Annotated in this window: 55 protein-coding genes and 2 other annotated features (1 of these 57 running past the window's edge); of the genes, 48 read left to right on the top strand and 7 right to left on the bottom strand. The window is 35.6% G+C overall.

The genetic code is table 11. From position 1 onward, the window contains the following. The first annotated feature begins 300 nt into the window (after positions 1-300). Positions 301-1,407, top strand: a complete 1,107-nt coding sequence (locus ACEN4N_RS00005) for an FAD:protein FMN transferase (RefSeq protein WP_407089733.1) — start codon at positions 301-303, stop codon at positions 1,405-1,407. After that, entirely contained in the window at positions 1,400-2,344 is a 945-nt protein-coding gene (locus tag ACEN4N_RS00010) for a UbiA family prenyltransferase (RefSeq protein WP_407089734.1), read from the top strand. The genes ACEN4N_RS00005 and ACEN4N_RS00010 overlap by 8 nt, the downstream gene beginning before the upstream one ends. 38 nt (positions 2,345-2,382) lie before the next feature. On the opposite strand, the gene ACEN4N_RS00015 is transcribed toward ACEN4N_RS00010, so the two are convergent. After that, positions 2,383-2,802: a DUF1801 domain-containing protein gene (locus tag ACEN4N_RS00015; RefSeq protein WP_407089735.1), complete on the bottom strand. Its 420-nt coding sequence runs from the start codon at positions 2,800-2,802 to the stop codon at positions 2,383-2,385. Between the two features lie 29 nt (positions 2,803-2,831). Further along, a complete protein-coding gene (locus ACEN4N_RS00020) occupies positions 2,832-3,230 on the bottom strand; it encodes a NusG domain II-containing protein (protein WP_407089736.1) in 399 nt (132 codons plus the stop codon). Positions 3,231-3,390: 160 nt separating this feature from the next. Here ACEN4N_RS00020 and ACEN4N_RS00025 point away from each other — a divergent pair, with 160 nt between their 5' ends. The 3 genes from ACEN4N_RS00025 to serS all read left to right on the top strand — a co-directional run bounded on the left by ACEN4N_RS00025 (position 3,391) and on the right by serS (position 6,266). Further along, the gene (locus tag ACEN4N_RS00025; RefSeq protein WP_407089737.1) at positions 3,391-4,020 is read left to right on the top strand and encodes a 50S ribosomal protein L25; all 630 of its coding nucleotides are present in this window, start codon (positions 3,391-3,393) and stop codon (positions 4,018-4,020) included. Between the two features lie 91 nt (positions 4,021-4,111). Further along, a complete protein-coding gene (locus ACEN4N_RS00030; protein WP_407089738.1) occupies positions 4,112-4,639 on the top strand; it encodes a tRNA (cytidine(34)-2'-O)-methyltransferase in 528 nt (175 codons plus the stop codon). Between the two features lie 34 nt (positions 4,640-4,673). Next, positions 4,674-4,899, top strand: a binding site (T-box leader). A 77-nt stretch (positions 4,900-4,976) separates the two neighbouring features. Beyond that, positions 4,977-6,266, top strand: coding sequence for a serine--tRNA ligase (serS, locus tag ACEN4N_RS00035; RefSeq protein ID WP_407093468.1), 1,290 nt, complete (start codon positions 4,977-4,979; stop codon positions 6,264-6,266). A 317-nt stretch (positions 6,267-6,583) separates the two neighbouring features. Here serS and ACEN4N_RS00040 read toward each other — a convergent pair whose 3' ends face one another. Then, entirely contained in the window at positions 6,584-7,423 is an 840-nt protein-coding gene (locus ACEN4N_RS00040) for an undecaprenyl-diphosphate phosphatase (RefSeq protein WP_407093469.1), read from the bottom strand. 164 nt (positions 7,424-7,587) lie between these two features. Next, on the bottom strand, positions 7,588-8,616 hold the full coding sequence (locus ACEN4N_RS00045) for a lactonase family protein (protein ID WP_407089741.1): 1,029 nt from the start codon (positions 8,614-8,616) through the stop codon (positions 7,588-7,590). A gap of 133 nt (positions 8,617-8,749) precedes the next feature. Between ACEN4N_RS00045 and ACEN4N_RS00050 the strand changes: the two genes are divergently transcribed. The 4 genes from ACEN4N_RS00050 to ACEN4N_RS00065 are packed head-to-tail and all read left to right on the top strand — an operon-like array spanning position 8,750 to position 13,943. After that, positions 8,750-9,958, top strand: a complete 1,209-nt coding sequence (locus tag ACEN4N_RS00050; RefSeq protein WP_407089742.1) for an AI-2E family transporter — start codon at positions 8,750-8,752, stop codon at positions 9,956-9,958. 19 nt (positions 9,959-9,977) lie between these two features. Continuing rightward, complete coding sequence (locus ACEN4N_RS00055; RefSeq protein WP_407093470.1) at positions 9,978-11,462, top strand: hypothetical protein; 1,485 nt, start codon at positions 9,978-9,980, stop codon at positions 11,460-11,462. A gap of 18 nt (positions 11,463-11,480) precedes the next feature. Further along, positions 11,481-12,161, top strand: a complete 681-nt coding sequence (locus ACEN4N_RS00060; protein WP_407089744.1) for a DUF554 domain-containing protein — start codon at positions 11,481-11,483, stop codon at positions 12,159-12,161. A gap of 30 nt (positions 12,162-12,191) precedes the next feature. After that, on the top strand, positions 12,192-13,943 hold the full coding sequence (locus ACEN4N_RS00065) for a M3 family oligoendopeptidase (protein WP_407089745.1): 1,752 nt from the start codon (positions 12,192-12,194) through the stop codon (positions 13,941-13,943). Between the two features lie 57 nt (positions 13,944-14,000). On the opposite strand, the gene ACEN4N_RS00070 is transcribed toward ACEN4N_RS00065, so the two are convergent. Both ACEN4N_RS00070 and ACEN4N_RS00075 read right to left on the bottom strand, forming a co-directional pair. Further along, a complete protein-coding gene (locus ACEN4N_RS00070; protein WP_407089746.1) occupies positions 14,001-14,648 on the bottom strand; it encodes a type 1 glutamine amidotransferase in 648 nt (215 codons plus the stop codon). 22 nt (positions 14,649-14,670) lie between these two features. After that, positions 14,671-16,011, bottom strand: coding sequence for a MurT ligase domain-containing protein (locus tag ACEN4N_RS00075; protein WP_407089747.1), 1,341 nt, complete (start codon positions 16,009-16,011; stop codon positions 14,671-14,673). Between the two features lie 287 nt (positions 16,012-16,298). On the opposite strand from ACEN4N_RS00075, the gene ACEN4N_RS00080 reads away from it, so the two are divergent. The 33 genes from ACEN4N_RS00080 to ACEN4N_RS00240 all read left to right on the top strand — a co-directional run bounded on the left by ACEN4N_RS00080 (position 16,299) and on the right by ACEN4N_RS00240 (position 51,969). Then, entirely contained in the window at positions 16,299-16,880 is a 582-nt protein-coding gene (locus ACEN4N_RS00080; RefSeq protein ID WP_407089748.1) for a thymidine kinase, read from the top strand. A 16-nt stretch (positions 16,881-16,896) separates the two neighbouring features. Next, the gene (gene prfA / locus ACEN4N_RS00085) at positions 16,897-17,976 is read left to right on the top strand and encodes a peptide chain release factor 1 (protein ID WP_138405502.1); all 1,080 of its coding nucleotides are present in this window, start codon (positions 16,897-16,899) and stop codon (positions 17,974-17,976) included. Then, a complete protein-coding gene (prmC, locus tag ACEN4N_RS00090; protein WP_407093471.1) occupies positions 17,960-18,811 on the top strand; it encodes a peptide chain release factor N(5)-glutamine methyltransferase in 852 nt (283 codons plus the stop codon). The genes prfA and prmC overlap by 17 nt, the downstream gene beginning before the upstream one ends. 14 nt (positions 18,812-18,825) lie before the next feature. Beyond that, on the top strand, positions 18,826-19,869 hold the full coding sequence (locus ACEN4N_RS00095) for an L-threonylcarbamoyladenylate synthase (RefSeq protein WP_407089750.1): 1,044 nt from the start codon (positions 18,826-18,828) through the stop codon (positions 19,867-19,869). Positions 19,870-19,897: 28 nt separating this feature from the next. After that, entirely contained in the window at positions 19,898-21,121 is a 1,224-nt protein-coding gene (gene glyA, locus ACEN4N_RS00100; protein WP_407089751.1) for a serine hydroxymethyltransferase, read from the top strand. Positions 21,122-21,144: 23 nt separating this feature from the next. Next, a complete protein-coding gene (gene upp, locus ACEN4N_RS00105) occupies positions 21,145-21,783 on the top strand; it encodes a uracil phosphoribosyltransferase (protein WP_407089752.1) in 639 nt (212 codons plus the stop codon). A 223-nt stretch (positions 21,784-22,006) separates the two neighbouring features. Then, complete coding sequence (locus ACEN4N_RS00110; protein ID WP_407089753.1) at positions 22,007-23,266, top strand: hydroxymethylglutaryl-CoA reductase, degradative; 1,260 nt, start codon at positions 22,007-22,009, stop codon at positions 23,264-23,266. 38 nt (positions 23,267-23,304) lie between these two features. Further along, positions 23,305-24,486 (top strand): hydroxymethylglutaryl-CoA synthase, encoded by a 1,182-nt coding sequence (locus tag ACEN4N_RS00115; RefSeq protein ID WP_407093484.1) that lies wholly within the window; start codon positions 23,305-23,307, stop codon positions 24,484-24,486. A gap of 355 nt (positions 24,487-24,841) precedes the next feature. Beyond that, positions 24,842-25,072: a DUF1146 family protein gene (locus ACEN4N_RS00120; protein ID WP_407089754.1), complete on the top strand. Its 231-nt coding sequence runs from the start codon at positions 24,842-24,844 to the stop codon at positions 25,070-25,072. 62 nt (positions 25,073-25,134) lie between these two features. Next, entirely contained in the window at positions 25,135-26,439 is a 1,305-nt protein-coding gene (murA, locus tag ACEN4N_RS00125; RefSeq protein ID WP_407089755.1) for a UDP-N-acetylglucosamine 1-carboxyvinyltransferase, read from the top strand. A gap of 28 nt (positions 26,440-26,467) precedes the next feature. Next, positions 26,468-27,535, top strand: coding sequence for a rod shape-determining protein (locus tag ACEN4N_RS00130; RefSeq protein WP_407089756.1), 1,068 nt, complete (start codon positions 26,468-26,470; stop codon positions 27,533-27,535). A gap of 22 nt (positions 27,536-27,557) precedes the next feature. Next, complete coding sequence (locus tag ACEN4N_RS00135; protein ID WP_218931105.1) at positions 27,558-27,755, top strand: DNA-directed RNA polymerase subunit beta; 198 nt, start codon at positions 27,558-27,560, stop codon at positions 27,753-27,755. Positions 27,756-27,979: 224 nt separating this feature from the next. Continuing rightward, entirely contained in the window at positions 27,980-28,354 is a 375-nt protein-coding gene (locus ACEN4N_RS00140; RefSeq protein WP_407089757.1) for a hypothetical protein, read from the top strand. Positions 28,355-28,538: 184 nt separating this feature from the next. Next, entirely contained in the window at positions 28,539-28,970 is a 432-nt protein-coding gene (mraZ, locus tag ACEN4N_RS00145; RefSeq protein WP_407089758.1) for a division/cell wall cluster transcriptional repressor MraZ, read from the top strand. 17 nt (positions 28,971-28,987) lie between these two features. Further along, a complete protein-coding gene (rsmH, locus tag ACEN4N_RS00150) occupies positions 28,988-29,941 on the top strand; it encodes a 16S rRNA (cytosine(1402)-N(4))-methyltransferase RsmH (protein WP_407089759.1) in 954 nt (317 codons plus the stop codon). Positions 29,942-29,966: 25 nt separating this feature from the next. Then, on the top strand, positions 29,967-30,404 hold the full coding sequence (locus tag ACEN4N_RS00155; RefSeq protein WP_407089760.1) for a hypothetical protein: 438 nt from the start codon (positions 29,967-29,969) through the stop codon (positions 30,402-30,404). Then, the gene (locus ACEN4N_RS00160; RefSeq protein ID WP_407089761.1) at positions 30,401-32,116 is read left to right on the top strand and encodes a peptidoglycan D,D-transpeptidase FtsI family protein; all 1,716 of its coding nucleotides are present in this window, start codon (positions 30,401-30,403) and stop codon (positions 32,114-32,116) included. Before ACEN4N_RS00155 ends, ACEN4N_RS00160 begins: the two co-directional genes overlap by 4 nt. 14 nt (positions 32,117-32,130) lie before the next feature. Further along, a complete protein-coding gene (locus tag ACEN4N_RS00165; protein ID WP_407089762.1) occupies positions 32,131-33,636 on the top strand; it encodes a UDP-N-acetylmuramoyl-L-alanyl-D-glutamate--2,6-diaminopimelate ligase in 1,506 nt (501 codons plus the stop codon). A gap of 22 nt (positions 33,637-33,658) precedes the next feature. Continuing rightward, entirely contained in the window at positions 33,659-34,609 is a 951-nt protein-coding gene (gene mraY, locus ACEN4N_RS00170) for a phospho-N-acetylmuramoyl-pentapeptide-transferase (RefSeq protein ID WP_407093472.1), read from the top strand. A gap of 18 nt (positions 34,610-34,627) precedes the next feature. Then, positions 34,628-36,019, top strand: coding sequence for a UDP-N-acetylmuramoyl-L-alanine--D-glutamate ligase (gene murD, locus ACEN4N_RS00175; RefSeq protein WP_407089763.1), 1,392 nt, complete (start codon positions 34,628-34,630; stop codon positions 36,017-36,019). Positions 36,020-36,031: 12 nt separating this feature from the next. Continuing rightward, on the top strand, positions 36,032-37,144 hold the full coding sequence (murG, locus tag ACEN4N_RS00180) for an undecaprenyldiphospho-muramoylpentapeptide beta-N-acetylglucosaminyltransferase (protein ID WP_407089764.1): 1,113 nt from the start codon (positions 36,032-36,034) through the stop codon (positions 37,142-37,144). A 40-nt stretch (positions 37,145-37,184) separates the two neighbouring features. Next, positions 37,185-38,549 carry a cell division protein FtsQ/DivIB gene (locus ACEN4N_RS00185; RefSeq protein ID WP_407089765.1) on the top strand — a complete coding sequence of 455 codons (1,365 nt, stop codon included), beginning with the start codon at positions 37,185-37,187 and terminating at the stop codon, positions 38,547-38,549. A 142-nt stretch (positions 38,550-38,691) separates the two neighbouring features. Then, positions 38,692-40,245 (top strand): cell division protein FtsA, encoded by a 1,554-nt coding sequence (gene ftsA / locus ACEN4N_RS00190; RefSeq protein ID WP_407089766.1) that lies wholly within the window; start codon positions 38,692-38,694, stop codon positions 40,243-40,245. Positions 40,246-40,274: 29 nt separating this feature from the next. After that, the gene (ftsZ, locus tag ACEN4N_RS00195) at positions 40,275-41,576 is read left to right on the top strand and encodes a cell division protein FtsZ (RefSeq protein WP_407089767.1); all 1,302 of its coding nucleotides are present in this window, start codon (positions 40,275-40,277) and stop codon (positions 41,574-41,576) included. 125 nt (positions 41,577-41,701) lie between these two features. Beyond that, positions 41,702-41,965 (top strand): YggT family protein, encoded by a 264-nt coding sequence (locus ACEN4N_RS00200; protein WP_197104550.1) that lies wholly within the window; start codon positions 41,702-41,704, stop codon positions 41,963-41,965. A 16-nt stretch (positions 41,966-41,981) separates the two neighbouring features. Then, on the top strand, positions 41,982-42,764 hold the full coding sequence (locus ACEN4N_RS00205; RefSeq protein ID WP_407093473.1) for an RNA-binding protein: 783 nt from the start codon (positions 41,982-41,984) through the stop codon (positions 42,762-42,764). A gap of 40 nt (positions 42,765-42,804) precedes the next feature. Further along, complete coding sequence (locus tag ACEN4N_RS00210; RefSeq protein WP_407089768.1) at positions 42,805-43,692, top strand: DivIVA domain-containing protein; 888 nt, start codon at positions 42,805-42,807, stop codon at positions 43,690-43,692. Continuing rightward, positions 43,680-43,901, top strand: a binding site (T-box leader). (Overlaps the previous gene by 13 nt.) A 49-nt stretch (positions 43,902-43,950) precedes the next feature. After that, positions 43,951-46,743, top strand: a complete 2,793-nt coding sequence (gene ileS, locus ACEN4N_RS00215; protein ID WP_407089769.1) for an isoleucine--tRNA ligase — start codon at positions 43,951-43,953, stop codon at positions 46,741-46,743. Between the two features lie 491 nt (positions 46,744-47,234). Beyond that, positions 47,235-48,014, top strand: coding sequence for a sensor histidine kinase (locus tag ACEN4N_RS00220; RefSeq protein ID WP_407089770.1), 780 nt, complete (start codon positions 47,235-47,237; stop codon positions 48,012-48,014). Next, complete coding sequence (locus tag ACEN4N_RS00225; protein ID WP_407093474.1) at positions 48,004-48,654, top strand: response regulator; 651 nt, start codon at positions 48,004-48,006, stop codon at positions 48,652-48,654. Before ACEN4N_RS00220 ends, ACEN4N_RS00225 begins: the two co-directional genes overlap by 11 nt. A 150-nt stretch (positions 48,655-48,804) precedes the next feature. Continuing rightward, positions 48,805-49,746, top strand: a complete 942-nt coding sequence (locus ACEN4N_RS00230) for an ABC transporter ATP-binding protein (RefSeq protein WP_407089773.1) — start codon at positions 48,805-48,807, stop codon at positions 49,744-49,746. Between the two features lie 13 nt (positions 49,747-49,759). After that, complete coding sequence (locus tag ACEN4N_RS00235; protein ID WP_407093475.1) at positions 49,760-50,920, top strand: hypothetical protein; 1,161 nt, start codon at positions 49,760-49,762, stop codon at positions 50,918-50,920. Further along, complete coding sequence (locus tag ACEN4N_RS00240; RefSeq protein ID WP_407089557.1) at positions 50,917-51,969, top strand: ABC transporter permease; 1,053 nt, start codon at positions 50,917-50,919, stop codon at positions 51,967-51,969. Before ACEN4N_RS00235 ends, ACEN4N_RS00240 begins: the two co-directional genes overlap by 4 nt. A gap of 234 nt (positions 51,970-52,203) precedes the next feature. Here the strand turns inward: ACEN4N_RS00240 and ACEN4N_RS00245 are convergent, their stop codons facing one another. After that, the gene (locus tag ACEN4N_RS00245) at positions 52,204-53,070 is read right to left on the bottom strand and encodes a helix-turn-helix domain-containing protein (RefSeq protein ID WP_407089558.1); all 867 of its coding nucleotides are present in this window, start codon (positions 53,068-53,070) and stop codon (positions 52,204-52,206) included. A 410-nt stretch (positions 53,071-53,480) separates the two neighbouring features. On the opposite strand from ACEN4N_RS00245, the gene lepB reads away from it, so the two are divergent. From lepB to ACEN4N_RS00275, 6 genes are all read left to right on the top strand, one after another. Further along, positions 53,481-53,999: a signal peptidase I gene (gene lepB / locus ACEN4N_RS00250; protein WP_407089559.1), complete on the top strand. Its 519-nt coding sequence runs from the start codon at positions 53,481-53,483 to the stop codon at positions 53,997-53,999. Positions 54,000-54,582: 583 nt separating this feature from the next. After that, positions 54,583-54,864: a hypothetical protein gene (locus tag ACEN4N_RS00255; protein WP_407089560.1), complete on the top strand. Its 282-nt coding sequence runs from the start codon at positions 54,583-54,585 to the stop codon at positions 54,862-54,864. 185 nt (positions 54,865-55,049) lie between these two features. Then, the gene (locus ACEN4N_RS00260; RefSeq protein WP_407093476.1) at positions 55,050-56,471 is read left to right on the top strand and encodes a lipopolysaccharide biosynthesis protein; all 1,422 of its coding nucleotides are present in this window, start codon (positions 55,050-55,052) and stop codon (positions 56,469-56,471) included. Positions 56,472-57,012: 541 nt separating this feature from the next. Next, a complete protein-coding gene (locus ACEN4N_RS00265; RefSeq protein ID WP_407089562.1) occupies positions 57,013-57,381 on the top strand; it encodes a sensor histidine kinase in 369 nt (122 codons plus the stop codon). Beyond that, positions 57,378-57,617 (top strand): response regulator transcription factor, encoded by a 240-nt coding sequence (locus tag ACEN4N_RS00270; protein ID WP_407089563.1) that lies wholly within the window; start codon positions 57,378-57,380, stop codon positions 57,615-57,617. Before ACEN4N_RS00265 ends, ACEN4N_RS00270 begins: the two co-directional genes overlap by 4 nt. Positions 57,618-57,625: 8 nt before the next feature. Then, positions 57,626-57,671: the 5' portion of a DNA-binding response regulator gene (locus ACEN4N_RS00275; RefSeq protein WP_407093477.1), read on the top strand. It continues 344 nt past the right edge of the window; only the first 46 of its 390 coding nucleotides appear in the window; the start codon lies at positions 57,626-57,628; the stop codon falls past the right edge of the window.

A 57,671-nucleotide genomic window follows, 5' to 3' on the forward strand; every position in this document is an offset into this window, starting at 1 on the left:
TTACACCGCACCCCCTTGTGCATTTCCTCCATGATGTCATCTTGAAGTTGAACATGTTTATCTTTAATATTTAGTAAGTCTGCGATATAATTCATATGAGCCAAGTGAATTCTCCTTTTAGTAATGTATGGTAACTTTATTATATAGGAATTCACTGGCTTTTGTGTACATACAAAAAAAGGTGTCAGTGAGATTTCTCTCACCAACACCAAAAATTCAAGAACCACTTTTTCACTTTTATAGAAGCTATAAGAATAGTATAATAAGTATTACGAATTAGAATAGCTAGGAGCATATTTAATGAAAAATGCAATGAAAAAAGTGGCCTTATTTGTTACAGCAATCATCTTATTTGGTTGTGCAAGTGATGATGAGCCAGAAGTGGTTATATCAGGGGCAAGTCCGACAACTACGACAGAAGTAAATGAAAATGGGCTCCCGATTGTTAAAGAACCTACAACCATAACGGAGACGATGTTACATACGGTTGTTCAAATGCAAGTCTATCATGAAGGCGTCGAAGATGTGATGCAAGAAGCGATTGATTATATGGCGGAGATGGAAACACTCCTTTCCACAAACGTTGAAGGATCTGACGTATATAGAATCAATGAGAATGCTGGGATTGAGCCGGTTGAAGTACAACCTGAAACAATGGAAATCATTAAACGTTCAATTCAAATTGCCCAAGAGAGTGATGGGCTCTTTGATATCTCAATTGGAGTTCTCACAGATTTATGGCAAATCGGAAGTGATGATGCGCGTGTTCCAGAAGATTCTGAAATAACTGAAGCAGTTAATCTAATCGATTATGAAAAGATTAGCATTGATGAAGAGAATATGACGGTCATGCTTGAAGAAGAAGGCATGTCACTGGAGTTAGGTGGTATTTCTAAGGGATATATTGGTAGTGGCATTGTTGAGATCTTTGAGGAAAACAATATTACAACAGCCATCATTAACCTTGGAGGGAATGTCGTTGTTATGGGGACATCACCATCCAATGAAGATGGTTGGAATGTTGGGGTTCAAGACCCTGATGAAGTGCGTGGTGAAATAGTTGGGACTCAACGTGTCATAAATGCAGCCATTGTTACAAGTGGTATCTACGAAAGATATTTAGAAGTGGACGGCACAAAATACCATCACATTATGGATCCTAGAACAGGCTATCCTTTAGATAATGAGATTTCAGGTGTAACTGTCTTTGCACCAACCTCTTTTGATGGTGACTCTTATTCGACAGCCTTATTCTTAATGGAGATTGAAGAAGGTATCGAGTTTATAAATTCAAAAGATGGGTTTGAAGTGGCTTATGTCGATAAGGAAGGTGGAGTACATCTTTCTGCTGGTATTCAAGATAGTTTTAATTTAACGAATGAGGAGTATTACATCGCTGATGAATAAAATAAATTTAAAAATGTTTTTAGAATTTGTCGAAATTCGAACAAAAATAGCAAGTTTTTTTCCAATGATGGTTGGTTTTTTATGGACAGGTTACTATTTCAAAGAATTTAATTGGTTGAATTCAGTTATATTTTTCCTAGCTGCGACTTGTTTTGATATGACGGTAACAGCGATTAATAATACATTGGATTATCACAAAGCCTTAGATAATAACTATAAGGAAGAGCAGAATGTGATTGGTAAATACAAATTAAATTACCGGACAATGGTCATCATTGTATTTATCCTTTTAGCTATTTCGCTGATACTTAGTTTATATCTCGTTTGGTTAACAGATCCAATGCTCTTATTGATCGGAGCTTTGTTATATTTTATTGGAATAATTTACACATTTGGACCGTTACCAATTTCACGTACACCATACGGGGAGATTTTCTCAAGTTTAACGATGGGATTCGGTATCACTTTTCTGGCGGTATTCATGACCCGCTATGAAGTACTGCTTTCAAGTGAATGGACTTGGACTAATTTAGTATTGAATATCGGTTGGTTTGATATTCTTAAGATATTTTGGTTCAGCTTGCCACAAATACTTTTAATAGCGAATATTATGCTTGCCAATAACACCCGAGATTTGGATACAGATATTCAAAACGAACGACGGACGTTAGTTTACTATATTGGTAGACCGAACGCGATTCGCTTGTATCAGTTGCTTAGCTTCTTACCATGGATTGTGTGGTTGACTTATATTATTACCGGTATATTCCCTTGGTGGACGATTGTTACTTTAGCCGTTGGCTATGTGCATTATCAAGGTGTGATGAGATATACGGAAAGAATTCCACAGCCAATTGCCTTTAAAGAAGCTATTCAGAGTTTTATATTGTTTTTAAGTATGTATGTCATTGCTCTATTTGTTTTATTGTTAGTATAAAGACAGCCTCGATTTTATTGAAAATCGAGGCTGCTTTTTTATTTAGGATATTTACTTAAAGTGTGTTCCATTGAGTTTTCTAACATTGTTTTTAAGACATCTAAATCAATATCAGCTAATTTATTTACGTAAATACACATTTTACCAGTGGTGTGTTTTCCAAGTTGCGCTAATAATTTATCTTTGTCTTTAAATTCGGTAGCAAGGTACAAACTAAATTTGGCTTTTCTAGGGGAAAAGGCTAAATAAGATGTATCACCTTCACGACCAGAATTGTAGACATAATGGTAAGTTCCAAAACCGATAATATTTGGATACCACATTTGAGGTTCAAAACCAGTCACTTCTTTAAATAAATCTAATAAAAAAAATGAATCAATTTGTTTTTGTTTTGAATCAATCGACTCAATAAATTCGACGACATCTTCACCTGTGGGTTTAAATTTGGCTGCTGACATTATAAAACCTCCATTTTATGATTAGTTATTTACAAGGGTAGTATCAATTCATCATCAGCCATTTTGCCGGTAATCTCTAACACGAGCCCGTGGGGGAGACAAATCGCAGTTTGCCCTGGTCTTTCAATCCAACCTGTTCTAACGCCAACTTGATCAGGACTATTATCTTCTTTAATACGAGCTTGGTTATTATTGATTTCGATAATATTGTACTGGTTATCGTTTGGATAATATGTCTTTTCGACTTCTAATCCTTCTGATAATTGGAACTCATCTACAACTTCACCGTGGATTTTCACTATCGCAACGGCATCTTCTGAATCATTGAGATGAGCATTCGTAATGACATTTGGAATAAAAGAAATGATGATTGACACGATAATAAATACATAATCAAAGGGTTTAAAGTAGCTTAATATTTTTCTCATGGGACCTACCTCTCTATTGCAAAGCAATGAATCTTTACTTATTGTATAAAAAAAATATGGTTTTATCTAGCTTTTTAGAGGGAAATTTGATACTATAACGTATGTGCGAAAATTACTATTTGAAATGCATTAAATTATTTATAGATAAGGAGATTTTATTATGAACTTAAAAGCAGAACTTAGAGAAACAACTGGCTCAAGTGCTTCACGCAAAGCTCGTGCTGAAGGAAAAGTGCCTGTATCTTTATACGGTAAAACAGTAGAAGCAACTTCGCTTTTAGTAGATCGTCGTGATTTCGAAGCTTTATTAAAAGAAGAAGGTACTAACGCGGTATTCAATTTAGATTTTAACGGTGGCACTCAAAAAGTATGGTTAAAAGACTATGAACGTGCAGCGTTAAAAGACGAAATGTACTCAATTGACTTGGAAGCTATCTCTGCTGACCAAACATTAACGGTAGAAATTCCATTATACGTTGTTAATGATGAAACAATTGAAGAAGGTATCGTTGAAATCGTTGAAAACGAAATTACTGTTGAAACTAAACCAGATACAATCCCTCAATACTTTGAAGTGGATGTAAAAGGCTTAGAAATCGGTGATACTTTAACTGTAGCGGATATCGCTCTCCCAGAAGGTGTAGAAATTATGATGGAAAATGATGAAACAATCGTTTCAATCTCAATTCCTACTGAAGAAGCAGAAGACGTAGATCCAGATGAAGAAGCAGCTGAACCAGAAGTAATTGGTGCAACTGAAGAAGAAGCAGAAGAAGCAGAAGAAGAGTAATCTTCAAATAATTTTATTAAAAGACACGTTCAATACGTGTCTTTTTCTATCTAAACATTCACCAAATTACGTGAAGAAAGGGAGGATTCCATTGAAAAATCATATTGCTTTATTTGAACCATTGATGCCTGCTAATACAGGGAACATCTCTAGAACTTGCGCGGCAACTAATTCAACGCTCCATTTAATTCATCCTCTAGGATTTTCAACCGATGATAAAATGTTGAAACGTGCTGGCTTAGATTATTGGCATAATGTTGATATTGTCGAGCATGATAATTTAGAGGCATTTCTTTCATACGTTGGTGAACGTAAACTGTATTTAATTACTAAATTTGCACCTCAAATTTATTCTGAGGCAGACTTGGCTCAAAATGAAAGTAATGAGCAATTCTTCCTATTTGGAAAAGAAACAACGGGCCTTCCGATTGAATTGATGGAAGCGCATAAAAATAACAGTTTGCGAATTCCAATGAATGACGAACATGTACGGTCACTTAACTTATCAAACACTGCTAATATCGTTATATTTGAAGCTTTACGCCAACAACAATGGCAAGAGCTAGAGGCAATTCATCATTATGACGATACTGACAAAGCGAAAGACTTGAATTGGTAGGATTGCTTGACTTTATGGCGGGATAATTTATAATATGATTAAATGAGAAACGAATAGTATTTGAGATAATTGTTAAGAGAAGTGATGGTTGGTGAGAATCACTCAGTTTAATCAAAGAATCCACGTTTTATTCAGCCTACGAAAGCGCGATTAAGTAGTGCCGGCCTCACCGTTATTGAATTTAAGAGCAAGTAAACTCACTATTATTGGGTTTATTTGAACTTGGGTGGCACCGCGAATGAGAACCTTTCGTCCCATGAATTATTCAGGGACGGAAGGTTCTTTTTTATGGCTATGTTTAATTTAATGAATATTTAAAATCACAGGAGGAAACAATATGTTAGATCGTAAAATGTTAAGAGATGACTTTGAATTTGTCGCAGAAAAACTTGCCACCCGAGGTGTGGAGCGTGAGTTATTAGAAAATTACCGCGACTTAGACGCGCAAAGAAGAGAATTAATTGCTCAAACTGAGGAAGCGAAGCAAACACGTAACGAAACAACTGAAAAAATTGCTCAGCTAAAACGCAACAAAGAAAATGCGGATGAGCAAATCAAAGCAATGCAAGAAATCGGTAAAGAAATTAAAGCGATGGATGACAAGTTAGTCGCGATTCAAACTGACTTAAATAATATTGAATTCACATTACCTAACATCCCAAATGAAGATGTGCCAGTTGGTGAAGATGAAGACGATAATGTTGAAATCCGCCGTTGGGGAGAAATTTCAGAATTTGATTTTAAAGCATTAAATCACTGGGATATTGCTGAAAACTTAGGTATCTTAGATTTTGAACGTGGAGCAAAAGTTGCCGGTGCGCGTTTCGTATACTATGTAGGCCTAGGAGCTCGTTTAGAGCGTGCTGTTTATAACTTTATGTTAGATACTCACGGGAAAAATGGCTACCGCGAAATGATCACACCTTACATGGTAAATGAAAAAGCAATGTTCGGAACAGGGCAATTCCCTAAATTTAAAGAAGATGTATTTGAGTTAGAAGGGGACCGTAATTTAACTTTAATTCCAACGGCTGAAGTTCCATTAACGAACTACTATGCTGATGAAATTCTTGCATTAGATCAATTACCTGTACACTTTACAGCATTTTCACCATCATTTAGATCAGAAGCAGGAAGCGCTGGTCGTGATACGCGTGGATTAATCCGTATGCACCAATTCCACAAAGTTGAGTTAGTTAAACTTGCTCGTCCGGATGAATCTTATGCAGAATTAGAAAGTATGACTAAAGATGCTGAAGGTATCTTAGAAGCATTAAAAATTCCATACCGCACAATTATATTATCAACAGGTGATATGGGATTCTCTGCTGCTAAAACTTATGATATTGAAGCATGGATTCCAGCTCAAGATACTTACCGTGAAATTAGTTCATGTTCAAACACAGAAGCTTTCCAAGCTCGCCGTGCAAAAATCCGCTACCGTAATGAATACGAAAAAGTAGAACATGTTCATACTTTAAACGGTTCAGGATTAGCAGTAGGACGTACAGTCGTAGCAATTCTAGAAAACTACCAACAAGCAGATGGATCTGTGAAGATTCCTGAAGTACTTGTTCCTTACATGGGTGGCATTACAGAAATCACTAAAGAAAATGCTATGGGATAATTAGATTAAGTTAAATAACCGAAAATCATAACTGAGTCGAGTGCTTAGATATGGTTTTCGGTTATTTTGATTTGGGATTTGGATGGGATGGGGCATTGTGAACCGGCACGACACTCCGCATTTTAGTTTGCGGTCCATTGTGTGCTGGCACGACACTCCGAATTTTAGCTTGCGGTCCATCGAGCTCCATCACGACGGCCCGCATTCGGATTTCAGAACCATCGCGCCTCCTCACGACGCCCCTTAAGGTCAAGTTTTACAAAAAAAGACCCAGTTGATTGCCATTAAAACAATCAACTGGGTCTATAAATTAAATATTAAAACTGGAACAGTGAGTAAAGTATAATGATCGCACCTAAGACGATACGGTATTTACCAAAGCCAGTAAAGTCATTACGTTTCAAGTAGTTCAGTAAGAATTTAATTGCAAATACGGAAACAATAAACGCAATGAACATTCCGAATAATAAATAAATCCATTCAACTGTCGTAAATGAAAAACCTAAGTCTAGAAGTTTAACTAAACTTGCACCGAACATCGCTGGAATACTTAAGAAGAATGAGAACTCTGTTGCAATGTGGCGAGATGTTCCAACTAATAACCCACCAATTATTGTAGAACCTGAACGAGATGTACCAGGGATGATAGACAATGCTTGGAAGATTCCAATTTTAAAGGCTGTTGCAAAAGATAAAGAATTAAAATCAGTTACTGTAGCTGCATGTTTTGATTCGCCTGTGCGTTCAATCCAAATAAAGATAATCCCGTACACAATCAGTGCAATAGCAACAACAATAGGATTATAAAAGTATTCATCCATATAATCTTTTAAAGCAAAGCCGAAGATTGCAACTGGTATACTTGCGAAAGCCACTTTAAACCAAAGAATCCAAGTATCCTTACGTTCCACTGAAGTTTTCTTTGGTGAAAAAGGGTTTAATTTATTAAAGTAAAGTAAAATTACTGCGAAAATAGAGCCTAATTGTACAAGTACTAAAAAGACCTCAACGAATTCTGAAGATAAATTCAAAGGAATTAAATCTTCTAAGATAATCATATGTCCCGTACTACTTATCGGTAGCCACTCTGTAATCCCTTGTACCACACTTAGGACAAAAATTTTTATAAGTTCAATAATATCAATCATTTGATCCATGTTTCCTATCCTCTCTAGAAATTTATTCAATCTATTATAACGTAAATTCACTAAAAAAGTATAGTATCCATGATAAAATCGAATTTAAGCGTTTTCTTCAAGGGAAAATAAGAATAAAAAAGCCAAACTGAAATCGTTTGGCTTTGATTGCAATATATTGTTAATTAAGCTGAGGCGATGCACACACACTCAGGTGCTTGTGTATCATTTTGGATAAATGTTAATTGACCTGTCTCAGCGTTACGGTCAAAGACAGAAATATGATCTGTATCTTGGTGAGCAACCAGAACGAATTTTTCTGTTTCATCAAGATTGAAATCACGAGGTATTTCACCATTCGTATCGATTTCTTGAATCTTCGTTAGTGCTCCACCATCTTTAGAAATTTCATAGACTGTTAATACATTATGGAAACGAGTTGAAACATATAGGAAGCGGCCGTCATTCGTAATACGGATTGCAGCGCCGGCTGATTTTTCAACGTGTTCTTCAGGAATATTCAGTTGCGTATCAACGGCAGCCATCTTACCTGCGGCGTCTAATGACACAACCGTAGTTGTGTTTGCTAACTCACCAATAATATATGCGTAAGGTTCTGTTGGATGTAATACTAAATGACGTGGCCCCGTTCCAGGTGTCAATTTAATCTCGCTAGAAGGAGATAAAGTACCATCATCTGCAATATCGTAAGTTGTAACAAAATCTGTACCTAAATCACAAACAAATAGTAAGTTTTGTGAATCATTAAAACCAGCAAAGTGAACGTGAGAAGAATCTTGGTTTTCATGAACACTTGAACCAGAATGTTCAACGGTTTGAATCACATCTAGTTCTTCGCCGTCTAATTTGAATACATCAATCACTCCTGCATGGTAGTTAGATACATAAATAGTTTGACTACTTTCGCGGTAACTTACATGACAACCACTACCGTTATCACCAAAACCACTAGCTACCTTGTCCCAAGTACCTTGTTCGTTCTTTTTGAAAGCTACGATTCCACCTTGGTCATTTTCTTTATGAATGGCAAAAAGTAAATCCTTAGCTTTAGATAAAGCCACAAAAGTTGGCCCGTTTAATTCGCTAATTAAATTTGTTTCTGAAAAAGCACCTTCCTTAACATCGAATTCAACTTGATGAATTCCTTTGTTGTCGCGTTTTGTATAGCCACCTAAAATAAATGTTTGAGTCATTTGATATCCTCCCAGTATATTAATACATAGAGTATAGCATAGATGAGTAAAATCATGAATGAATTAGATTCTTGAGATTTTTTATTAGTAGTGTGTTAAAATATCATTATCTTAAGTCATTGGAGTGAATTTTATGACAGATAATAAACGGAACGAAAAGCGTAAAGAAAGTTGGTTTGTGAGTCAATTTCTGAACAACCAATTTGTAATATTCTTATTCAATACACTGTTAATTTTATTAATTCTTTTAATATTTACACGTGTCGCTTACTTATTTAAACCAATCGTCACTTTTGTAAATTTAGTTGCCTTTCCAATTGTAGCAGCGGGGATTTTATATTATTTATTTTCGCCATTTGTTGCGCGATTAATTCAAAGAGGTGTATCAAGAAATATTTCGATTTGGATTATTTTTATCATTATTATTGCATTAATTAGTTGGGGTATTTCTACTTTAATACCATTGCTAAGAGAACAAGCGACGACATTCGTTGCGAATATACCCAATTATCAAGCATCATTAATGGAAACAATCGAGTCTTTACCTATCGATCTTGAAAGTGGTTTAATTGACCCGAAGATTACTGAATATTTTGCCAATATTGATTGGAATAGTATCACAGATCAGTTGAATACGATTATTACATCTACCTTTGGCGGTCTAGGAAGTGTAATTGGAACGGTGGCACAAGTAGTAACAGGATTAATAACAATGCCAGTGTTACTATATTATTTATTGCTGGAAGGCTATAAAATTCCGCAATATATCTTATATCATGTGCCTGATAAATACCGACCAAAAGTAGGGCGAATTTTATTGAAATCGAATCACCAAATCTCCCAGTATATTCGAGGACAAATATTAGTGGCGATCGTAGTAGGAATAATCTTTGCGATTGGTTATTCAATCATCGGTTTAGATTATGCAATATCACTTTCTGTGATTGCGGGTATATTTAATATTATTCCGTATTTGGGTTCTATAATGGCGGTTGTACCGGCATTAATTATCGGACTATTAATCTCGCCGTTCATGTTTATCAAAGTATTAATTGTGGTGGCCATCGAGCAATTGCTTGAAGGACGATTTGTATCACCACAAATATTAGGAAACAATTTAAAAATACATCCAGTAACAATCCTATTAGTATTACTCGGTGCCGGACGCTTATTCGGCTTATCAGGAGTTATCATAGGGGTTCCAGGCTACGCGGTCATTAAAGTAATTGTGACGGAGCTGTATAATACATTCCGAGAATCTTCAGGATTATTCGAAGAAGAATACGAAGTGGAAACATTAGCACCCGAAGTCATCGTAAGTCCTGTAAAGGAAAAAGAATAAAAGTAAAAGGTTGAAGTATATGAATAAACACATTAACAAAATAAAATTTTATAAAAAAATAGGGCTCATATTTATTGCAACTCTGTTTCTTGTCGGTTGTGGCAAGATTGAAAAAAACATTGAAGAGGTTGTTTCTAGCCAAGAAGTGAGTCAAGTAGAATCAGGTGGCACGTCTTCAAATGCGGATAATACTGAGAATGAAACACCCGTTGATGCTCGCTTTGTACCAGAATTTAGTCAAGTGATTGCTGAATTTAGAAACAGTGATGTGTTAACACTAGCAGATGAATCTTACTTTAAAGTAAATGAAACTTTCTCTCAAACACAGAATAATTTTCAATTAAGTGTCGAGAATATGGAGGTTTTTGAAGTCGAAAGTGCGGATGAATTTGTAAGTAGCGAATTTAACTATGAAGACAATCCAGGTTCAGTCGTCTTAATGGAAGTTGCTATAACAAACTTGACAGATGAAACTATTTATTATCCGATTGAAGGATTACGAATGAGTTATCAATCAGCAGATATGCAAATGCACCCATCATCTGCTTTTTATCCAGCTCAAAGTGGAGATTTAACGAAAATACTCGAACAAAATAACGGCGAAATAGGACCAAGAATGACCGTTAACGGTTATCTTATCTATGGCCTTGGTCAGGATGAGTGGGAAGAAGCATCAGATTTGGGAAATGTTTACCTAACTGTTGTACCCCCTCAATCGGAACCCGATGCCATCTCAGGAGTGGGCGCAAGTTTACTAGGAGATGAACGAGTTCTTTACTTACCTTTAGACGAGGAGACTCAAGAGCAATTATCTGAGAATAATCAAATGATTCCAGACCGTTTATCATCAGAATGGTGGGGTCAAAAGACGATCCTAGCTCAAGATCAATTGAATGAAACGAGTGAAGATGATGATGTTTCAGTTGAGTTATTAAGAGCCGAAATCAGTAATTTTGAACCAAAAAATGTTTATGAAGAAAATTTTCAAAACTTTAATTATGGTCAGATTATTGTGTCCATTGAATATGAAATTACTAATAATAGCGACCATGAACTCCTTCCAGTAGATGGGGTTGCCACTTTACAAATTGGTGAAGATAGCTTGAATAGTGATTACGTCTTAATTAATGATTACAACGGTACAGTCATCAAACCAGGAGATAGTTACACAACAATTAAGACTTTTGCCTTAGATAAACTGAGATATCAAGAAGTTTGTCAAGGGGAGCCCTTCTATATCGCGATTAACACGCCAGTGAAAAGTGAAGATGAAGAAGATTTAGAAGAGGACACTGGAGAAGAAACAATTGAAGTTAGCAATGATTTAATTTATTACTTTGATTTCACTTGGACACCTAACTTGGTTAATTACATCTATGAAGACTTAGATGTTGTAAGTAAAAGTGAATATGAATCGGATAATGAGTCACTTGATGAGAGTGAGTCAGAAGAAGTTGAAGAAGAAGACAGCTCAACTGATGAAGCGAGTGATGAATTAAATTAATCGAATAGGAGTTGGAGTATGGGAGCAATTGTTAATGCAGTAGTCATCATTGTGTGTTCCTTAATTGGACTGCAAATTCGCTCAGGTATCCCGGTGCGAGTGCAAAAAAGTTTAATGCAAGCTGTTGGCTTGTGTGTTCTATCTATCGGAATTGCCGGTGCAATCCAAGGGAACAATACCATTGTTATGATTTTAAGTATTGTAATTGGAACACTGATTGGCGAATGGGTTGATATCGACCATCGCGTTCTATCTGGGATTAATAAATTTGAGAAGAAAGTGGGTAAAGGTAGTGCCAAATACGGTGACCTTTCTCATGGCATGGTTAGTGCCGCAATGATTTTCTGTATCGGATCAATGGCTATTGTTGGATCTTTAGAAAGCGGTCTTATTGGAGACAATACGACCCTTTATACGAAAAGTATCTTAGATGGTATTACATCGATTCTACTTGCATCATCCCTAGGAATAGGTGTTGCCTTAGCATCAATTCCTGTTCTATTGATTCAAGGAAGTATTATCATTTTTGCTAGCTTATTAGAGCCTTGGTTACCGGTAGAAGTTATCACGGAGATTATCTGTGTGGGATCTGTATTATTAGTCGGCTTAGGCTTGAATATTATCGAAGTCACTCAATTCAAGATAATGAATTTTGTTCCAGCAATTATCTTACCAGTTATAATTATGTTATTTATTTAAATTAATGTAGTAAAGAAAGGGCGTTATAAAATGTACAAATGGCAACTCGATGATTTATATGTTGGTTATGAAAGTGAAGAATTTAAATCGGATTGGGCGAAATTAAAGCAATACAAAGAAGATTTTAAGCAATTAACTTTAGAAGATAATTTAGAAGATATTAAAGCGGCTGTGAAATTTAAAGAAGAGTTATTAATTACAGCAAGACGTATTGGCTCATTCATCAGCCTTACGTTATCAACAAATACAACTGATGAAACGTCAACGAATTATCGTGGTAAGTTTTCAAAAGTAATGTCAGAACTGACTAAAAACCAAATTATCTTAGATCGTTTTTTAGGAAGTATTACTACCGATATTACTCAAGATAGTGAGTTATCGGATTATACATTTGCCTTTAATGAATTAAAAGAAGAAGCAAAGCATTTATTAGATGAAGATACGGAAGCCGTGATTTCAAAACTAAACAACTCTGGTGCAAGTGCTTGGTCAAATTTACATACATACTTAACATCTACGGTAGAAGCAGACGTAGATGGAAAAACCTATACGTTAAGTGAAATTCGTAACTTAGCTTATGATGTGGACCAAGATGTACGTAAAAAAGCCTATGAAGCCGAATTAGCTATGTATGACAAAATTAAAGATCCCGTTGCTTTCTCATTGAACAATATTAAACAACAAGTTCTAACAACGTCATCATTACGTGGCTATGAATCACCATTAGATGAAACATTGCAACAATCACGCATGGACCGTAAAACATTAGATAGTTTAATGACAGCAATTCAAGAATACCTACCAGAATTCAGACGTTATTTAAAACAAAAAGCTACTTACTTAGGACATAAAAATGGCTTACCATTCTATGACTTATTCGCACCTATGGGGGAAGCGAGTCAACAATTCTCAGTTGAAGAATCTGGAGAATACTTAGTCAATCACTTTAGACCCTTCTCAGATAAGTTAGCTGATTTAGTACAAGAATTTTACGATAAGAACTATGTGGATTTCATTCCAAGAAAAGGTAAACGAGGCGGAGCGTTCTGCTCTAACTTACCATTTATTGGCCAATCACGTATTATGACGAACTTTGATGGATCACTATCTAGTGTCATTACAATGGCGCATGAACTAGGCCATGCGTATCACGGATCAATTATCCAAGCACATAAACCATTGAATTGGTCTTATTCTATGCCAGTTGCTGAAACAGCATCAACATTTAATGAAACATTAATTATGAATGACTTGTTAAATAATACAGACGATGAAGTTGAACAACTTGCTTTAATCGAATCATTGTTACAAGATACGACTCAAATTATCGTTGATATTTATTCACGTTATTACTTTGAAACAAAATTATTTGAAGCAAAAGAAGATAAATTCTTATTCAGTCAACAGCTTGAGGATCTAATGAAAGAAGCTCAATTAGAAGCCTATGGGGATGGGTTAGACCCAGATTACTTACATCCATATATGTGGGTAAATAAAGGTCATTACTATTCAGCAGGTTTAAGTTTCTATAACTTCCCTTATGCATTTGGTGGTTTGTTCGCTAGGGGCTTATATACAATCTATGAAGAGCAACCAGAAGGCTTTGTTGAACGCTATGATGAGTTATTAAAACTAACGACCGTATCATCTGTTGAAGAGACAGCAAAAGCGATGGACGTTGATGTCACTGATGTTGCATTTTGGCAAAAATCTTTAGACACTTTTGTTAACTATATTGATCAATTCGAAGAAATTACAAACAAATTAATGGCAACAAAATAATTAAACATAAAAAATTATCCCTGACTTTTTCAATAAAGAATGAGTCAGGGATAATTTTTATTTGTTTTGAATCGCTAATTCAACAATATGTCTTGCGAGCCATTCATTTCGAACGAGTAGGGGACCGTGGAAGTAAGAGCCGAAGGTGTTTTTGTAATGAACTCCTTCAGTTTGGTCCACACCATTATTCCCATTTCCTTTTATAACACGCCCCAGAGGTTTTAACTCAGATCCTAGATGAGTGACGCCGTTGTGGTTTTCAAAGCCATAATAAGTTTGATCATTTTCTTCATCATAGATTTCAATATCACCTATAAAACGAGAATCAATTTGTCTCTCAGTATAATGAGGTAAGATATTCATACCCTCTAAACGATCACCAGCGGCATTAATGTAGTATTGACCAAGTAATTGAAAGCCACCACAAATGGTTAACATAACACCGTCGTTCTCGATGAACGATGCAATTTCATCGCGGATGCGAGGTAAATCTTGCGAGACAATCTTTTGTTCATAATCTTGCCCACCACCGAAGAAAAGCAAATCAAAATCTTCAGCTAGAAAGTCATCACCTAGACTGACAATCGTTGTTTCAACCTGATAACCTGCTTCTTTAGCGTAATGCTGAAGCATTAGTAAGTTTCCATTATCGCCATATGTATTCAATAAGTTGCCATATAGATGACCAATTCGAATGTTTTTCATAAAGGGCACTCTTTTCTTTAAGTTATTTTGTAATATAGCCAGCTTGAATTAATTCTTTTCGTAAATCTAACATGGCCGTATAAGTTGCAAAGATATGGACACTGTCTGTCTTTGCTCCACGCATAGCTTGAACCACTTCTTCAATAGAATCAAGTTCTTGAATGTCACCATCGAATAACTCTGCTACATCTAAGCGTTTCGTCATATCATCTTTACGCATTCCCGCTGTGTAGACTGATTGGATATTAAAATCTGACATCTTCTCGAAGTCCCCGTCCCAAATCCAGCTGACATCTGTTCCATCCGCGTATTGATTGTTTAAAATCGCAATAAAGGTCGACGGATTTTTATCAAGTCCAACTAAATCGATGACTTGGTTTAAGCCGACGGGGTTCTTTACTAAATTAATTAACACTTGCTTGCCTTCGATCTCTAATATCTCTTGACGACCAAAGACACGTTTTGCTTTCTCAAAGCCAACATGAATTTGTTCAGGTGTCAATTCGAAGAAGCGACTCAAACTATAAGCAGCTAAAGCATTGTAGATATTATACATTCCAGCGACTGGAATTTGGAATTGGAAATCATTAATTGTAAAAGTTGAGTCTGTAATGTTTAAATCGTCTAAACTTGTCACTTTAAAGTCCAACTCAGGGCGTTTAAAGTCACAATTTTCACAATAGAATTTACCTTGATTTGCATAAGTTAAAGTGTGATATTTTAACACGTGGTCACACTTCGGACATAGGATACCGTCAGTGTTATGATGCGGAACGACATTACCATCCATTTGATCTTCAAAACCAAAGTAAAGACGAGGGTTTGGCAAATCAATGGAATTCAAAATGGGTGAGTCTGCATTAGAAATTACTGTCGCTTCAGGGGCTTCTTTGGCTGCATCAGCCATTAATTTATAGATCGTATAAATTTCACCGTAACGGTCCATTTGGTCACGAAAGACGTTCGTGTGAACAAATACCTTCGGCTTCACGTGTTTAACAACGTGCTTTAGGGAACCTTCATCGACTTCAAGCACAGCAATGCCTTTTTTGTTTTTCTCAAGGCGAGGGGCAGCTAGAAAGGTACTGACAATCCCTTGATGCATATTTGAACCTGTCGGGTTAGTTAGGACGTGAGGGTAAGCTTCATTCAAAGCGTAGACACTTAACGCCGTTGTTAAGGTTTTACCATTCGTTCCAGTGATGATAGCAACATCATAATTTTCACCTAATGTAGTTAGTATATCTGGGTCAATCGTTAAGGCAAGTTTACCGGGCAAACTACTTCCGCCACCAGTAAATTTTGTAAGAGCCCAACGAGATAGGCGGCCAACGTGAGTGGCAATATTACTTCTATAGCTCATTCATAATTCTCCTTTGGTGAGTATGATTACTCTTTTAACATTAGTATTTTAGCAATCATCCGTTTTAAAATAAAGTATTATATTTTAAGCGAGTCATTCCAAAATACACTTTTACCATAATTGTAATCAAAGTTGAATGAAGGTATGATATTCTTAGTTAGGAATATATAGAGTATACCCTAAAACACTAAAGATAATTTTATGATAATATTTCATCCAAGTAATTGACTAAGATGCTTGAGTATTTTATTATTAATAGTTGAGAGTAGAAAAGAAGGAGTTAGATCATGGCGAAACTGTACTTCAAATTCGGTGCAATGAATAGTGGGAAATCAATTGAAATCGTAAAGGTTGCACATAACTATGAAGAGCAAAATAAACCAGTTAAAATTTTTACGAGTGCTGTCGATACACGTACAAAAGTAGGCTTAGTTGCAAGTCGTACAGGATTAGAACGTGAAGCAACTCCGATTACGGATGACATGGATTTATATGAAGAGATTGCTGGAATTGATACGGAGTTATATTGTATCTTAATCGACGAAGCGCAATTCTTGAAAAAACATCATATATTAGAGCTTGCTCGTGTTGTAGATCAATTAAACATTCCAGTTATGGCATTCGGTTTAAAAAATGATTTCTCAAACGAGCTTTTTGAAGGTTCGAAATACCTTCTCATCTATGCTGACAAGATTGAAGAACTCAAGACAATTTGTTGGTATTGTCACCGTAAAGCGACAATGAACTTAAGAATCAATGACGGAGAACCGGTATATACAGGAGAACAAATCCAAATTGGTGGAAATGAATCCTATCTACCAGTCTGCCGAAGCTGCTACTACAATCCAGGCGGCGTAAACAAGTTATAAGAAATGGGGAAAAATAATGTTTGAACAACTAGATTCGCTAATTTTTCGCTATGACGAAGTTAATGAATTACTAAGTGACCCAAGTGTGATTAGTGATACAAACCGTCTACGAGAATTAACGATTGAAGAAAGTGATTTAAGACCCAAAGTCGAAAAAATCAAACGCTATAAACAAGTTAATGAAGAAATCGGTGAAACAGAAGAAATTCTATCTGAGAATACTGACGATGAAATGGCTGAGTTAGCGAAAGAGGAATTATCATCTTTAAAATCTGAGCGTGAAGAATTAGAAAGTCAAATTAAAATTATGATGATTCCTGAAGATCCAAATGATAAAAAGAATATCATTATGGAAATTCGTGGGGCAGCCGGTGGAGACGAAGCACAATTATTCGCTGGAGATTTACTAGATATGTATACGCATTACGCTACGAACCAAGGGTGGAAAGTAGAAGTCATTGATGCAAACATTACAGGTATCGGTGGTTATAAAGAAGTAACCTTAATGATTTCAGGTGATAAAGTGTATTCAAAACTTAAATATGAAAACGGCGCTCACCGTGTTCAACGTGTTCCTGAGACTGAATCTCAAGGACGTGTCCATACTTCAACGGCAACGGTTATCGTAATGCCTGAAGCTGAAGAAATCGATTTCGATATTGATGACAATGATATTCGTGTCGACATCTACCACGCGAGTGGAGCGGGTGGACAGCACGTTAACAAGACAGCTTCAGCGGTACGATTAACACATATTCCAACGAATACAGTGGTTGCGATGCAAGATGAGCGTTCACAATTGAAAAACCGTGAAAAAGCAATGAAAATCTTACGTGCACGTGTATTTGATAAAGTGCAAGAAGAACAACAATCTGAGATTGATGCAGATCGTAAGTTAAAAATCGGAACAGGAGATCGCTCTGAAAGAATCCGCACATATAACTTTCCACAAAGTCGAGTGACTGATCACCGAATTGGACTGACAATTCAACAGTTAGAATCAATCTTAAGTGGTAATTTAGATGACATAATTGATGCATTAATTGTCTACGACCAAACTCAACTATTGGAGGAGTTAAATGGTCCAAACAGTTAATTTAACATTAGGTGAAGCTTTGAATAAAGCTTCACTTTTTTTAAAAGCTTCGGGGTTTGATGAGCATTTAGCCAGAACTTATTGGATGATGACTTTTGAACAAACACTCACAAATGTTGTGTTAGCATTGAATAAACCGGTCAAAGAAGAAATGTATACACACTATATGCAGATACTTGAACAAATTATTGAAGGGAAACCCATTCAATATCTACTCGGCCATGCTTACTTTATGGAAGAGAAATTTAAAGTGACAGAACACACACTGATCCCAAGAGAGGATACGGCGGGTATTGTCACTCTGTCTAATAACTTTTTAGAAAACAAAGTGGATGCTAAAGTATTAGATATTGGAACGGGTACGGGAATTTTAGCTATAATGATTGCGAAGTTAAATACTAAGCAACACGTATTTGCCTCAGATATTTCACCTGAAGCACTCAAAGTCGCTAAAGAGAATGCATTAAATCACCAAGTTAATGTGGAGTTTATCGAAAGTAATTTATTTGAACACATTCCACAACAAAGCTTTGATTTAATCGTATCCAACCCACCTTATATTAGTGAAGATGAGTTGGATTTAATGGATGACAGCGTGAAGAAGTTTGAACCGTCATTAGCCTTATTTGCAGAAGATAATGGACTGGCAATTTACAAACAACTCACTAAACAAATACAATCATATGTAAAGGAAACGAGCATGATCATTGTGGAAATTGGTTTCCAACAAGGAGAAGCAGTTAAAACTATCTTCTCTGAGACCTTTCCAAATTCCACTATTGAAATTATCCTAGATTTAAATGGAAAAAATCGTTACGTACAAATTGAATTGTAAAGTAGGTATATAGAATGAATAATGAAAAACTAAACAAAACTAAAATATTTGGACGTGAGGAATTACGCGAAGCAGCGGATTCTTTAAAGCAAGGAGAATTAGTTGCTTTTCCAACTGAAACCGTCTTTGGTTTAGGTGCAATAGCCAACAACGACCAAGCTGTCAAACAAGTATTTAAAACTAAAGGACGCCCTTCGGATAATCCGTTAATTGTGCATGTTCACAGTATCGATTCAGTTTATGATTATGTTAATGAAGTGAACGATGTAGCTCTGAAATTAATGGAAACTTTTTGGCCGGGACCTTTAACAATTATCTTTCCGGTGAAAAAAGGTATATTTGCTGAAAGTGTCACACCGAATCAAAAGACTGTGGGGATTCGCATGCCTAATCAATTGGAAACTTTACTTTTAATTGAGATGGTTGGTTTTCCTTTAGTCGGCCCAAGTGCAAATTTATCTGGTAAACCGAGTCCAACGTCCATTGAGCATGTTATTCATGATTTTGATGGAAAGATTGCGGGCGTCGTGAATAATTATTCTGAGTTCACACAAGTAGGTGTTGAGTCAACGGTCGTTTGGCCGACAGCAGAACGCATTGAAATTTTAAGACCAGGGGCTATTACGCAAGCCATGTTAGCCAATGCAACAGGCATTGAAGTGTTAGAGAAATCGAGCGAGGAACAAATGAAAGGTACTACAATTGCCAGTCCAGGTGTGAAGTATACGCATTATAGTCCGAGTCAACCTGTTAAGATGATTGATCCTTCTCATTCGCTTGAAGATTGGAAAGACTTTATTAATGAAACAGATTTAAAGATTGGAATCTTGGCACAGGAACATATTATTTCTGAATTACAGACAAATAGTATTGGCTTCAGTTACTATTCATTAGGGAGCAATGAAGAGCTTGAACAAGCAACTCAACGCCTATTTGCAGGCTTACGTTTCCTTGAAAGTAGTGACTGTGATGTGATTTTTGCGCAGGCATTTGAAGAGACTGATGAAACACATGCATATTTAAACCGTCTTTCTAAAGCATCGTCGAGTATGATATAATATAAAAAAATAACCTGGAGGTGTCACTATGACATTTACTGATGATACATTTGTATTTGAACAGATTAAGAACGAGCAACTACGTCAACAAAATGGGATTGAATTAATTGCGTCTGAGAATTTCGTTTCACCAAGTGTTTTAAAGGCTCAAGGAAGCATTTTGACTAACAAATATGCTGAAGGGTATCCTGGTAGGCGATATTATGGCGGTTGCGAATTTGTTGATAAAATTGAACAAATTGCGATTGATCGAGCAAAAGAATTATTTAATGCTGAGTATGCAAACGTGCAACCACATTCTGGTTCTAGTGCAAACTTAGCTGTTTATCGTGCCTTTTTAGAACCAGGCGACAAAGTTTTAGGTATGGACTTATCTCAAGGTGGTCATCTAACTCATGGTTCGCCAGTCAACTTTAGTGGACAATCTTATGAGATGTATAGTTATGGTGTTGATCCGACGACAGAACTCATTGATTACGATAAACTTGAAGAAATTGCTACAGAAGTCCAACCCAAAATGTTGATTGCTGGTGCAAGTGCTTATTCGCGTGAAATCGACTTTGAACGCATCGGTGACATCGCTAAAAAAGTGGGAGCGATCTATTTTGTAGATATGGCTCACATTGCTGGTTTAGTAGCGGTTGGAGAGCATCCAGATCCTATTCCTTATGCGGATGTTGTAACGACAACAACACATAAGACACTTCGAGGACCTCGTGGTGGGATGATTCTTGCGAAAGAAGAGCATGCGAAGAAATTAAACAAAGCGATATTTCCAGGTATTCAAGGCGGGCCATTGGAGCATGTCATTGCTGCCAAAGCTGTTGCGCTTCATGAAGCATTGCAACCAGCCTTTAAAGATTATATTAAGCAAGTAAAACTCAATGCAAAAGCAATGGCACGAATATTTGATCTAAGTCCACTAAGAATTATTTCAGGCGGCACAGACAATCACTTATTCTTAATTGACGTGACTCCACTTGGCATCACAGGTAAATGGGCACAAGAGCGTTTAGATGCAGTAGGTATCACTGTAAATAAAAACTCAATTCCATTTGATAAAGAATCATTTGTTCAAACAAGTGGTATTCGAATTGGAACAGCTGCAATTACTACACGTGGATTGAAAGAATCAGATGTAGAATTAGTAGCGGATTTTATCCTTGATGCTTTATCAGCAGAAGAGGGCGAAATGTCAGAAATTAAAGACAAGGTCTATGAACTAATGAAAGACCGACCATTATTCAAATAATAAATTATCTTAGGAGGAATAAAATGGCAAAGTTTGAAGTAGTAAATCATCCATTAATTCAACATAAACTAACAATTATTAGAGATAAAGATTGTTCAACAAAGGTATTTCGTGAAGTAACAAATGAAATTGGTATGTTGATGGCTTATGAAATTACGAGAGATCTTCCCTTAGAAGATATTGAAATTGAAACACCGATTATGAAAACAACTCAAAAACAAATCGCTGGTAAAAAATTGGCAATTGTCCCAATCTTACGTGCAGGTTTAGGTATGGTAGATGGAATCATGGACATGATTCCAGCAGCTCGTGTTGGACATATCGGCGTGTATCGTGATCCTGATACGTTAGAAGCCATTGAATATTTTGCTAAATTCCCACAAGATATCGACGAGCGTCGTGTGTTCGTTGTTGATCCAATGCTTGCGACAGGAGTTTCTGCAATCACTGCACTTAACCAATTAACAACAAAGTATAATGTAAAAGAAGATAACATTACATTTGTTTGTTTAGTAGCAGCACCAGAAGGAATAAAAGCTTTACAAGAAGCGCATCCAAATGTAGATATCTACACTGCAGCTTTAGATGAGAAACTAAACGAACATGGTTATATCATCCCAGGTCTAGGAGATGCTGGAGATCGAATTTTTGGAACAAAATAATTAATTTACAATTCATTCAAAAAAGCGAATATGCTATTCATGATGACTGGACACAGACGAAGTTTAGAAATTTACTAGAATATATAATGTATTCATAGTATAATAAACGGCTGAAACGGTAAGTGTACTTTGTACCCCATCTTAATAGTTATATTCGTTTTTTAATGTCTACAAAGATGATTGACTAAATAAATCAAAAATATCAATTTGAAGGAGCAGTAATATGGATCAAAGGCAATTTTTCTCAGGCTTTTACAAGCATTCGATATCCAAGCGATTAGAATTAATGGAATCATGGCTGGGTTTATCTATTAATTCAGCGGATACCATGTTGCCGGAAGCCTATGCGAATCAAATGATAGAAAATTATTTATTTAATTATCATTTACCTCTAGGTGTAGCAGTTAATCTTAAAGTGAATAATGCTGAGTATGTAGTTCCGATGGCAATAGAGGAGCCATCTGTGATTGCAGCGGCCAGTTTTGGAGCTAAATTACTAGGAAATATTCAGGCGGAAACGAAAGAGCGACTGCTAATTGGACAAATTATTATGACAGTTCAACAATCTATGGCTGAAATTCAACAGATTATTAAAGAGAATAAGGCGAAGCTTCTCGACATTGCTTCTCAAGCAAGTGCATCCATGGTCAGACGTGGCGGGGGGCCAAGAGATATTTGGGTTGAAGAGAAAGAGCATCCTAATCGCAATTACATCAGTATTTATTTATCACTTGATCCCTGTGACGCTATGGGTGCTAATGTGATTAATACTGTCTTAGAAGCACTTTCTCCAACGATGGAATCCATCATTGAAGGTGAAGTCTTAATGAGTATATTATCCAATTACCAAGCACAGGCATTAACTATTGCTTCAGCCAAAGTACCATTTGCTCGCTTAAGCAATGATAAAGACGAAGCGATTAGTTTAGCAGAGCGTCTTGAGATGGCTTCAGACTATGCTTGGTTAGATCCCTACCGTGCTACAACACATAATAAAGGAATCATGAATGGAATTGATGCCGTAGTTATTGCAACTGGAAATGATTGGAGAGCAATTGAAGCAGGCGCTCATGCCTATGCGGTCAAAGACGGGCAATACCGTTCACTGACTAAGTGGCAAGTAAATTATGAAAATGAAATGTTAGAAGGTAGCATTGAGATACCGTTACAAGTTGCTACTGTTGGCGGTACATTATCATCCCATCCAACCGCAAAACTTGCCTTACAAATGCTCAATATCACATCAGCTAAAGATTTATCAAATGTCATCGCGTCTGTTGGCCTCGTACAAAACTTTGCTGCTATGAGAGCTTTAGTTAGTGAAGGCATCCAAAAGGGACATATGCGCATGCAAGCACGTGCTTTAGCCATGCAGGTAGGCGCAACAATAAAAGAAATACCGGCTGTTGTGACTCAGTTAAGTGAAGCTGGGCAAATGAACCGGGATACAGCAAGAAAGATTTTAGACGGAATACGGAAATAGAGATAGAGAAGGAGTGGATTCAAATCGTAAAGGTAGGAATCGATCAAATTACATTTCACGTACCAAATCACTACGTTGATATGGTTGAATTAGCAAAAGCTAGAGACATTGATCCAAATAAATTCTTAATTGGTATTGGGCAAGAGAAAATGGCTGTACCAACCATTGAAGAAGATATCGTTGCTATGGCAGCAAATGCAGCCAACAAAATTGTAACTAAAGAAGATAAAGAATTAATTGATCAAGTTATCTTCGCTACAGAATCCGGTTTTGATTTCTCAAAATCAGCTGCGACTTACATTCACCAAATGCTAGGTATTCAACCTTTTTCTAAAGCTTACGAAGTGAAACATGCTTGTTACGGAGGAACAGCAGGACTTATATCTGCATTTAATTACATAAAGCTGAACCCAGAACGAAAAGTTTTAGTGATAATGTCAGATATCTCACGCTATGGACTCAACTCGGGTGGGGAAGCGACTCAAGGTGCAGGCGCAATTGCCATGTTAGTAATTGCAAATCCTCGCATCTTAGCATTAGATAGCGAAACACTAAGTCTGACAGAAAATCAGTTCGACTTCTGGCGTCCGTCATACGCCGAAGTACCATATGTACAAGGTAAATACTCGACAGAACTATACATTGAAATGTTCAATACGATTATAGAAGAGTATGCAAAACGTTACCCTGAACGCCTAAGTGATTTACAAGCCATCTCATTCCACTTACCATTTACAAAGATGGGACGTAAATGTCTGCAATCTTTAGAGAACAAAGAAGAAACGAATATTAACCCAGAGTTAGTTGAAAGATGGTTTAGTCATTATCAAGACTCAACTTTTATTGGTCGCCAAGTTGGGAATGTTTATACAGGATCATTATACTTAAGCTTAATTTCTTTACTGAACTTCGATGACAATCTTGAAGAAGGACAAAGAATCGGGATGTTTAGTTATGGATCTGGTGCGGTTGCAGAATTATTCACAGGTACTTTACAACCAGGCTTCAAAGAAAATATTTCTAAAGAAGGTACGTTATTACACTTAAATCGACGAGAAAGACTAGATATCAAAGCTTATGAAGAGAATTTCGAAAAAACACTTTCTAATGAAGATGGAGTCATCGAAGTTGTCAAAAATAAAGAAACACTTCATCCAGGGTTCTACTTAGATCGCATTGATGATCACCGTAGATACTATAATGAAATAACAACAAAATAATTTAAGATTAAACTAGAACAATTCATCATTTGTTCTAGTTTTTTGTATAAAATAATATTATTAACTAGCCAAGAATATGATAGCGTATTCAGATTCAATTTAAGAATATTAAAATTTGTTTGTTAGTAAAATTTAAGTCAAAGAAAGTTAAGAATTACTTAAATTTGATTAAATGGCGAAATTGTAATATTTGTAAAAGGGGTAGTTGTAAACTTATAAGAGCAATGTTTGAATTATTACACTTATCTTTATTAAAATTTAATTTTGACAAGTCTGGAATTTGGATAAAATAAATCTGTTTAATTAAATTTGATTTTATGCTATGATAATTCCGAACTAGAAAGGTGGGCGTAGTATGGCGATTTTTAATGGTATGGCAGTACTTGTTGTCCGTTTTACGTTTATCCTATTGAGTTATATGGTCTTTAAAGATATTAATTGGCGTCAGTTTTTTTCTGAGCGCAAATATTACATGGCACAGTACGCGTGTATATTAGTTAGTATCGCAGTTGGACATGTAGCAGGTTCGTTCGTACTGACGATCATTGAGGTACTTCAAAATATATTTTTGAGTAGCTTTCTATAAATATTATATTTTTTTGTCGTAAGCTCCAATGCGACAAAATACTTAAAGGGGATTATTTTAAAATGCAAGAAATTATTGTTCAAGGTGGAAATCGCCTAGAAGGTACGGTAAAGGTTGAGGGAGCAAAAAATGCCGTTTTACCTATTTTAGCAGCATCAATTTTGGCAGAAACTGGTGTGACTGAACTAACGAATGTACCTATTTTATCTGATGTTTTGACAATTAATGAATTATTAACGAATATTCAAGTAGAAAATTCATTTAACGAAGAAGCAAACGAAATGAAAATTGACGCGACTGGTGAAGTTAAAACAATCGCTGACTATGATTTCGTAAGTAAAATGAGAGCATCAATTGTAGTCATGGGTCCATTATTAGCTCGTTTTGGACATGCAAAAGTAGCTATGCCGGGTGGGTGTGCCATTGGGACTAGACCCATTGACTTACACTTAAAAGGCTTTGAAGCACTTGGTGCTAAGATTAACAGCCAAGCTGGTTACGTAGAAGCAACAGCATCTAAATTAAAAGGTGCAAGAATCTATTTAGATTTCCCAAGTGTGGGTGCGACTGAGAATATTATGATGGCTGCAGTCTTAGCAGAAGGAGAAACAATCATCGAAAACGTAGCTCGTGAACCAGAAATCGTTGATTTAGCTAATTTCCTTAACAAAATGGGTGCTAAAATTGTCGGCGCAGGAACAGAAATGATTAAAATTAAAGGTGTTGAATCACTCCACGGTGTGAAGCATTCTGTTATTCCTGACCGAATTGAAGCAGGAACATTCATTGTTGCAGCCGCTGTAACACAAGGGGATGTTTTTGTTGAAGGTGCCATTCGCGATCACAACAAACCATTAATCAGTAAATTAACTGAAATGGGTGTTGAGTTTGAAGAATATACAAATGGAATCCGTGTTAAAGGACCAAAAACATTAAAAGCAACAGATGTTAAGACACTTCCTTATCCTGGTTTCCCAACAGATATGCAAGCACAAATGTCAATTGCACAATTATTGGCTGGTGGAAGCAGTGCTCTAACAGAGACAGTCTTTGAGAATCGCTTTATGCATTTTGAAGAATTACGTCGTATGAGTGCTAAATTTACAATTGAGCGTCAGACTGCTGTTATGTATGGACCAACTGAATTCAGTGGTGCAAGTGTAAAAGCAACTGACTTAAGAGCTGCAGCCGCATTAATTATTGCTGGTTTAGTAGCGAAGGGATTAACTCGCGTTTCAGAATTAAAAAACTTAGACCGTGGATATTATAAATTCCATGAGAAATTAGCTAACTTAGGTGCTAATATTGAACGTGTAGAAATTCAACCAATTGTTTCTGAATCTAATAAAACTAAAGTACTCGCTTAAAGTACAGAAAATAGATGGGTGAAAATACATGAGCAGAGATATCGGAATCGACTTAGGTACTGCGAATGTTTTGATTCATCTTAAAGGTCGAGGGGTCATATTAAATGAACCTTCAGTCGTTGCTTTAGATAAGCAGACTCAAGAAGTCATCGCTATTGGTAATGAAGCGTATGAAATGATTGGTAGAACAGCAGATTCGATTGAAATCATAAAGCCATTAAAAGGTGGCGTGATTGCAGATTATGATATTGCAGAAGCACTTCTTGTACTTTTCTTTCAAAAAATCCACTCACAGAGATGGTTTACAAAGCCAAATGTACTTATTTGTCGACCATCGAATATAAGTGAGATTGAACAAACAGCACTTGTTGAAGCGATTGAAAAAGCAGGTGGCGGCAAGATTTTTATGGAAGAAGAGCCCAAAGTGGCGGGAGTTGGCGCTGGAATTGATTTACTAGATCCCTCAGGGAATATGGTTATTGATATCGGCGGTGGCACTTCTGATATTGCAATAATTTCAGGTGGCGACATTATTCAAAGTACATCATTAAAGATTGCTGGGGATGATTTTGACGCTAGTATAATTCAATACTTCAAAGATAAATACAAACTGCTCATTGGTGAACGGTCTGCGGAGCAAATTAAAATTGATTTAGCTTCAGCAGTGTTCATTGAGAATCAAGCTCAATTAGAGACTAAAACATTAAAAGGTCGAGATTTAGTTTCCGGACTACCAAAATCAATTAATGTCACATCGAACCAAATATATGAAGCAATTCATGAACAATTAGCTATGATAGCTAGAGCAGCTAAAGAACTGCTTGAAGACACGCAACCTGAAATTGCGTCTGATATTATGGAAAAAGGAATACTACTTACAGGCGGGGGAGCATTAATCGGTTCTATAGACGTTTTTCTATCCGAGTATTTAAATGTCTCTGCCATTCGTGCCAATCAACCTATGAGTTGTGTAGCGATAGGGACAGGTATTATGCTAGATTTAATTCAATCTGGTAAATTACAACGGACAAATCTATCTTGGCGACAAAAAGTCGCACGCTATTTCTCAAGATTGAAACGCCGTCTCATTGGATAAACTAACGATAGGGGATCGAAATATGTCAGATAAATATATTGAAGACAATGTTTTATTAACCGTCTTAAAAACACTTGGTAAAGTAATATTATTTTTATTATTTATCGTTTTGTTTTTCGTTATTGGTTTATTTATTGGATATTCCATTATAGGTGACGGAAATTACTGGGAAGTGTTAAATCAAGATACATGGCAACATATTCTTGACTTTATAAGATGACAGAATATTTCAAATAAACAAATGAATTGATCGAATGATAAATCAAAGGTTTTTAACACACTAGGTCTAATCAGTGTAAAAGTTAGCTCATGATTTTCATTCGATTTTTTTATTTTAAAAGATTCGGTTTATCCTTTTAGAAATGATTAAAGTTGCTTGTCAAATTGTGTATAATTAAGGGACTGAGAAATAAAGCAAATTAAGCTGAAAGTGGAGGTGTTTTAATGACAAATGAGTTCGTGTTATCGGAATTACTTTTATATATTGTTCCAGTAATCATTATTTTTGTTGTTCAAAAGTACTTGAAATCATATTTGAAGTTTTTTGATAAGTATCCATTGAATTTAGCTATTTTGCTATTACCACTTTGGTTGACATTAATTCATCTTTTTTCAAAATTAATCTTTGGTTTTAGTCTGATCGCATTCATACTTTTTATAACGGCATTTGCCCTAGGTTTGCAATTATATGACTATATCAAACGCATTGATATGTTTACTTTTCAAGAATACTATATGCCTGCTAGTCAATTAATATCCAAAATGTTTTCAGCTTTCTTAGTTGGTTTAGTCCTTTTAAGAGCTTATACATACTTTTAGTAGGAAAATACCCCCACTAATCTTCCACTCGCCCACACCTTTAACAAAGGTTGATAATAAGCTGTTTAGAGCCGTTACTCGAAAGAGTTTCGGCTCTTTTTTTGTTTAAATTTGGTAAATAGTGGTACGAAGTGGAGGGATGTGGTAGAATGAAATTAACTAAAATGGAGGAGGTGTAATAGTCGTGCTCATTGGTGAATATCAACATAATATTGACGTAAAAGGGCGACTGATTATGCCAGCAAAATTCCGTCCAGATTTAGGTCATAACTTTATTATTACTCGTGGTTTAGACGGATGTTTATTCGGCTATCCACTCGAAAATTGGGAAACTATTGAAGAAAAATTACAACAATTACCTTTAGCAAAAAAAGATGCACGTAAATTTACTCGTTTCTTTTACTCAGCTGCCACTGAAGTAGAAGTAGATAAGCAAGGGCGAATAAATTTACCTAAAACACTTATAGACTTCGCTAAAATCGATAAGAGCTGTCGTGTGATCGGCGTATCAGATCGTATCGAGATTTGGAGTAGCGAACGTTGGGAAGAATTTGCAGATAGTATTGAAGAAGATTTTGAGGATATCGCAGAAGACATGATTGATTTTGGATTTTAGAAACGGGGGGATTATGAATGTCATTTGAACATGAGACAGTTCTATTGCATGAAACAATTGATATGTTAGAGATTAATCCGAATGGAACTTATGTAGATTGCACCTTGGGGGGAGCAGGTCACGCTAAGTATTTATTATCTCAATTATCAGAACGCGGACATTTATATGCCTTTGATCAGGATATGACAGCCATTGACAATGCAAAAGTTGTATTAGCAGAAGAGATAGAAGTAGGTAAAGTAACTTTTATTCATCGTAATTTTAGAGAAATCGAGCAAGGTTTAGCAGAATATAATATTGATTATGTTGACGGTATTTATTATGACTTAGGGGTTTCATCTCCACAATTAGATATTGCTGAACGTGGTTTTAGTTACCATCAAGAAGCACGTTTAGATATGAGAATGGATCAAACTCAAGAACTTAGTGCTTACGAAGTTGTGAATGAGTGGGATTTCAATGATTTAATAAGAATTATTAGTCGTTATGGGGAAGAGAAGTTTGCGAAGAGAATTACTCGAGCCATTGAATCAGAAAGAGAAAAAGCACCGATTGAAACGACAACACAATTAAGTGAAATTGTGAAGTTAGCTATACCGGCTGCAACTAGAAGAACAGGTGGACATCCTGCTAAACGAACTTTTCAGGCAATTCGTATCGCTGTGAATGATGAATTAGGCGCACTCGAGGAATCACTGGAAGCAGGGTTGAAATTATTAAAAGTTGGTGGACGTATGAGTGTTATCTCATTCCACTCTTTAGAAGACCGTTTAGTCAAACAGTTATATAGAGAGAAGTCAACGCCACCAGAAACACCACCTAATTTACCAGTACTGCCAGCAGAGCAACAACCGGAATATAAGTTTATTAACCGAAAACCAGTTACTGCTGACTCTGAAGAATTAGAACATAATAATCGAGCTCGAAGTGCAAAACTTAGAGTCATCGAACGTACGACAATTAAAGAATAGATTTAAAGGATTTAGGAGGCCTCGGATGTCAGAACTATTAGAAAAGGCAAATTATAATGAAGAGCAATATTTTGAACGGAAATTAGGAAATCATTATGATAATTCTCAATCTGTTGCCTCGCCAAACTATAGTGTACCAGCAAGTGATCAACCATTTGAAGAACAAGAAAATAATGTTTCCAAAAAGAAAAGAAAACTATCTAAATTTGAAACAATCTGGTTATCTCTTTGTAGTATAATAGCCGTTGGAGCAATCATGGCTAGTTTCTTTATTAGAGTGGATATTATTGAGCAACAACGTTCAATCAATAATTTAGAAGATTCTATTACAGAATACCGTTCTAATACTGATATTTTAAATAGTCAAATTACTGACCAATTCAATTATCAACAAATTAAAGAAGCAGCGGATAGCAACAATATGACTATTGAGAAAGACAGAGTTAGGACTGTTGAGAGATGAGCGAAAAACAAAGCAATCATTCTAATTTAAATATATTATTATTAATAGGCGTCGCAGCTATAACATTTATTTTGTTAGGTGCACGCTTCTTTCAATTAAACGTAACACAGTCTTCGCATGGTGAGGATTTAGTAGAATATATCGAAGATTCACAAGACCCAAGAAGTAGTATCATCGAAGCAAAACGTGGCACGATTTATGACATTAAAGGTCAGCCGATTGCGATTGATACTACTTCTTATTCCATGTATGCAGTATTGCAAGGGGGTAATGGCTACGACGCAGTTGAAGACAGGGATTACACTGCTAAAGTATTAAGTAATTATATTGATATGACCCGTGATGAGGTCTTGGATATACTATTAAACTATGAGGCGATTCAAGTTGAATTTGGTACAGCGGGTAGTAATATGAGTCAAGAAACTCGCGATGCCATTGAAGAAGAGGATTTACCAGGAGTTTATTTTGTAAGTCAAAGTTCCAGACAATACGTGAACGATTACTTCAGTTCACATCTGATAGGCTATGCGTCGAAGCAAGAACAGAATAATTCTTGGATGCCGACAGCGGATATCTTAACTGGGCAAATCGGAATTGAATCAGCTTATGATGCTGAATTAAGTGGGCAAAACACCATTGAAAATAATCCTGACCTGGTTGAAAGAACGCGAACATTATTGGGTGAAGATATTTATCTAACTTTAGATAGCCGACTCCAACATTATATGGAAGAGTTACTTGATTATTCATATAATAAGTATCAACCTGAAGAGATGAGTGCTTATTTGGTCGAAGTTGAGACTGGTAAGTTATTAACAGCTGCTCAAAGACCGACATTTAAGTTGAATACTCGTGAAGGAATTGAGACGCAATGGACCAACCAATTGGTTGAAGAAGTTTATGAGCCAGGTTCAACCATGAAGATATTAACACAAGGAACAGCTTATGATATGGGCGTTTATAAACCCGATGAATTAGTTGAGACCGGTTCAACAGAAATTGAAGATGTGACGGTTCGAGACTATAACTTGTACGGTTGGGGACCGATTACTTTTGATGAAGGATTATCTAGATCAAGTAATGTGACAATTGTCGAATTAATTCGCCGTATCGGCATAGATAAATGGACGACTCAATTATCTGAATTTGGTTTCGGTCAAACAACGGGATCAGGATTGGCAAATGAAGCAACAGGAACAGTAGAGTTTGATAATCCGGTTTCTGCAACCATGTCTGGTTTCGGACAAGGATTTGCGACAACACCCATTCAATTATTGCAAGCATTCACTTCGATTGCTAACGATGGGAAAATGATGAAAATTCAATACCTTAACGGCATTGGAGAGAATGATGAATTTCAACCAATTGAGGTTAATCAACCAATCTCAGAAGAAGCAGCTGACCATATCGTTGATTTAATGGTTAATACTGTGAATGAAGATTATGGTACAGCTCAAGAATATAGTGTGCCTGGCGTTCAGATAGCAGCTAAAACAGGTACGGCACAAATTGCCAATCCAGATGGCTTAGGTTATTTAGAAGGTGCCAATGATTATTATTTCTCAGTTGTTTCATTTTTCCCGGCCGAGGATCCGAAATATATGTTGTATTTCTCAATGAAACGACCAACCAATGATCATAATTTAATGGGATCGCAAATATTAGCTGAGATATTTAGACCTTTTGTGGAATATGTATCAGTTTATGAATAGAAAGTAGGACTACGATGGAACAAAAAGAATTAATAAACGTATTATATGATGCACATATAATTAATACGCAGTATTTAGAAACTGAAGTGTCTAGTTTAGTAAATGATACGCGTAAAGTAGAAAATAATTCATGCTTTATTGCTATCAAAGGCGAGAACTTTGATGGGCATCAAGCGATTGAAGACGTAATTAACAAGGGAGCAAAATTAATCATTGTTGAAGATTTGCCCCAAGAGCCAGAGCAACTTGATGCAACCATCGTGCAAGTAACATCAACTTTCCGTACTCAAGCGATACTTGCAAACCAATATTACAATGAACCGTCAACAAAGCTAAATGTTGTTGCGGTAACTGGGACTAATGGGAAGACAACAACGAGTAATATGATTAGTCAATTACTCGAAAGTCTCGATCGTAAGACAGGTGTGATTGGAACCTTGCATTATAAAGTAGGGGACAAATATTATCCTGCAGTAAATACAACACCGAATGCTTTAGAGATGCAGAGATTATTCAATGAAATGGTTGAAACAGGCTGTGAAGATGCTATCATTGAGGCGTCTTCTCACGCATTAGCTTTAGGACGCTTATCGTTTACTGATATTGATTGTGCCATCTTTACGAATTTAACACGAGAACATTTGGACTTCCATTCAACTATGGAAGGTTATGCAAATGCGAAAAGTCTTTTGTTTAGTCATTTAGGACAAAGTTTCCATAATGACCGACCAAGACTTGCAATATTAAATATGGATGATCCATACCATACGACGATGGCAGAAGTAACTAGTGCCGATATTGTGACATATAGTTTAGAGCATCCTCAAGCTACAGCTTATGCACATTCAATTACTGAGAAAAATGGTAAGACTGAATTTATTATTGATTACAAAAAAGAGTCATTTACAGTAGAAATACCGATGCGTGGATCTTACAACGTTTCGAATTATTTGGCAGCATTTTTAACATTGAGTAAATATTACCAATATACAATAGATGATATTCTGAAAGCGACTCAAGATTTTACTGGTGTCACTGGACGTATGCAAGTTGTTGATGAAGGACAAGATTTCGAAGTGATTGTTGACTTTGCACATTCACCCGATGCACTTGAACGAGTAATGCAAGAACTCATTGAACATAAAACAGATGATCAAAAACTCATTGCCTTGATGGGACATAGTGGCGGAAACCGCGATAGTGGGATGCGGAAACCATTAGGAGATATCTTATTTAAGTATGCGGATGAAATTGTATTCACTGCTGACAATCCAAGGTTTGAGCCAGTAGAAAAAATTGTCAATGAAATGATTGGTTTACATCATAATGATAATAAACCTTATTCAATTATAAAAGATAGAGTAGTAGCAGTACAACAAGCCATTGACATTGCTCAAAAAAATGATATTGTCTTATTCGCGGGTAAAGGTGGAGAACCTTACCAAGTCATTGGAAACGACAATATACCTTACGATGAAGTGCAAACAGTTATTGATGCTATCCATCGTAAACAGTTATAAAAACTAAGGAGTGAACGAAAAATTGAATATTATCTTACCAATCGTGACTAGTTTTTTATTAACAGTCATTGCGATGCCTTTTTTCATCCAATACTTTAATAAAAAGAAACTAGGTCAAACAACACGGGAAGATGGCCCATTATGGCATGAAGTAAAAACTGGGACACCAACTATGGGAGGAACAGTATTTATCCTAGCTATTTTATTTGCGATGTTAATCTTTGGCTTTATCCAAACGTCTTACTCAGGTGAGTTCTGGATGATTTGGCTAGCGTTCTTATTATTTGGAGCCATTGGTTTTATTGATGATTTTATAAGTATTTTCAAAAAAAGAAATGAAGGGTTAACTGCTAAACAGAAGTTTTTAACACAATTATTATTTGCTTTTGTTATTGCATTAATTGCCATGGTAACAAATCAACATATTTTCATACCATTTTTTGGTTTTGAAATCTCTAACATTCTGTTAGTAGGATTATTCATGTTTATCTGGATTACTGGCTTTTCAAATGCAGTGAATTTAACGGACGGTTTAGATGGTTTAGCGACCGGCTTAAATATTATTGCGTATGGCGCGTATTACTTTATCGCCGCAGCTGAAGGGAACTCAACTGTAGCAACAGCTTCATTGATTGTAGTTGGATCGTTAGTTGGATTTTTAATCTTTAATCGTAAACCAGCGAAGATTTTTATGGGGGACGTTGGTTCACTTGCCTTAGGAGCAGGACTGGCAGTGATGTCATCCGTACTTAATAATCCATGGAGTTTATTAATTATTGGTTTTGTCTTTGTAGTTGAAACAGTAAGTGTTATGCTTCAAGTATTATCCTTCAAGACTCGAGGAAAAAGAATATTTAAGATGGCACCAATTCACCACCATTTCGAAATGCTTGGTTGGAGTGAATCAAAAGTGGTAAATGTATTTTGGGCTGTCGGATTAATTAGTGCATTGATTGCATTATTTATCTTTTAATAGGGAGCGATTTTTAGAATGGGAACGAACGAGAATTTATCAGACAAAGAAATACTAGTGTTAGGCTACGCAAGAACAGGGAAAAGTGTAGCTGAGTTCCTAGTTAAACAACAAGCAAATGTAACGATTAATGACCGAGGGGATCTATCACAAGACCCGTCGGTTACTTTGCTTTTAGAAGATGGCGTCCAAATCGTCGATGGTGGGCATCCTTTAGAACTCTTTGATAAGTATTTTGATATGATTATCAAAAACCCCGGGATTCCTTATTCAATTCCTTTTTTACAAAAAGCGATTGAAAAAAACATCCCAATTTATACAGATGTTGAGCTTGCTTCAAGATTTAGTAAGGCATCGATCATAGGTATTACAGGTAGTAATGGTAAAACAACGACAACAAGTTTACTGAGAGAATTATTAACTGAAAGAGAAAAAGGGAATGCTTACCTTGCTGGAAATATTGGCATCCCAACTTTAGATGTTATTGATCAAGCGACAAAAGATGATGACATCGTCATGGAATTATCTAGTTTCCAATTAGCTGGAACTGAACAATTTCACGCTGAAATTGCGGTCATTACCAATATTTATGAAGCTCATTTGGACTATCATCGTACACGTGAAGAATATGCCAAAGCCAAATTAAAGATTTTAGCCAATCAAACACAGGATGACCAAATCGTATATCGTTATGATAATGCTGAATTACATCATTGGGTTAAAGAATTTAAAGGGCAACTTATTCCATTCTCAATTGAAATAATCGATGAGTTTGTCCGATCGCATGGTGCTTATGTTGAAGGTGAATGGATATACTTTAAAGAAGAGCAAATTATACCATTATCAGATATTCAAATTCCTGGTAGCCATAATGTCGAGAATGTCCTAGCGGCTGTGGCAGTTGCAAAAATAAAAGGCATTTCGAACCAAGAAATTTCTAACATAGTCAGAGAGTACAAAGGGATGCGTCATAGAATTCAGCCGGTAGCTAATGTCAGTGGACGAAGTTTCTACAATGATTCAAAAGCTACCAATATTACCGCTACGATTACTGCTTTAAATAGTTTCAAGCAACCCATTCGATTTATTGGTGGTGGCTTAGATCGTGGTAATGAATTTGATGAGTTAATACCCTTTCTTAAGAACGTATCAGGAGCTTATCTTTACGGTGAAACCAAAGACAAAATGGCAAAAGCCTTTAAAGCTGCGGGCGTTAACTCGATTGAAATTTTTGATGATTTAGTAGAAGCTACATCAAAAGCTTACCGTGAAGCAAGACAAGGTGAAGTCGTCTTATTATCACCAAGCTGTGCGAGCTGGGATCAATATCAAAACTTTGAAATTCGTGGTGACGTTTATATCGATACCATTGAACAATTATTACTAGAAGAACCATATACGGATGAATAGGAGTATCATATTATGAAAATCAATCGAATCATCTTATCTGGTGGAGGGACTGGGGGACATATTTATCCAGCTCTTGCAATCTATAATCGAATGAAAGAACTCAATCCGGACTTAGAATGTTTATACATCGGTACAGACAAAGGTCTCGAAGCAAGTATTGTTCCAAAAGCGAATATTGACTTTAAATCCATTGAAATATCTGGTTTAAAACGCAGTTTATCGCTAGATAATATTAAAGTCGCTTGGCAAATGTTAACGAGCACACAAAAAGCGAAGAAATTAATCAAAGAATTTCAACCTGAATTAGTCATTGGAACTGGCGGTTTCGTATGTGCACCTGTCCTTTATGGGGCAACTCAATTAGGTATTCCGACACTGATTCATGAACAAAATAGTGTCGCAGGAGTAACTAATAAATTCTTAAGTCGCTTTGTAGATAAAGTTGCGACGTCTTTTTATGAAGTTGAGAATGACTTTGCAAAAGTCAGTCAAAAAGTGGCATTTACTGGAAACCCAAGAGGACAAGAAGTAACAAACTATGCTAAAGATGAGCATATTCTATCAAAAAATTATGGCTTTAATGATCAATTACCAACGGTACTAATATTTGGAGGTAGTCGTGGTGCGCCAGCTATTAATAAAGCAGCTGTAGAATCCATCGAAGACTTTGCTAAGAAAGAGTACCAGGTAATTATTGGGACAGGTTCAGTTCATCATTCAGAATGGATGAATTATATAGAAGACAACCAGATTAAAATACCTAATAATGTTAAAATAGTTCCATACATTGATAACATGCCAGCACTATTTCAAAGAATTGATCTAGTCGTTTGCAGAAGTGGTGCAACGACCTTAGCAGAATTGACAACACTTGGACTTCCTAGTATTTTAATTCCTAGTCCATATGTTACGAATAATCATCAAGAGATGAATGCCATAGCATTAGTGAATAATCAGGCTGCTGAAATGATAAAAGAAAGTCAACTTGACTCAAGTCAATTAGTTCATACGATTGACCGAATGATACTAGATCAAACAGCATTAAATGAAATGGCAGAAAATGCTAAAAAATTAGGTACGCCACATGCAATAGATGATATTATTAAATTAGTTGAATCTATTTAATAAATAATTAAGACTAAATATTTTCGAGGAGGTGAAAGCTATGAGTAATAATGAGCGGCGAGGAAATTATCGAACAGGGCCTCAAAATACGCCAAATAATCGGAAATCAAACAGTCCTGAAACAAGGCAATCTAGACCGGTAAACGAACCATCTCAACCGATTCGTGGAAACTATCGCATCGATAGTAATGGAAATCCGATTATACCAAAGCAAAGCGGCATAACAAATCGCGATGAACTTGAGCAAGATTATTTCAGTCGGACTCAACATACACAAGCTGAAGGGAACCGGAACCGAGAAGAACAGTATCAACCGAATCAAGTTATTCATCCGATACCTCCTCAGTCAGGTCCTGTTCAACAGCGACGAGTATATCAAATGGATGAGTACAGACGCGATCAGAATGAATCTAATAGTCGTGCGAATCAACCAAATAGTCGAAACTTTGACGAACCCCAATCAAACACTCGTGAGAGAGCAACTAGACAGCAAAATCAGAATTTGAATCAAAGGCGAAATCAAAATCTGAACAGAAATCAGAACTTTAATCGAAATTACTCTGGCAATAAACCTTCTCGAAGAAACCAACCTCAAGGTAGTCGAACCAATTGGTATTATAACTTGCACCAAAAGGTCAATAGACAGATGAACAAGAGTTCTAATGCGACCCTGCCAGAGGGTAAGACTGTACTATTTGCGGTTTTTGCATTAATATACCTAACAATGCTAGTGACGGGTTGGAAATTAATGCCGTTTAATAAAGTGAATAATTTAGTCGTCACGGGAACCGAGCTTGTTCCGAAAACGTTTGTAAAAGGATCGTCTCGAATATATAAATTCGATGAAGTAGATGAAGTAATGAGCCAAAGACAAGAGATTGAAGCGACAATTAAAGAGGAAAATCCTTTAATTGAAAGTGTCGTATTTAATCGACCTGATTGGAAACAATTAGAAATTAATGTCGTCGAACATGACCTTGTGGGGTTAATTAACCAAGATGGTTACCATCCAGTCTTGAATAACGGTGAGATTCTGAATGTATCCGGAAACCAAGAATTAGCAAATATAGCCAATGAAGCATTACCAGAATTAATCGGCTTCGATACAAGTGGTAAACTGACGGAAGTTGCACAAGGTTTACGTCAAATTGATCCAAATATATTAGCTATGATGGAGACCGTTACTTCCGCTGATGACGAAAATAAACCGAACGCCATAGTTGTTGAAATGGAAGATGGAAATACCATAAATGCCATAATTTCGACTTTTGCTCAAAAAGTACAATATTATCCGGATATTATAAGACAATTAGACGGGCAAACCGGAGTGATTAATTTTGAAGTCGGTGCATACTTCACACCAGCAGAAAATTCTGCTAATAGTGTCAAACTTGATAATAATTAAGATAAGTTATATGTAATTATTTTTACATTTATCTTTTTTTCTTCTATTAAAATGAAGTTTGTGCTAATATAGGTAATGTGAAATTGAAGAAAATTAAACAAAATATAGAAAAATAATTAGCCAGAAGGGGGTTAATACCTAAATGAGAAATCAAGAAATTTTTGTTAGTTTAGATATTGGTACGACCTCAATTAAAGTCGTTGTCGCTGAGTATATTAATGGAAATATTAATATTATCGGTGTGGGAAATGAAAAATCACGTGGATTGAGTCGTGGGGTTATCGTCGATATAGATGATACAGTCAACTCGATTCAAAGAGCCATTTCTCAAGCAGAACGCAAAGCAAATGTAAAAATTAACGAAGTGATCGTTGGTGTTCCAAGTAATCAAATTATGGTAGAAGATTGCCACGGTATGATTGCTGTTGCCAGCGATAATAGAGAAATAACAGCCCTAGACGTTGAGAATGTAATCAATGCAGCTAAAGTTCGTTCAGTTCCTCCTGAAAGAGAGATTATTTCAATTATTCCTGAAGAATTTATCGTCGATGGATTCAATGGAATTAAAGATCCAAGAGGAATGATCGGGGTTCGCCTAGAACTTTATGCGCGCTTAATTACTGGACCTAGAACAATCATCCATAATATTCGACGCTGTGTTCAAAAAGCAGGTTTATCAATCAGTGAACTTGTCGTTCAACCAGAAGCAATTGCATCCGTAGCCTTATCAGCAGATGAGCGAGAGTTCGGAACAGTGGTTGTTGATATGGGTGGTGGCCAATCAAGTGCATCAATTATGTACGACGGCCAAATGAAATATTCATTCGTGGATCAAGAGGGTGGAGATTTCGTTACAAAAGATATCTCAGTTATTCTAAACACGTCACTTGATTCTGCTGAACGAATCAAACGTGAATATGGCTTTGCTATCGCAAGTCAAACTACTGACGATGAGTACTTCCCAGTTGAAACAGTTGGAAAGAAAGAACCTGTCCGGGTAGATGAACATTATCTTGCTGAAATCATCGAAGCGCGTTTAGTGCAAATCTTTGAAACATTATATGAAGAATTGAATCGTGTCGATGGACTTGATTTACCTGGAGGGTATGTCCTGACAGGTGGAGCTGTGTCTTTACCAGGGGTCTTAGATTTGGCTAAACGATACTTTGGAAGCAAAGTTCGCTTATTTATTCCTGAAGAAATGGGAATGCGTAATCCAATCTATACAACAAGCCTTGGAATGATCGAATATGCTGCAAATCTTGATGATGTGCATCGAATTGCTCAAGGAACTTTTGCAGTTCCTTCACAAGCTGCCCCAAGACAATCTATGCCGCCACAAGGTGGACAAAGACGTCCGGCACCATCTAGTGGCCGTAACCAAGGGCAAGCGGCACGAGGTCAACAATCAGGTGACTTGTTCGGCGGTCAACGTCGTCAACCAGCTAACGAGACAAACCAAATGGCAAACGACCAACGCACGATGCCAGACACTATGCCTAGTTCAAATCAACAAGATGATTATCAACAATATAATTCATTTGATGACGACTATCGTTATGAAGATGCGGCATACTATGATGACTATTCGCAAGATGAAGAAGCGAATAACTATTCAGAGCCTGTTACTGATCAAAGTAATGGGAATGGCATAACGGCAAAAGTCCGTGACTTTTTCCAAACATTTTTTGATTAAGACTTGATAGATAAACAGGAGGAATATAAATGGAATTATCATTCGATTCAACAATGGGATATGAAGGCGCAGTAATTAAAGTAATTGGTGTAGGTGGTGCAGGTGGAAATGCCGTTAATCGTATGATTAAAGATGAAGTTCAAGGTGTTGAATTCATTGTTGCAAATACGGATACTCAAGCATTACAAGGTTCAGATGCTGAAATCAAAATCCAATTAGGCCCAAAAGTAACTAAAGGGTTAGGTGCAGGTTCATTACCTGAAATTGGACTTAAAGCAGCTGAAGAAAGTGAAGAGCAAATTCGCGAAGTACTAGAAGGAGCAGACTTAGTGTTTGTTACTGCTGGTATGGGTGGAGGTACTGGTACTGGTGCTGCACCGGTCGTGGCTAAGATTGCTAAAGACTTAGGCGCTTTAACTGTAGGTGTTGTAACGCGTCCATTTACTTTTGAAGGACCAAAACGTGGACGCTTTGCAGCTGAAGGATTGAAAAACTTAAAAGACGCGGTTGATACATTAGTAATTATCTCAAACAACCGTTTATTAGAAATTGTAGACCGTAAAACTCCAATGTTAGAAGCATTCAGTGAAGCAGATAATGTTTTACGTCAAGGTGTACAAGGTATCTCTGATTTAATTACAGCACCAGGTTACGTAAACTTAGACTTTGCTGACGTGAAAACTGTAATGAAGGATCAAGGAACTGCATTAATGGGTGTAGGCCAATCTTCAGGTGAGAACCGTACGGCTGAAGCAACTAAGAAAGCTATCTCATCACCATTATTAGAAGTATCTATTGATGGTGCAGAACAAATCTTATTAAACATTACAGGTGGAGAAGACTTAAGCTTGTTCGAAGCACAAGATGCAAGTGATATTGTTGCCAATGCATCAAGTGGTGATGTAAACATTATCTTCGGTACGTCAATCAATAATGATTTAGGTGACGAAGTTATTGTTACTGTAATCGCAACTGGTATTGAGAATGAGAAGACTGATCGTAATAAAATGAGCACACCACCAAGACGCTCATTCAATACACCGTCATCTTCAGCAGAATCAACTCAACCAGCTCAAAGTCTACAACAACCAGATTCACCAAGCCAATCAAACGAACCAACACCACGTCGTCAACAAAAGCGTGATTTATTCAGTGATTGGGACATAAATAGAGAAACAAACACACGTGACGTTGATACAACTGAAGCAGACTCTAAACCTAAACGTCAATTTGAACGTCCAAATACGGATGGATCTGGAAGTCGTCAAAGTGAAGTAAATGATTCAGATGAATTAGATACGCCACCATTTTTCCGTAAACGTCATCGTTAATAAAGAGTTAGGATGCTAAGGCATCAAAATAATAGAGGAATCAGTATTGGTTCCTCTTTTTATTTATCAATAAGTAAAAATTTATGTTATAATTCATAAGATAAGAATTTAAGGGAGTGTTATAGTTGGGCCTTTTGAGCTTAGTTTCTAATTTATTTCAGGCATATACACTGGTTTTAGTCGTATACGCACTACTATCATGGTTACCAGGTGCCCGTGAAAGTGCCTTAGGACAATTTATTGTTAAATTAGCACGACCATATTTGGATATATTTGATCGATTCATCCCGCCATTAGGGGGCATTAGTTTCAATGTTATTATTGCGATTTTTGTTTTACGATTTATCCGAGATGGTTTAATCTGGATATTGGCAGCAATATTATTTTAAAAATGTGGTGAATTAAATGTCAGATGATATATATCAACATTATCGACCCGAAGAGCAACCGTTTATTGATAAAGTATTCGGTTGGATAGATCAAGTAGATTTAACTTATGCGCCTTATACAACTGTATTTTTAACCCCGCGAGAGAAGATGATTGTTGAACAACTTGTCGCAAGCCGAGATGAGATTTCAGTTATTTTCAGAGGTGGTTATGAAGGTGCGGAACGTAAACAAGCCTGTATTTATCCGCAGTATTATGAACCGAATGATGAAGATTTTACGATCGTTCTATTCAACATTAAGTATCCAGAAAAATTTGGAAATTTAACGCATGGTAGAATTCTTGGAACTTTTATTTCAACTGGAATTGAAAGAGAGCGCATTGGGGATATTATTACAGATGGAACGAATTGGCATGCACTCGTTGATGCATCAATTAGTGACTATTTGAAAACTCAAGTGACTAAAATCGCGAATGTTGGAGTTCAATTGGAAGAGTTATCATTTGATGATATATTAACCTCACAAGAACAATGGGAAGTAAAGCATGTAATTTCTAGCTCTTTACGGCTTGACACTTTATTAAGCAAAGTCTATAATTTTTCTAGACAGCGTGCGAAAAATTCAGTCTCACAAGGTGATGTGAAAGTGAATTTCGTTCCAATGGAGAGACCTGACATTGAGATTGGTATCAATGATATCATTTCATTACGTAAGTTTGGACGCTTCTGGATCAATGATATTGAGGGTATGACTAAGAAAGATAATTATCGATTAAACGTCAATGTACTTTTAAAGTAAATTACATAACTTGAATATATTTGAAAGGATTTGTAAATTCATGGTATTAACACCTAACGAAATATTAAATAAAGAATTTAATTCGAAGTTTCGCGGATATGACTCAGATCAGGTTAATGATTATTTAGATATAATTGTTGCGGACTTTGAAAAGATGATTGCGGAGAACAACGAACTTAAGAAAGACTTAGCAGCATCAAAAGAAAAAAATGAGTACTTTGCACAATTGCAAGACTCATTAAACAGTTCGATTGTAGTCGCTCAAGAAGCAGCAGATCGCTTGAAACAAAACGCTCGTAAAGAAGCAGAACTTATCTTATTCGAAGCTGAAAGAGAAGCGGATCGTATGATTAATAACGCGTCTGATACAGCTAAAAATATTGTTACTGAATCTGATGCATTACGTCGCTCAAGCAAATCTTACCGCACTAAATTAGAGCAAATGATTCGCCAACAACTTGAAGTTGTAACGAGTGAAGAGTATCATAGATTATTTGATGAAGAGATTGAATCACAATTTAATCCTGATCACTTCCATGAAGCAACAAATCAACGTGTAAATCAACGCGTAGATCGACTTGAAGAAGAGAACAGTGCTGATTTTAATGCAGCGCATGAAATTACAAATGATCGCTTTGTTGAAGAAGAAATCAAAAACGCGCCAGCACCTACTCCAGAAGTAGATTATCCGGCAACTATTGGTGTAGCTGATCATGAAGATACTGAAGCGACACGAGTTGATTTAAATCTTGATGAGTTATTAAATAATGTTGAGCCAGAAGAGCAAGAAGTTGATTCTAGACACGCAGAATTAGAAGCGATGATTGATGAAGAAGCACAAGCTGAAGCTGAACGCGAAAAACGTGCAGCTCAACGTCGTGAAAGTGTATTAGGACAAACAATTAGAATTGAATTACCAAAAGATTAATAAGAACAAGTTAATCATAGGATACTTTTAGCGAGTCAAGAGTGGTGAAAGCTTGGCAGTCCCTCCTTTGATTAATATCATCTTTGTGTTTGTTATGGTGAAAGTAAGTAATCATAACCGCTTAAATAGCGTTAACATGTAGAGTGAATAGGTCATCTTTAGAGATAACTTATTAATTTGGGTGGTACCGCGTTTATAACGTCCCTTTTTTAGGGGGCGTTTTTTATTTTTAATAAATCAATCAGATTGGAGATAATAATGAAACTAAAAGATACATTAAATTTAGGTAAAACAGATTTCGCCATGCGCGCAAATTTACCTACTAAAGAAGTAGAATTACAAAAAGAATGGGCAGACGCTGACATGTACGAGAAAATTCAAGAGAAAAATGAAGGACGTCCTTCATGGATCTTACATGATGGACCTCCGTATGCGAATGGTAAATTACATATGGGGCATGCATTAAATAAAGTAACTAAAGACTTTATTGTACGTTACCATTCTATGGCTGGATATAGCTCACCTTATGTTCCTGGTTGGGATACACATGGTTTACCAATCGAACAAGCCTTAGTTAATGCTGATGGCGTAGACCGTAAGAGTATGTCTGTCGCTGAATTCCGTAAATTATGTGAAGAGTATGCATTGAAACAAGTTGAAAATCAAAAAGAAGACTTTATGCGTTTAGGTGTGACTGGTGAATGGAATAATCCGTATTTAACTTTAAAACCCGAATATGAAGCTCAACAAATCCGTATCTTTGGTCAAATGGCTGAACGCGGATATATCTATAAAGGACTAAAACCAATTTACTGGTCACCTTCAAGTGAATCAACATTAGCTGAGGCAGAAGTTGAATATAAAGACGTTACGTCACCTTCTATTTTCGTTGCTTTCAAAGTAAAAGATGGCAAAGATGTCGTACCAGCAGATGCTGAGTTCGTTATCTGGACAACGACACCATGGACATTACCATCAAACTTAGGATTATCTGTGAAAGCAGATGCTAAATATGTTTTAGTAAACGTAGATGGACGTAAATTTATAGTTGCAGAAGCTTTACTAGAAGCAGTTGCTAAGAAAATTGGATGGGAAGATTATTCAATCGAAGCAGAATATAAAGGGGAGCAATTTGACCGTTTAACTGCACAACATCCGTTCTATGACCGTGAATCATTAATAATGTTAGGTGACCACGTTGAATTAGATGCTGGTACTGGTGTCGTTCATACAGCACCTGGACACGGGGAAGATGACTACATTATTGGTCAAAAATATGGCTTAGATGTTCTTTCTCCAATTGATGACCGTGGACACTTCACAAATGAAGCACCTGGATATGAAGGAATGTTCTATCTTAAAGGGAATAAAGTCATCGTTGAAGAGATGCGTGAAACGGGAGCGTTACTGTTTGATGAGAAGTTTGAACATAGCTACCCACATGACTGGCGTACTAAGAAACCTGTTATTTATCGTGCAACACCACAATGGTTTGCATCAATTAATAAATTCCGTGAAGAGTTATTAAACTCAGTTGAAAATGATGTGAAATGGTACCATCCTTCGGGAGAACGTCGTATGTATAATATGATTCGTGACCGTGGTGACTGGGTAATTTCTCGTCAACGTGTATGGGGTGTGCCATTACCAATCTTCTATGCAGAAAATGGAGAGCCTATCTTAACAACTGAAACAGTTGAACACGTTGCTAAATTAGTTGAAGAGTTTGGATCAAACGTTTGGTTTGAAAGAGAACCTAAAGATTTATTACCTGAAGGATTCACTCATCCAGATAGTCCAAATGGTAAATTTACTAAAGAAAATGACATTATGGACGTATGGTTTGACTCAGGAACATCTTATGCTGGGGTATTACAAGTTCGTGAAGACCAAAAATTCCCTGCAGATATGTACTTAGAAGGATCAGACCAATACCGTGGATGGTTCAACTCAAGTTTTACAACTTCAGTAGCTGTGAATGGTTTCCCACCGTACAAATCAGTTCTTTCTCAAGGATTTGTTATGGATGGAAAAGGTCAAAAAATGAGTAAATCAATCGGTAATGTTATTACACCTGAGGAGATTACAGAAGAATTAGGTGCAGATATCATCCGTCTATGGGTTTCAAGTGTGGATTATGAGAACGATGTACGTATCTCTAAAGACATCTTAAAACAAGTATCTGAATCATACCGTAAGATTCGTAACACAGTGCGCTTTATGTTATCAAACTTATTTGATTTCAATCCTGAAACAGATAAGATTGCTGAAAGTGATTTAGCAAAAGTTGATCAATATATTCTTGCTAAATATCGTATTTTAGTTAATGAAGTAACAAAAGCTTACGAAAATTATGAATTCTCTACTATCTTCAAGAAAGTAATTAATTTCATTACTGTTGATTTATCAGCGTTCTACTTAGACTTTGCAAAAGATGTCGTTTATATTGAAGCGGCAGAATCTAAAGCGCGTCGTGCAATGCAAACTGTTATTTATACAGTTCTTGAAGGTTTAATTCCATTATTATCACCAATCTTACTTCATACTATGGAAGAAGCTTGGAAAGAATTACCAGGAGCAGAAGGTTTTGTTCAATTACAAGACTTACCTAAATTCGAAGACGTTTCTCAAGACAAAGAAACTGTTAAAGAATGGGATGTCTTCTTCAAAGTGGAGTCAGCTGTTGCTAAAGGTTTAGAAAATGCAAAAAATGATGAAGAACACCCAATCAAGAAATCATTTGAAGCAAAAGCAACTGTCTATACAGATCAAGAGACAATTGATCAATTGAATGACTTAAGTGATCATTTAGACCAATTATTAATAGTATCTGGTTTAGAATTAAAATTAGCTGATGAAGCAGACGAATCAGTGGTTGATTATGACGGCTTTGGTGTTAAAGTTCAGCCGGCAGAAGGTCATACTTGTGACCGTTGTCGTGCGGTAAGACCAGAAGTTGGAACAATTGAGGCGGCACCAGAATTATGTCGCCGTTGTTTCTCAATCGTAGAATCACACTTCCCAGAGTATTTCGAGGAAGCAGCTGAATAATTAGAGTAGTTAAATTGCCCCACTAGACAGATTTTGTCTGGTGGGGTATTTCTATTTATCTAGAAATTATGTAAAATCTACCATTCATACTTGGCGTCTGTTATATTTAAATATGTAAAAGATGAGGTGAGTGTATGAAAGTGATTAAATATATATTATTAATCTTAAGTATGGGGCAATTTTTCCCTTTAGAAAGTTTTTGGCAAAGTAATTTCTTTTGGTTTTTTATTTGGATTATTTGCTTTCATTTAGGTTGGTTTTATATGGAATGTTTGCAATATAAACAGATAAATAGTGTTGTATTGTGTCTTTTAGCCTTAATCAATATATGGCTACTGCCATCCTTTCCATATTTGATGCTAGGACTTTTAACAATTGAATTAAGAGAGTTATTTTCACGGAAAAAGACTGTACTTATATTATCTTTAATGGCGATTGTTTCGGGGTTTATATGGTCAACGCTCACGATTTGGCCGCAGGTGGATTATTTAATGTTCACAGTGAGTATCGTTATCATATGTGGTTATTTATCCGAACAAGCAACCCGCTTAGAAGTACAAGCAACTAGTCTTTATGAGTTTCGCACTCAAGCAGATGAGCAAGAAGAGCGGTTGATAGAGCAAAAGGCACAAATGATTGCGATGGAGGAAATTCATACCCTTAATGAGAGGAACCGAATTTCTAGGGATTTACATGATACGGTAGGGCATACTTTATCGACCATCGTCATCCAATTGGCAGCCATTGAGAAATTGACAGAGGAAAAGATGCCACAAGCATCAGCTATGTTAAAGCAATTACATCACTTTACTAAAGAAGGCTTATCAGATGTTCGCCAAGTGATTCACCAATTAAAGCCTAAACATTATCAAAAGTTTGCTTTTATTGAGCAGGTGCACCACATCATTTCAGATTTTGAGCATAATAGTCCGATTAAAGTTTATTTTAATAATAATCAATTACTTTGGAGCTTATCGCCTGAACAAGAGTTATTATTTATGAGAGCGATTCAAGAATTTTTAAGTAACAGTAGTAAACATAGTCAAGCAGATGAAGTTCGAATTCAATGTCACTTTACGGATTCCACGGTTATCTTAACGATGATGGATAATGGAAAAGGAACGGATACGATTAAACCGCAAATGGGCATTACGGGTATGAAAGAACGGACGAAGTTATTAGGTGGAAAAGTTCAGATTCATTCCGCTCTAAATAAAGGCTTTAAAGTAAGAATCGTATTACCAAAGGGGGGCAGCAGTTATGACGGATAGAATCAAAGTATTACTTGTTGATGATGAACAACTCATCAGAGGTGGTTTAGCTATATTACTAGGTTCTTTTGAAGATATTGAGATTGTTGGAGAGGCGACTAGTGGTAAAGAAGCGGCGATATTTTGCCAACATAATCCGGTGGACGTTGTGCTCATGGATATTCGCATGCCAGATTCAAATGGGATCGAAGGGACCGAGTTAATTAAAGCAGCTCATCCTCAAATTAAAGTATTAATTCTAACAACTTTCCAAGATGTGGAGTACATCGCTCAATCGATGCAATTAGGAGCATCGGGTTACTTACTCAAAGATAGTAGCCATGAAGAGATTCATGAAGGCATCCGTATTGTTTTTAATGAAAATGTCGTTTTGGACGGAAAGATTAGCCAAGCCATGTTATCTAATCACTCCAACTTCCAAAGTAAAAGTTTTAATGGAACGGACTTTGATTTATCTGAGAAAGAAATTAAGCTGATCTTGCTTATAGCCAGCGGCTTAAATAATCAAGAAATTTCTGACACTTTATATCTCTCTATTGGAACGGTTAAGAATAATATTAGTACGATTTTAAATAAACTCGATTTAAGAGACAGAACTCAACTAGCTATTTTTGCTTATGAGAATGGCTTGATGAATTAAGATAACACCCTTTATAAATGCAAATTCCTGCGTTTATTGAGGGTGTTTTTTAAAATAGTGACTAAAGTCACTCGAATCAGTGACCTCAGTGAATAGTTGACACAGCAATGTTTAGTTATACTTAAGTTGGAAATAAAGAGGAGGGTAATTATGAGCTATGTAGAAATTAACAATATATATAAGAGTTACGGTAAAGATCAAGTATTAGATAATGTTTCCTTTGAGATTGAAAGTGGGGAATGCTTTGGCCTAATTGGACCCAATGGAGCTGGGAAATCAACATTGATTGATATTATTACCGGTCTGACACAATATAATTCAGGGGATATTTCAGTCGATGGGCACGTGGTTCCTCAAGATGTTGTAAAAGTGCGTGAACAAATCGGCTTAGTACCTCAAGAAATTGCTCTGATGCAAGAGTTAAATGCGACTTCGAATTTGGAATATTTTGGTGGACTTTATGGTTTATCCGGTCATTTGTTGAAAGAACGTATCAATGAAGCCCTTGAGGTGGTTGGGTTAACGGAACATACGAAAAAAGCAGTTAAAACTTTCTCTGGTGGGATGCAAAGACGGTTAAATATCGCAGCCGCAATTCTTCACAGACCCAAATTTCTCATCCTGGATGAGCCGACTGTTGGGGTGGATCCTCAGTCAAGAAATAAGATTTTCGAATTTATTCAATATATGAATCAGGAGTACGGTACAACCGTTCTATATACTTCACACTACATGGAAGAAGTAGAAGCCTTGTGTGAGCGTTTATTCATATTAGATAATGGTCAACAAATTGGTTATGGAACTCAAGCTGAGATTAAGCAATTAGTTCAAGATACAGTGAAATGGTTTATCGAAGTGGAGCAAGCGCCACTTGATTTTGAAGAGAAATTATCGACGAGATTGCCAGGAGTTCAACAAGTTGTGAGTGAAAATAATTCATTCCACTTAATTGTCGATCCCGTTGAGTTTAATACAAAGGAATTGACGACTTTAATTAATGAAGAAAATATTGAACTAACGACATTAAATAAAGAAGCTTTAAGTCTAGAGGAAGCTTTCTTACAACTCACCGGAAAAACATTAAGAGACTAAGGAGGTTTTATTAATGAGCCAATTATGGACTTACGTTAAGACAAACATGCGAGCCAATGCTAAGCAATGGATGACGATTCTGGCATTATATGTTGCCATGCCAATCTTTTTCTCACTCTTAATGGGCTTCTCCTTTAGTTCAGCCTTTGTTCCTGAACAGACAAGTGATCCGGTGGAAATCAGTATTAATAATGAAGATCAAGGGGAGGTGGGGCAAGTCTTCATTGATGCTTTCAGTAATGAGACCATGCAATCATATGTGGACATCGTAGAAAGTCATGATGATTCAAACTTTGTTATTCATCTTCAACCAGAATATAGTCAACGCTTAGAAGATACTTTAGTGAGTATTGAATCTAAAGAAAATGCTTCAGCATCTGAAGAAGCAATACTTACTCAATTAATTACAAGTTTTCAAAGTAGTTTAGTCAATCAACAACAATTAGGCGAAGAATTGGGAGCAAAGTCAGATCAAGCCACTGTCGATGAACTGATAGATTCTCTTAATCGCGCATCTCAATTGAGTAGTGAACAAGTATTTGTAAAGGAACAGTATGAATCTCAATCAGCTTTAACGAGTAATCAGTATATTTCTGTTTCTGGCCTCGTTTATATCTTTATTTTGTCACTAGCAGGAAGCATAGGTCTAAAGACAAACGAAGATATGAAGGGTCTAAGAAAAAGAATTGGCGTGCTCCCACTGACCCCCGCACAAGACGTTATTTACGGTATCATCTCAGACACACTAACGTATACATTTTTAGCTAGTTTGTATATGGTCATATGGCGATTCATTGATAGTACGACATTTGTTGGGAATCCCTTGTTTTATCTTGGCTGGATAGTTGTGTATGCATTATTATTCCAAGTATTGAATGGTATTTTATATTATTTTATACCAGATAAATACGTGAATTTAGTTTACCTTATCATAACATCTTTATATATGATTTTAGGTTTTCTACCCATCGACCGTCTTATAGGTGGGGAATTTGGAGAGATATTTAGTCAAAATTACTATCGAGAAATTTTCTCTCAACCGATGATTGACTATATTCTCAATAACGATTGGATGTCGAATATCGGCATTGCTGTTGGAATTGTATTGGTTAGTGTCATACTAATATTCTTAGTTATTCAACTGAGAAACAGAAGGGAGTTGAAACCAATATGAAATTCATACAATTAGTTTGGTTTCATTTTAAACGCATATGCCAAAATTTTGGTCTCATCTCCATGTCTTTCATCATGCCGTTATTTATGGTCGGTGGTTTATTATTTATCACCACCTCTGATACGAATGCAATCTTAAGTGAAGAGTTTGTTATCGTAAATGATTCGGAGTTTGTCGAGGAGAATGTGTACCCAAGACTGAGTGAGAATTTACAAGCTAACTTTACGTCAGATTCTAAAAGGGCCTTTGAGCAATTGGAACAAAGTGAGTTAGCGATGATTTATGAAATCCCCGTTAACTTTCCAGAGGAAGGTTCCAGAATTAAAACGCGTAGTATCAATGGAGAAAATAATGATATATTCTTTGAATCTGAATTTACCTCTGTATTGAGTGAAGTAATGACAGAGAATGCTTTAAATGAAGCTGAGTTAGACTTTGAAAAAATTCAAGTTGCTGAACCAAGTATCAAACAAAGTTATACTCCCATTGACGGAAATTTAGTCATCGTAGTTTTTATGACTATATTCTTTATGAGTTACGCAAGTAGCTTAGTGAGTGCTGATTTGAATAAATTAAGAAGTGATGGAGTTTTAACCCGAAGTATTGTAACCAATGCACGAAGTTGGCAAATATTAGGCAGTGTTTTAGCAGCTTTCTCGCTTAATAATTTTATCTCTGCGATGTTAGTTATCTTGCTTATTTGTTTGATATTTGGAATTACAATAACGCAACTTCCAGTGATAATCGCTGCAATTCTTGCTTTTTGCATCTTTAACGCTGGCTTTACGATGGTACTATTCAGATTATTTAAAAATGATCAAGTCATCCTAATGGTAGGTATTGTCTTATCAATCGTCTTTGTGTTCTTAGGCATAGGTATTATAGATATACCAGGCTTGTCATTTTTCGAATATGTCTCACCATTTTATTGGTTGTTCGAATCATTGGATACAGGAGCAATCTTACCGAATATTCCAGTCATTGCGTTATATGGCTTGGTATTATTTACTGCAGGAAGCTTTAAAGTTGAAAGGTTAGTGAGAAGCTAGATAAATAAAGTGTGACTTGTGTAAATAAAAACAAGTCACACTTTTTTGTAGTTGAATGTATTAGGAATTTTCCTTTAGTTCAAGTTCAACAGAAATTATGAGTTCATTAATTGTTTTTTCATAAGCTCGACCTAATGTGTCGTTATTAAAACGATAGAGACACAATTTTTACACTCTGACTAATAAACAATTGATCTAACAGTTAAAAAGTAAGTATAAAAATATAACTTTACTTTAACTCTCAAGAGAATCTATAAAATCTTTTAATGCTTTTTTATGAGCCTGTGCAATGGAAAAAGCCTCTAAATTATACATGATATCTATGGATTTTTGAGCGATTTTAAGTCCATCTTCTATATTACCTTGCGCTATTGTTAACTTGCCTTTTAAATAGTTAAGTTTAGTTATTTCATAAAAATACTTGGTATTAATCAAATCTTTCATTATATTATCAATTAAGTCATTAGCGAATAATAACTCATTTTCTCGTATTAAATGATTTATAAAATTTATATATATTAAAACTACTGAATGTTTATAATTTTCTTTTCCAACATATTGGCTAGCAGATTTCTTAGATTTTTTTATTAAAATTTTATTTATTTTTAAAGGTATGAATTTAATGAAATTAGCATAAAGATGTATTTCATAATTACCCCAATTGTCATTATATAGGAGATATTGGCTAATAATATTGATTTCAGATGTGTTCAATGGTGTATTACTATATAAATTTATAGATTGTTCAATAAATATTCTAAAATGAGTATAAAATATGCTGTCGAAATTCTCTTTTTTTTCGTTTAATTCTTCTAATTTTTTATTCAAAAAGTAAATATCTTCATTTACTAATCCAGGGGCTAAGCTATTTAAAAACTCATATATTGAAACAGAATTGTAAAATGAAGCTAATCTATAAAACTCTTCAGGGCTTACCTTTAACCTTTGAAGTAAAGCAAATAATTTATCAGCTGAAATGCCAGATTTACCAGTTTCAAAATTTGAAAGAAATGGTTGTGAAACAATACCTTTGGCAGTATCTTTTAAAGTTAATTGTTTTTCTAATCGTAAATTTCTGAAAATTGGTCCTAATGATTGCATATGAATTTATCCTTCCCAAATAAATTAAAGTAAAATTAAATTATTAAAATCATAAAATGGTTGCATGATACTATAGAGTTGTTAAAACTCAAGAGGTGTAAGTATTAAAAGTAAGGCGTTAAAGCTTATTTGTCTGATTTTAGTGTGTTTAATTTCTGTTGATGGGTTTCAAAATGGCCAATTTATACCTACTGATGATGACGAAGTAATAGTGCTCCCAGAATGAGTAATATTGAGGAATAAAGTTTTATTGATTCCACATTAGTATAACTGTTACAGGTTTATTGTTATTTAGTTATCATTGTTATGCGACTCAATGATGATATTTGAATTTTGCAATAGAAGGAAAATTCAAAAGTATACATTAACAATTATACTTAAAAATTATATATTTTAAAAGGAGAATTCTGATGTTCGATTATATAAAAGATACGATATTAGAAAATAAGATATTAATAATTATTTTCATTATATTCATAATTATTAGAAGTCTTATATTTCCGTTCTATAGTATCGAAGGAGCTTCAATGGATTATACATTAGAACATGGAGAGAAGGTAATTGGAACAAATTATTTTGAAATCGATCGATTTGATATAGTCATTATGGATGTTCCAGAATTAGATAAGTACTATATTAAAAGAATTATTGGAATACCAGGTGATCGTATTGAATACAAAAATGATGAACTTTATATAAACAATGAGTTGGTAACAGAGCCATATTTAGAAACTAAAAAAGAAGAATGGTTGCAGTTTACAGAAGATCTTATTATTGAAAAAGTACCTGATGATGAATATTTTGTCCTAGGTGATAATCGGCGAAATTCAAAAGATAGTAGAGATATGGGAACTATACCTAAAGAAAATATTTTATCAGAAGCATTACTTATTTATTGGCCATTAAATAAAGTAAATTTAATAAAATGACTAAATAAACCATGTAATACTTTAAACTTACATAGAAAAGTATACTAGAGATTCACAAAAATATTCAAGAGGAGCACAAATGTTAATGCTAAATTAGATTCAACAATATTTGCTAGATAAGTTTCGGCACTTTATTTCATAAAAAAATAATTCAGTTATACTTTTACAGTATCAATTGAATTGGATGATGAAAGGTGAACGAAAAAAAGATGAGTATTTATCACGAAATCCATCGATTGCATCGATTGGGATTCAACAAAAGTCAAATTGAACGAAAGGTTGCGTAAATCGAGATACGGTGAGAAAATATCTAGAAAAAGACTTTGAGGAAATGACTGAATGGACATATACATTACAAAATCGAACCAAGAAAATGGATCCTTACGCAGATATTATTCTTGAGTGGCTGAAGGAGCTTAGATACTTCTATTACTTTCAAAATCAGCTTATATTTCAAGATATTTATTTTTCAGTTTGAATATATAACTATAAATTTGTAATTAAATAAAAATGAGATAGGAGACTAGAACATGAAAAAATAGTATTAGTATTGGGGATTATAGGTTTTCTGGTAGGAATGCCAGTGCATGAGGTTGAAACTGTAAGTGCTCAAGAAGTTGAATCCTCAAGTGAAGTAAATAATTCCGTTCCGAATAGTCAAGGTATTTACGTAAATGTATATGAAACCTTTTGGTTTCCACCTTCAAGCATTATTTACGATAAAAATGGGCTATATGGAACATTATATTTTAATGATAGAGTGAGCAATGACTTTTTTTACAATGCTTATAAATATTCTGGATGGGTTTATCCAAAAGGTGGTGGACCGTCAGTAGGATATAGTGTTATACCTGAATCAGAATAATTAAGCGTAATCGATTTTTTTCCTTATTAATCAGTTTTAGATTAGAATTTGAATTTTACCAAGTTCTAATCTTTTTGTATGTTAAGATTAAGAACATAAAGGGTTTATGAAAAATTGATTTAGAAAAAAACATACTATTATAAATTGCGAAGCGTTGATTTAATAATGTATAAAGGAAGATAATATTGAATAGAAAAATTTTAAATTCATTTGTATGGAAATTACTAGAGAGAGGTGGAGCTCAGGCTGTACAAGTATCCATGCAACTCATTTTAGCTAGATTACTTGGTCCTGAAATTCTAGGAAGAATGGCTATAATATTAGTATTCACTAATATTTTTTTAGTTTTCATAGAAGGTGGATTCAATACTGCACTAATCCAGAAGAAGAAAGTGGATGCATTAGATTATTCAACAGTTCTAGTATTCAGTGTATTGGTGTCGATATTTTTTTATCTATTATTATATGTATTGGCTCCCATTATAGGAAACTTTTACAATGATAATGAACTCAGTACAATCATTCGAATTTTAGGCGTTGTATTGTTTCCACTAGGTTACAATTCAATCCAAATTGCTTATATATCTAGAAATCAGAATTTCAAACCACTTTTCTTATCAAGCTCGATGTCCTTGTTTATTTCTGGTGGTGTTGCTGTTGTATTAGCACTAAATGGTTTTGGTATATGGGTTTTAGTGATACAGCAAATTATAAGTAGTTATTTAACCCCGATATTATTAAATCGTATCATTAAATTTAAAGTGAATCTTAAATTCTCACTGAATCGCCTTAGGAGTATGTTTAAATTTGGGATTGGTATATTGGCAGGTAACTTAATCTACAGTCTTTATTTGGATTTGAGAAAATTATTAATTGGAAAAGTATATAGTACCGAAGATTTAGGTTTTTATCAAAGAGGTGAGCTAATACCAAAATCAGTCGTCACAAACTTTGATAAAGTTTTACAAAGTATTATTTTTCCAACGCTATCTTCATTACAAGATGAACACAGCAAAATGAAGCATATAATAAAAAAGACGATGGAAGTCTCAGCTTTTATTATTTATCCCATAGGTATTGGTTTATTTATAGTCTCTGAGCCGTTAATCATTGTTATATTAACGGACGAATGGCTGGAGGCGGTACCGTATTTAAGGGTATTTGCGATAACGTATGCTTTATGGCCCTTACTTTCATTAAATTTACAGTCAATTAAGGCACTTGGTAAAAGCGATTTAATTGTAAAAATGGAATTTACTAAAAGGGTCGTTGGTTTATTACTGATTATTATTACTCTCCCATATGGGCCTTATTATATCGCTTTAGGAACTTTGATAGAGAGAATTATTGAATTGTTTATCAATGCGTATCCCAATAGGAAATTGATTAATTTTACACTCTCTGAGCAGTTTATGGTAACATTACCCTCATTAACTTCAGCTATTGTGATGTTAATCATCGTTTACCCAATAAATTTTTTAACGATCAGTATGTACTATAAGTTAATCTTAGAAATTTCATTAGGCATCATTGTATACTTACTTGCCTCAACGCAAATAAATAAAAATTTGTTGAAATATTTTATCAAAGTGCTTAAACAAAAATGAGTATTTGTTTAATGGTTGATGATAGGAAATTGAGTTAGAATTGTAGGTAATAAGTAACCCATCAGTTGCGAGAAGTTATTCGTGAAAAAATTGGATAAACTATATTATTTATAATATGATGTTAAAGCGTTTTAACAATGGAATGGCTCTATTGATTAGTGGGAGGGTGGTCATCGCTAATAAGAGAGGCTTATTATTTCCTACCGTATCTAATTGAGGAAGAAGGGCACTGTAGATGAGTGGCATGCTTTCTAGCAGCAGTGGATATCATAACCACATCGATCGATTAGATATCGCCTGTAATAAACGTTTATATCAATGCTAATATAGGTAATGATTTTAGTAAAATAGAATGGAGGACATCATGAATCGAATGACATGGATTGGTTTGATATTATTGACCGCTGCACTTTTAATAGGACGTTTTTACCTATTTTGAATACCTGGATAACTGATATCTTATTAGTGTAAAGGGCAATTATAAAATGTCAAGTCTGTCATTCATACTGAAAGAGAGTCTGCGATTAACTTAGAACAAGAATTGCAGCAAATCATCCAATCTTTCACCACAGCACCGGTTGACTTTACTTACCGTAATACTAAAGCTCTGACTAATCAACTAACACATTCGATTGTTACGATCGTGACAGAGGCCTTTACGAATATTAATAAACATTCTGATGCGACCGCTGTAACCATTCGCTTTATTGAACTAGTTGATAAATGGACTTTACTTATCTTAGATAATGGGAAGAATTCCAGTCATAAAGATAGCCCATTAAAATCAGAGGGGATCGGACTTTTGAATATGGAAGAACGTGTGAAAATGTTAAATGGGACGCTATTTATAAGCAATGAGAAAGGTTTTAGAATATTCATTACAATACCTATGGAGGAAATGGAAGAATGAAGATTATAGTTATCGATGATGATGCGATGGTAACAAATGGTATTAAGACCATTATCGAGATGGCCACTCAAAACAATGACAATCCTTATAAAGTAGTAGCAACTGGTAAGACTGGGGAAGATGCACTAACATTATATCCACTACACAATCCTGATATAGTCTTATTAGATATTCGCATGCCGATTATGAATGGCATTGATGCAGGGCGAACCCTAATGCTAAGATTATTTACTTAACTACATTCTTGGAAGATGAGTATATAATTGAAGCGTTAAAGATAGGGGCTAAGG

The organism is Ruoffia sp. FAM 20857, assembly GCF_045528645.1.
GTDB lineage: Bacteria > Bacillota > Bacilli > Lactobacillales > Aerococcaceae > Ruoffia > Ruoffia halotolerans.

Excerpts from the sequence above, each read along its gene's own strand:
- murA (WP_407089755.1), top strand. The coding sequence starts at position 25,135 with ATGCAAGAAATTATTGTTCAAGGTGGAAATCGCCTAGAAGGTACGGTA.
- prfA (WP_138405502.1), top strand. The coding sequence starts at position 16,897 with ATGTTTGAACAACTAGATTCGCTAATTTTTCGCTATGACGAAGTTAAT.
- ACEN4N_RS00055 (WP_407093470.1), top strand. The coding sequence starts at position 9,978 with ATGAATAAACACATTAACAAAATAAAATTTTATAAAAAAATAGGGCTC.
- ACEN4N_RS00220 (WP_407089770.1), top strand. The coding sequence starts at position 47,235 with ATGTTCACAGTGAGTATCGTTATCATATGTGGTTATTTATCCGAACAA.
- ACEN4N_RS00245 (WP_407089558.1), bottom strand. The coding sequence starts at position 53,070 with ATGCAATCATTAGGACCAATTTTCAGAAATTTACGATTAGAAAAACAA.
- ACEN4N_RS00025 (WP_407089737.1), top strand. The coding sequence starts at position 3,391 with ATGAACTTAAAAGCAGAACTTAGAGAAACAACTGGCTCAAGTGCTTCA.
- ACEN4N_RS00210 (WP_407089768.1), top strand. The coding sequence starts at position 42,805 with ATGGTATTAACACCTAACGAAATATTAAATAAAGAATTTAATTCGAAG.
- ACEN4N_RS00005 (WP_407089733.1), top strand. The coding sequence starts at position 301 with ATGAAAAATGCAATGAAAAAAGTGGCCTTATTTGTTACAGCAATCATC.
- ACEN4N_RS00010 (WP_407089734.1), top strand. The coding sequence starts at position 1,400 with ATGAATAAAATAAATTTAAAAATGTTTTTAGAATTTGTCGAAATTCGA.
- rsmH (WP_407089759.1), top strand. The coding sequence starts at position 28,988 with ATGTCATTTGAACATGAGACAGTTCTATTGCATGAAACAATTGATATG.
- ACEN4N_RS00185 (WP_407089765.1), top strand. The coding sequence starts at position 37,185 with ATGAGTAATAATGAGCGGCGAGGAAATTATCGAACAGGGCCTCAAAAT.
- ACEN4N_RS00070 (WP_407089746.1), bottom strand. The coding sequence starts at position 14,648 with ATGAAAAACATTCGAATTGGTCATCTATATGGCAACTTATTGAATACA.
- ACEN4N_RS00110 (WP_407089753.1), top strand. The coding sequence starts at position 22,007 with ATGGATCAAAGGCAATTTTTCTCAGGCTTTTACAAGCATTCGATATCC.
- upp (WP_407089752.1), top strand. The coding sequence starts at position 21,145 with ATGGCAAAGTTTGAAGTAGTAAATCATCCATTAATTCAACATAAACTA.
- ACEN4N_RS00225 (WP_407093474.1), top strand. The coding sequence starts at position 48,004 with ATGACGGATAGAATCAAAGTATTACTTGTTGATGATGAACAACTCATC.
- ACEN4N_RS00140 (WP_407089757.1), top strand. The coding sequence starts at position 27,980 with ATGACAAATGAGTTCGTGTTATCGGAATTACTTTTATATATTGTTCCA.
- ACEN4N_RS00050 (WP_407089742.1), top strand. The coding sequence starts at position 8,750 with ATGACAGATAATAAACGGAACGAAAAGCGTAAAGAAAGTTGGTTTGTG.
- ACEN4N_RS00045 (WP_407089741.1), bottom strand. The coding sequence starts at position 8,616 with ATGACTCAAACATTTATTTTAGGTGGCTATACAAAACGCGACAACAAA.
- ACEN4N_RS00060 (WP_407089744.1), top strand. The coding sequence starts at position 11,481 with ATGGGAGCAATTGTTAATGCAGTAGTCATCATTGTGTGTTCCTTAATT.
- ileS (WP_407089769.1), top strand. The coding sequence starts at position 43,951 with ATGAAACTAAAAGATACATTAAATTTAGGTAAAACAGATTTCGCCATG.
- ACEN4N_RS00120 (WP_407089754.1), top strand. The coding sequence starts at position 24,842 with ATGGCGATTTTTAATGGTATGGCAGTACTTGTTGTCCGTTTTACGTTT.
- prmC (WP_407093471.1), top strand. The coding sequence starts at position 17,960 with ATGGTCCAAACAGTTAATTTAACATTAGGTGAAGCTTTGAATAAAGCT.
- serS (WP_407093468.1), top strand. The coding sequence starts at position 4,977 with ATGTTAGATCGTAAAATGTTAAGAGATGACTTTGAATTTGTCGCAGAA.
- ACEN4N_RS00020 (WP_407089736.1), bottom strand. The coding sequence starts at position 3,230 with ATGAGAAAAATATTAAGCTACTTTAAACCCTTTGATTATGTATTTATT.
- ACEN4N_RS00270 (WP_407089563.1), top strand. The coding sequence starts at position 57,378 with ATGAAGATTATAGTTATCGATGATGATGCGATGGTAACAAATGGTATT.
- ftsZ (WP_407089767.1), top strand. The coding sequence starts at position 40,275 with ATGGAATTATCATTCGATTCAACAATGGGATATGAAGGCGCAGTAATT.
- ACEN4N_RS00095 (WP_407089750.1), top strand. The coding sequence starts at position 18,826 with ATGAATAATGAAAAACTAAACAAAACTAAAATATTTGGACGTGAGGAA.
- ftsA (WP_407089766.1), top strand. The coding sequence starts at position 38,692 with ATGAGAAATCAAGAAATTTTTGTTAGTTTAGATATTGGTACGACCTCA.
- ACEN4N_RS00230 (WP_407089773.1), top strand. The coding sequence starts at position 48,805 with ATGAGCTATGTAGAAATTAACAATATATATAAGAGTTACGGTAAAGAT.
- ACEN4N_RS00240 (WP_407089557.1), top strand. The coding sequence starts at position 50,917 with ATGAAATTCATACAATTAGTTTGGTTTCATTTTAAACGCATATGCCAA.
- ACEN4N_RS00040 (WP_407093469.1), bottom strand. The coding sequence starts at position 7,423 with ATGGATCAAATGATTGATATTATTGAACTTATAAAAATTTTTGTCCTA.
- murG (WP_407089764.1), top strand. The coding sequence starts at position 36,032 with ATGAAAATCAATCGAATCATCTTATCTGGTGGAGGGACTGGGGGACAT.
- ACEN4N_RS00075 (WP_407089747.1), bottom strand. The coding sequence starts at position 16,011 with ATGAGCTATAGAAGTAATATTGCCACTCACGTTGGCCGCCTATCTCGT.
- ACEN4N_RS00080 (WP_407089748.1), top strand. The coding sequence starts at position 16,299 with ATGGCGAAACTGTACTTCAAATTCGGTGCAATGAATAGTGGGAAATCA.
- ACEN4N_RS00235 (WP_407093475.1), top strand. The coding sequence starts at position 49,760 with ATGAGCCAATTATGGACTTACGTTAAGACAAACATGCGAGCCAATGCT.
- ACEN4N_RS00155 (WP_407089760.1), top strand. The coding sequence starts at position 29,967 with ATGTCAGAACTATTAGAAAAGGCAAATTATAATGAAGAGCAATATTTT.
- ACEN4N_RS00165 (WP_407089762.1), top strand. The coding sequence starts at position 32,131 with ATGGAACAAAAAGAATTAATAAACGTATTATATGATGCACATATAATT.
- glyA (WP_407089751.1), top strand. The coding sequence starts at position 19,898 with ATGACATTTACTGATGATACATTTGTATTTGAACAGATTAAGAACGAG.
- murD (WP_407089763.1), top strand. The coding sequence starts at position 34,628 with ATGGGAACGAACGAGAATTTATCAGACAAAGAAATACTAGTGTTAGGC.
- lepB (WP_407089559.1), top strand. The coding sequence starts at position 53,481 with ATGTTCGATTATATAAAAGATACGATATTAGAAAATAAGATATTAATA.
- ACEN4N_RS00130 (WP_407089756.1), top strand. The coding sequence starts at position 26,468 with ATGAGCAGAGATATCGGAATCGACTTAGGTACTGCGAATGTTTTGATT.
- ACEN4N_RS00065 (WP_407089745.1), top strand. The coding sequence starts at position 12,192 with ATGTACAAATGGCAACTCGATGATTTATATGTTGGTTATGAAAGTGAA.
- ACEN4N_RS00205 (WP_407093473.1), top strand. The coding sequence starts at position 41,982 with ATGTCAGATGATATATATCAACATTATCGACCCGAAGAGCAACCGTTT.
- ACEN4N_RS00135 (WP_218931105.1), top strand. The coding sequence starts at position 27,558 with ATGTCAGATAAATATATTGAAGACAATGTTTTATTAACCGTCTTAAAA.
- ACEN4N_RS00160 (WP_407089761.1), top strand. The coding sequence starts at position 30,401 with ATGAGCGAAAAACAAAGCAATCATTCTAATTTAAATATATTATTATTA.
- ACEN4N_RS00015 (WP_407089735.1), bottom strand. The coding sequence starts at position 2,802 with ATGTCAGCAGCCAAATTTAAACCCACAGGTGAAGATGTCGTCGAATTT.